Raw genomic sequence first — 57,671 nt, forward strand, 5'->3', positions numbered from 1 at the left:
TGGAAAGTCTGTTCGTTTGATACTGTTCAGTTTGCGCCGTAGTGCCATCTGGTTAGGTTTTGGGTTTGCAGAGTCGGCTTTCCACGCCTCGTACTGCCGCTTCCATTCAGCCAACGCCCAATTGTATGCAAATCGGGCGCAACCTGCCGCACGGGCAAAATATGTTGCTTGCTTGTTATTCGGATTGAGGACTATCCTATGCGCTATCAACATGATGGCCGCCTATTATATGTTCTGTTTTGATTCGCCCGATTTTTTCCCAACGCCGTAGCACTGTGATTGAAACCCCTAATGTTTCAAATGTTTCACCTATGCTTAACAATCTATTCATAGTTACTATATTAACATAGATTTAATTATATTTCTATCGTACTGTTCACACCCCACGTGGATTTTTTGGGATAAACTTTTCGTAATGATACATTATGAGAAAGCGCTGTGGAAGGTAGAAGTTTTGACGAATTTTATTTCTGGAGGTTTTATAGTGAACGTTATAAACGATCATGTGAACGATCATGTGAACGATCAGTTGAAAGCCGCGGCAGTCCTCAGGGACGCGATGGAAAAAATAATGGAAGAAAAAATAATGGAAAAAATAATAGGGGACATGACCTTCGATCCCGCTCTTGATCCCGCTCTTTGGGTCTACAACCCTTTGACCTACGCTTGGCCGGCGTTCGAGGAATACGTGACCCGCTACGGCAAAGGAGAGAAGCGGGTGGTTTTTCTAGGTATGAACCCAGGCCCCTGGGGTATGGCTCAGACCGGGGTTCCCTTCGGAGAGGTCACGGCGGTGCGAGATTGGCTGGGAATTTCCGCGCCCATCGGACGACCCCGCCGTGAACACCCCAAGTATCCCATAGACGGCTACGCCTGCAAGCGCTCGGAGGTCAGCGGCAAGCGGCTGTGGGGGCTTTTCAAAGAGCGTTTTGGCAGCGCGGACTCCTTCTTCGAGGAGCATTTTGTCGTCAACTACTGCCCGCTCCTTTTTATCGAGGCATCACCCTTAAAGAATGGCAAGGAGGGAGCGCGTAATCTGACCCCGGACAAGCTGAATCCAACCTTGCGCGCGCCCCTTTATGAGGCCTGTGACGTTTACCTGAAAGCCTTGATTCAAGCGTTATCGCCCCAATACGTGATCGGAGTCGGCAACTTCGCAGAGGCTCGCGTTGCGGCTTTGGAGAACGCGCTCGCCATGAATTTTAGACCGAAGGTGGGCAAAATTCTGCACCCCAGCCCCGCGTCCCCCCGAAGCAACTCCAACTGGAGCGGTGAGGTCACACGGCAGTTGGAAGAACTGGAGGTTTGGCAGAACGGACGTGTAAGAGTGTTATAAGAGTGTTGTATCAGTAGCGTTCTTTCAGGCCGGCATGGTCCATACAAACCAATGTCAACAACTTAAAAAATTTAACGGAGTCGGGGCGAGTCCCCCGCGGTTTTCTTGGGTTACGGGACATAATCTCACGTTTTTGCTTAAGCTTAAGTTGTTGACATTGGTGTTGTTGATATTGGTTATGAAACTTTTCTCGAATTAATCTTTGAATTAATCTTTTCGCCGCTTTAGGGTCCAAACCGCTCCCAGCGCTAAAGGAAGCAAGGGCAGGAAACCCATCCCCGCGTCGCAACCGCCGCCTCCCCCCCCGCCGCTTTCGTCGCTCTCGTTGCCGTTTTCCGTGTCTTCTGTATCTCTAACGCGTTTCAGTAGCCACAGAGAACCCTTTGCCGTACCGTCCGCGGCGCCATCCGCCACAACCAATCGTCTGTCGATGAGTTGCGGTTTGCCGTCGCTCGCGGCCTTGACGTCACCCAAGAACATTTCCAGGGACAATGTCAATCCCTCATCGCCGTTGTTCTGACTCAAGGACCCGCTGGAAACGACTCTCGCCGCGTTGATGCCGAACTCTCCGTCCGCGTCCACCACAGGCGTCATCGTTCCAACCGCGTCCTCGAAAACCAGCTTGAGACTGTCGAACAACTGCGCGACACTGACATTGGCGCTGGCCTCGGCGAGATTGGTGATCTCCGTCGTCTCACGCCCCAGAATCTCGCTTACGTCTTCCCAGCTCATGCTGTAGATGAACTTCAGCGGCACTAACGAACCGCCCCCGGAGGGCAGAGATCCTACGGATACGGCGATGGACGGCTTGGCCGAGACCCATTTGTCGCCCGTGTAGCTAGGCTTGGAGTTAAAACTGACCGCGCCCACGCTTGGAAGGTCCGACATATGAGAGGCCGTCACGCCGTAAGCGATCTTGAAGGTGGTCGCGAACGCGGCTTTCATCACGTTTGTGGGATCGTCGTTCAAGAAATAAACCTGCTCTGCGTACTGTTGCAGGCCATCGTTGAAGTCGATCAGTCTTGTCCAGACGTCGGGATGGATATTGGTATAGCTCCACTCCTCGGAAACCACAAGTTCCGCCGAGTCCTCGGCGTGGTTGTTGTTGAAGTCATACCCCTCGGTGACGACGCCGATCTGAGTCGTCCCCCTCGACAGGGAAACCAGATTTCCGTACTGATCTATCGTCGCCACGCGCGGGTTGCTGCTGCTCCATCTGACGGGCTCGACGTATGTGGACTCGCCGTTCTGATAGTAAACCAGAGCCGTCAGGCTGCACGTTTGGCCTATCTTGACCATCGTGTTGGGGATGCCGCTCATAATGATGTACGCAATCGTCTTACCGGTCGGCGGAGTAGGAGGAAGGCCCCCGTCCTCGCGCTCGAAAGCCCCCACGTCGCTGTTGCCCCCTCGCGGATTGGGGCGATCCACCCCACGCTCATCGGTGTGAGTTATGCGTTCGGTCCCGAAGGAGTCGTTAAACAAGTTCATAGCGATGAGGCCCGGCATGTAATCCAACGCGGGGTTGGTTGCCTCCGGAGTGGTCGGGGCCGTCTCCAGCGTATTCAAAGTCTGCTGTATTTTCAAATCGGACCCCACCATTATAGGAGTCATGCCGGAGCGGGGGTTGGCGGCGAGCGCGTTGGAGCCGAAAATCAGATTCCTCGTGTAGTCCCGACCGTACCTATCGGAACCGCCTCGGCTATTTTCCCCACTGACGCCCTCAGCCGCCGCCCAGTCCACGTTCGCGGACGGCCCGCTTGTCATCTGCGCTCCATAGTTGCCCAAAATGTTATAGCCTCTGGAGATGATGGTCCCCCTCGCCTTGAAAACATCTTCCCCGAAGGTGCCGGTGTTGCTGACAAAGACCGACGCCGCGAACTTGACGATCGAGGCGGCAGTATAAACGGCGCCGCCCTGTCCCCCGCCGACGAGGTTTTCCGTAAACGTGCAGTAAAACACGACGGAATCCTGCGTCGATCCGCTCATCTCACTGAGAAAAAGAGCGCCGCCTCTGCCGTTTCCTGCTGTGTTGTCCACAAAAGTGCAGTTGCTGAATTTAAACGTTGCCGCGTTGGTGAACACGGCGCCGCCCTGCGCTCCGCCGGCGATGTTGCTCGTGAACGTGCAACTACTGAACAATAACCTGTTGCCATCGACAGAAACAGCGCCCCCGCTACCGTCTATCGAGTAGTTCGATTCGAAAACGGTATTGGTGACCCTTGTCCTGTGGTTGGCGCCTGAGAAGTAAAGGGCGCCTCCGTCATTTTTAGCCTGATTCAAAGCGAACCAACAGTAGTCAAACTGGCTTTCTCCATCGCCCTGGTAATAAACAGCGCCTCCAAAACCACCCTGTGGTTCGCCCGCGGCGTTATTGGCCCGGAAAGTCGTTCTCGTCGCCACGACGACTCCAGCGCAAACGCCTCCCCCAAATTTCCCCGCGATATTACCCTGATTCTCATCTCCGACGACGCAGTTTGTCAAATCGCTTCTAGTGAAGCTGTAAATGGCCCCGCCGTTTCCCTCTTCCGCCCTGTTATTTGTGAAGATGACGTTTGTGGCGGACAAACTTTTTTGCGTGTGCAACGCCCCGCCGTTTTGTCGGACGGTGTTTCCGTCAAACGTTATGGATTCCGCAGGCGTCACACTGATATTATCCATGGCGAACACAGCGCCTCCACCAATTTTTTCGTCGTTGGTGCCCGTCGCGTGATTTCGGCCGAAAAAGCCTCCCGTTATTCGGATTTCTCCTCCACCGTAAACAGCGCCGCCGGAACCTCCCGCAGTGTTCTCCGTAAAGTCTCCTCCGCTGACGCTGACCACCGAGGCATCGAGTCCCGCAGTGATAGCTCCGCCGTTGCCCGCAGCCTTGTTAGCGGTAAAGGTTCCTCCACTTACGTTGACAGCTCCGCCGGCGTAAAACGCACCTCCCGCTTGTTGCGCCTCGTTTGTGGAAAAGGTTCCGCCTCTTATCGTCGAAAGGACGGTTCCCGCCGAGACAGCTCCACCATTGGCCGTGGCCCTATTGGCGATAAAACTTCCACCGTCCACGTCGACGGCTCCGGTGGCATAAAACGCGCCTCCCGATCCTTCCGTCACATTTACGGAAAATTCTCCGCCGCTTATCTGGCCGCTTCCCGCCGCGACGGCGCCGCCGTTGCCCGTGGCCCTGTTGGTGGCAAACCTTCCGCCTTCTACTCTAACGGTTGCTATGTTGCTGTAAATAGCCCCACCGGAAGCTCCCGCGACACTGTTCAAAAAAGAAGCGCCCTCGCGTATCGTCAACCCGTTCTCCGCGAAGATGGCCCCACCGTCATGCGTGGCGGTGTTGCCGCTAAAAAACAAAGTCCCGGAGAACACCGTGGGCACTGTCCTCAAGTATAGCGCCCCGCCGTCGATCGCGCTGTTATCGGTAAACGTGATGCCAGCCGTGCCTCCGGCAAATGAAACGGACACGACCCCAAGATCGGCGTAGACGACCCCTCCGTTGACTACCGCACGGTTGTTCGCAAATGCCCCGCGCGTGAAAGCGACGGTTCCCCCTCCTCCGACGTAGACGACCCCGCCGTTGCCTGAGCCCGTCGTATAATTGCCCTGGAATACTCCGTCCTGGAATGTGACGGTCCCGCTCCCTATGTTGGCGACTCCGCCGTTGCCTGCCGTCCGGTTGCTCTCAAATGTTCCACCCTCGAAAGCGACGACTCCCCCTCCTCCGACGTTGACGATCCCGCCGTTGCCCGCGCCCGTCGTCTGATTGTCCCGGAATGACCCGTTCCTGAACGCGACGGTCCCACCCGCGACGTTGGCGACCCCACCGTTGCCTACCGCGTTGTTGCTCGTAAATGTCCCGTCCTGGAACGCGACGGTCCCACCCCCGACGTTGACGACCCCGCCGTTGCCCGCCGCGCTATTGCTCCCAAATGTCCCGCCCGTGAACGTGACGGTCCCGCCCGCGACGTTCACGACCCCGCCGCTGCCTGAGCCCGTCGTCTGATTGCCCCGGAATGTCCCGTTCCTAAACGTGACGGTCCCACCCTCGACGTTGGCGATTCCTCCGTTGCCTGCTGTTCGATTCGTCTCAAACGTCCCGCCCTCGAAAGTGACTTCCCCGGTCGTGACATTAACGACTCCCCCAGTCGTTTGGTTACCTGTGAACATAGCCTCCTGAAAAGTGACAGTGGTGGAAGTATTTATAGTGATCCTGCCATTGTTCGCGTTGCTGACTGTGAGGTGATCGAAGACGACCGACGCGTTATTGATGATATTGATCGCGAAATTCGTTCCGGTAAACTGATTGCCGCTTCCGTTCAGTCTCACATCCTGGGATATCTCGACTACAGCATTAATAGGGAGGTCTATGTTGCCGCCCAAGTTAATCGGATTATTGCCGTTGCCCAACGCAAAATTCAGCTCGTCCACATTGTTGACCGTCGCCGACTCCGCCCCCCATCCTACTCTCGCTGGCGCCAGCGCCAGCAAGCACACCAAAACTAAAGCAAACTTCTTCACTTCGCACTCCTCCCTTTCAAGATCACGGGCACGCAGAATAAAACCAGCAGAGCCCCCAGGACGATGGTATCGCACCCGCCTCCGCTTCCGCTTCCGCTGAGGGATTCCTGGCGACCCGACTGGGCGCGCGCCGGAGCCACGAAAACCTTCATGTCCCACTTGCCGTTGACGACGCCGTCCGCCGCCACAATGTAGCTGTTGGATGTGGCCGGAGTCGTGTCGTTCACAAGGCGAACGGCCGCCCTCGAGTCCTTCGCGCTGTCCATCATCATGACGATGAAGCTTATCGTGAGGACATTCCGCTGCTCATCAAGAAAGACTTTCACCGTTTTGTCGTAACCGTTTTGCTCTTGCAGCCACTCGGTCAAGTTCAAGTTTTCCCCGTGGCTGTCCTGCAGATAAAGGCAGAAGGCGTTGGCGAAGAGGTTTCGGATATTGCCGGATTTGCGCCATTCTTCCAGCAAGGCGTTCCAACGGAGGCTCAGCAGCTGGTTGGAGCGCGGCACGTTGAAAGTGATGTGAAGGGGCAAAAGCCCCGAACCGGCCATCCGACCTGGAACGGTCGCCTCCACCCCCAGAGACGCGATCACGTCGCTCGCGATATAGGCGTAACTCACGGCCCCGCTCATCACGCCGTCGGCGGGATCGGGCATTTGCGCATTGGACCCTCCCATCGCTTTCCCCACATTGCTCAAAAAATCGGCACCAGCCGAGAGCAATTGAAAGCCTGTCGCGATGTAAGCGCTAGGGGTGGCCGCGTCCTTGAAGGTTCCCAGATCGAGCCCGAAGATCGAACGATGGGTGAGGGTGAGGTTACGGAACCCCGCGGCAGGGTAGTTCGGGTCTATGGGATACATGCGAAACGCGTCTTTCACCCCGCTGACGACGTTGAAACTTTGATTGTAAGTGGTGACTAAACCGGGCGGAATGTGACTCAACTCGTCCAAATCAAACCTGCTGGGGATGTCGGACGCGGTCGGTATATCGAAAGCCCAGCGACTCGGGGCGAGGGTCACCCCATCGTAACGGTGAAGGGCGTAACGAATGGCGGTGCGGTTAGTGATCTCCGTGGACAGTCGGTAGTATACCGCGTTACTGTCGGTGGGCAGCTTCGGTATAGGAACGAACACCCAATCGGCGGTGATCGGAGTTTCGTCGTCGATGACGCTCCACTCGAAACGGTCATAGGCCGCAATATTCCCCCCTCCCGACGCCACGCTATCTCGAATCATAGCCTTGAACAACAACGGCTTGCCCTCCGCGGTTCCGTCATACACGTTAGCGATGATGAATGGAACCTGCAAGGACTGAGAAGGGGCTAGGTTCGGGTTCTGGTGAAAAATGAAGTTCCCTCGCACACTCTCGTAAACCTCAGAGGCGTCCTGGTTTTTGACGAAATCCAACTGGTAGGCTTTTTGGGGTCCAGATGTCTGGCCCACAGGGGTTTTCAGCACGGCGTAGAAGGCGTTGTCTACTTGCACATCCTGAGTGTAAGCGCTTCCCGCCGGGTAAGGGGGAGACGCGTCGAAGCTCACGGTCATCGTTCCCTGTCTTGCGGGCAGCACCAAAAAAAGCGTGTCGATCGTGGCCGACGTCACACCACCGTTCATTAGCAACACGGGGTTACGCGCCTCCACAATATTCGTGACGGCGTTCAGGAAAACGTTCGTGGGAGCTCCTCCCGTGTCGTAGTTGCTCGTCACCACCATCCACTGGGGACCCTGACCAGACGGACGAAGAAGGTCGTCAAATAGATATAGGGCTTCCGCTTCAGTAACCGGTAACACCGTCAGAACCACCGCCCAAACCATCAAAGCGGCCCAAGTTTTGCGCGTCCAAATTTTCCCATTCCGAGCATTCCCATTCCGAGTTTTCCACATCCAAGCTCCCAATTTCAACTCCTCCTTTGTTCCCAATCCATTATCACAATCATATATCACATATCACAATCATAAGGCGACCATCTTTGATTATCTATTTTGATTATCTATTTTGATCATCTATTTTTGATCCTCTATTTCTTCATCGGCTATCGCGCTTTCTTCTTTTATACGCGCTATACGCGCGAGTTCTAATACATGTGTGAACTCCAGAAACGCCGTGATGATGGAAAGGTGCTCAGTGGGTCGCAAAAGGGCCGCCCGCGAGAAACAAGACCCCACTCTTTTGACCCTGTCCGGGTATTTGGGGTTGTCGGGGTCCGCTCCGGTCAAGGCGGCGTAGGCCATCATCGCTAGCGCGTTGGCAGAGGGAACAGCGCTGTCCACGGCCGATTTGCGACGGTAAAAGATATACTCCTCGTCGGCGGCGGAAAGGAAAAATCCTCCTCGTTCCTCGTCCCAGAAGCGCTCCTCCAGTTTCAGAGAGAGGTTTTCTGCGTACTTCAACCAGTCTCTCTTCTGTTTGCTCATCGTCGCGGACTCGTAAAGCTCCATAACTCCCCACATCAGAGCGGCATAATCCCCAGGAAGCGCGGGAATGGCGGCCTCTTTCGCGCAATAGCGGCGTCGCCAGGAGCCTTTGGGGTCCACCAGAACTTTTTGCAAAAAAAGCGCGGCCCTTTCCGCGGAAAGCGTCCATTCTTTTTTCTCGAAAATGCGTCCGGCGTAGGCCAGAGCTCCGATGATCAAGCCATTCCAGTCCATTAAGATTTTGTTGTCCACCAAGGGTTTCGGCCGTTTCTCTCGCGCCTTGAGTAGAAATTTCCGGTCGTTTTCCAGGCGTTTTACCAATTCCGGCGGGCGAATGCCGTAACGCCTCGCCACCTCCATGTAGGGGATGGCCTCGTAAAGCACGTTGTATCCCGTCTGCCTCCCTGTCGTCTCATTGGTGAAATTCCCGCTCGGCATGACGGCGTAGGCCGCACAGAACAGTCCCGAGTCGCCCTGGGGCAGGCTCACGCGAATCTCATCCTCTGTCCAGATGTAATACTTACCCTCCTCTCCCTCGCTGTCCGCGTCCAGGGACGCCCAAAAACACGCCTCCGGGGATAGAAAATCCCGCGTGACGCAACTCACGATATCCTCCGCGAATTTGAGGTAGAAGGCGTCCGGCTTCATCTCCTGAGCCGCCGCCGCCACCCACAGAAGCATCGCCTGATCATAGAGCATCTTTTCAAAATGAGGGACCGTCCAGCGCTCGTCCGTGGTATACCGCGCGTATCCGCCACCTATGTGGTCGTGAATCCCTCCTGCCCACATTTTTCGAAGCGTCAGATCGACCATGGAGAAAATCTCCTCTTCCTCGTAAGCCGCGCTCCTGCGCAAGCTCCGCGCGAACCGCAAAAGAAAAAGCAATTTTGGAGCGCAAGGGAACTTTGGAGCGAAACCAAATCCACCCCAAATTCCGTCGAACGAGTTCCTTAACTCTTTCAACACCATTCTTGCCTGGAGTATGCTGATGGGACCTCCAGGGATGATGGGAAACCGAGAGATCAACGTGTCCGCCAGGTCTTTAGCGCCCTGTAGGACGTCTTCTTTCTGGGTCAGCCACAGCCATTTGACCCGGGGGATGATGTCGGCCAAGCCGGGCATTCTCCCTATCGTCCGCTTCGGCAGAAACGTAGCGGCAAAAAAAGGCTCTCCCGTAGGAGTCAAAAAAAGGTTGAGCGGCCATCCGTCGTTGCCGTTCTGGATCTGGCAGATCTCCATGAACAGCGCGTCCAGGTCGGGGCGTTCCTCTCGGTCCACCTTGATTGAAACACACACGTCGTTCAACAGCTCGGCGACTTCCTCGTCGTTGAAACACTCCTTTTCCATGACGTGGCACCAATGACACGAGGCGTACCCGATAGAAAGGAAAATTGGCTTGTCTTCTTCCTGAGCGAGCTCGAAAGCCTCTTTACCCCAGGGATACCACTCCACGGGATTTCGAGCGTGTAGCAGAAGATGGGGGCTTTTTTCCCCGGCTAGCTTATTTTCGCGCGGCATGTTCATGATATTCACGTTTTCCGCCTTTTTCGCCCGCGGCGTTCGCGGCAAGATTTCTGTCCTTGGCGGCAATGGGCAACAGATCCTCTATGGAGTCAATCACGCGCCAGGCCCCCAGCTCTTCGAGCCGCGTCCGCGTAAAGTTTCCCGTGGTCACGCCGATGGCGCGGACCCCCGCGGCGAGTCCCGTCGCCAGATCTACGTCGGAGTCCCCCACGTAAAGCGTCTCCTGACGAGCGACGCCGAAGCGCTCCATCAGGTTCTCCAACATGGCGGGGTTTGGCTTGTGAGGCAATCCGTCGATGGGGCCGACAATCGCGTCGAAGTACTGGGAGGTTTCACTTTTGTCCATTGCTATCCGGGGATTGTACCGGTTCGAGGCTACGGCGAGAAAAATCCCCATTTCCCGCAAGGCCGTCAAAGCGCGTGGAACGTTGGGGAACGGACGTATTTCATATTCGAGAGGCGCAGCTTTCTCGCGGTAGAGGTCGATCCATTCCCGCCTCCACTCGCCCCAGATTCCCCGAAGAAAATCCTCCAGAGGAAGGGCCGCGTATTCCAACACCGTCTGACGGGTGACAAAGGGCTTACCGAGCGTATGAGCCACTTCATTGATCGCGCTCGCGATCACGTAACTGGAGTCTACGATCGTCATGTCATGGTCAAATACTAACAACTTTACCAAATTCAGCACCTCGTTATTTCTTTATATTCCCATATATTCCCATATGATATTTCTTTTTCTATATAATATTTCTATAATTTATAATAATTTTTTTCTATAATTTTAATAGATGAATTATCCCTAAATTGTGAAAAAGCCCCTTCGAGTGAACCGCACTTTCAAGCGGCACACGTCTCAGCGTCTCGGACGAAAGCGCTTTTGATGATGTTAGCACGCATATTGTGCTCTGTCTTCCTCTTTTTTTGTTGTATCATAGCCCATATCGGCTTCGAAATTTTGACGTCGTCAGATTTTACAGTGGAGGTTATCTCATGCGTACGGGCTTCTCGATGTGTTCTTTTCCGTTCTCCGTGTTTCCATTCAGCGAAGCGATGGTACGTGTGACCCAATGCGTCGATTTCTATCTTCGGAGTGCTTCATGAGCGACGACGATTTTCTGAAGGAGCCTGGCATCAGGGTTTCTACGCAATGGCTTTTTTTGCCTCCTATAACGGCGCTTTGCACCGTGGTGGTAGCGGGGTTATTTTCTTCCGACTCCCGTGTTCCCGTAGACGACGCGATATGGGGACTCTTGGGGTTATTTTTCATCATCTTGACCGTTCTTTATGGGATCTTCATCCGCAGAAATTTTACTAAGGGTTTTTTCCCCGTGCAACTTATTGCCCAGGGAATCCTGCTCTGCCCTCTGTCTCTGAAGTTGGGGGCGAGAATGTTTCAGTGGGTAGGAGTGATTCTGGCGATTTGCGGAGCCGTGGTGCTGGCGGTGCTCTACTACCGTTTCCGCCCCGTGTCCTCAGGGTACACCTATGTACCGGAGTTTTCGCCGTATTTCACTTTTCTGCCGCTGCCTTGCGCCATTACCGACGCGGAGGGGAATGTCATCGCCGTCACTGAGGTTATGCTACAACTGACGCAAAAAAAACGCGAGGCGGTGGAAGGAGAAAAAATCTCCTCGATCCTGCCCCTCGACCAAGAGACAATCGACCTGGCCGGCAGGTCCTGGAAAATCCTCCAAACCCCTATAAAGCGACCTTTCGCCGAAACAGAGGAGACGAACTACTATTTCCAGCTCGAAGAAATGCGGGACGTGGCTATCACCTTGCCCTCATACGTCAGTGAGGAGGCGATTTTCATAGACCCCGCTACCTCCCTTTACACTCGATCCTATGCAGAAAGGAGGGTGAACGAGGAACTCTATCGCGTCCGGCGCTACCAGCGAAAGGGGGCCGCCGTCCTCATCCGCATGATTTTCCAGGGAAACACTCCTCTTCCGAAAGAAAACGAAATCTTCAACGCCTACTGCCGCTACCTTCGCTCAAACACGAGGATGTCTGATATCGCCTGCCTCGTGGGACCGCGGGACCTTTTGCTAGTCATGCCGGAGGTTTCTCTGGAGCAGGCTGAAATGGCGATAGGTCGTTTGGTGGACTTCGTTCCTCACGTCCAGGAAGAACTGAAGGGCTTCGATGGCGCTGCGGAAATCCAAGAAGAGATCCTCTTCTTCGATTCGTCATCGGAAGATCTGAACTTCGATCTAGTCCTGAACAAACTGGACGAGGCTCTGGGCGTTTAAGACATGTCTGACGCCCCTATCTTTATTTATATCTTTATTTAAACGTGTAACGTACTTAATTTAAACGTGTAACGTACCTTAGGAGGTTTTCTTGATTCCCTATACTTTGATTGTTTTTATTCTCGCCAACTTATACCTTTACATGGAATTGCGATCAGCCTTCAGAAAGGGACGTTGGAACGGGGTTTATTTGTTGTGGGCCGTCGTGGGAGCGGTCGCGCCCTTCGTCTTCAAGATGAATCTGTGGTCTGGACGCGTAGTGGAGGTTCTCTCCTCCTTGTCTTTCGCGTGGGTTGCGATCGTGGGGATGACTTGTGTGGGCATGTTCTTCGCGGACGTCCTCGCTCTGATGGCCAGACTCATGGATCGAATATGGGGGACCGAGTGGCGTCCTTTCCTCGCGCCCCATAGGCGAGTGCCCGTCGTGTTGTTTTTGGCGGCGGTGTTGACGCTCTATAGCCTTTACGAGGCCTGGAACATTCGACGCGTGGACCTAACCTTCGAGACGCGAAAGCTACCGGAGGGCGTCGAGCGTCTGCGTCTGGTACACCTCACAGATACTCACATCGGCGGGGTTTGTTCTTTGGAGCGACTTCGAAAGGTTATGGATATCGTGCGATCAGCGGAACCGGACCTTTTGGTGATAACGGGAGACCTACTGGACCGTGACGCGAGTTTTAGCCAGGACGAGGCGGAACCGCTGTTCACTCACGGGGCGCGGTTCGGAGCCTATGCTGTCACGGGCAATCACGAATTTCACGCGGAAATCGAACGAGTGGAGGACTTCATGCGAAACGCTGGGGTGATTTTGCTTCGAGACGCTCAGGTGGACGTCGCGGGCATCACCATCGTCGGTCTGGACGACCCCGCGAAATTCGGGCGGTATGTCTTGGAGCTCCCAGAGTTGCCCGATGGCCTAACGTTTCCAGAGGACCGGTTCGTGCTGCTCTTGAAACATCGTCCAGGGGTTCTTCCGGAAACGGAGGGAAAGTTTGACCTGCAACTGTCTGGTCATACTCACGGTGGGCAAATCTGGCCCTACCACTACGCGGTACAATGGTTCTACGGACACGTTCAAGGCTTGTCCTACAAGGGCACGAGCGCTGTCTACGTCAGTAACGGCGCGGGAGGATTGCCACTACGTTTCTTGGCGCCGCCGGAAGTCACGGTCATTGACTTAGTGAAGCCGGTAAAAAGCGTAATCAGCGGAAACTGAAAAGGGCGCTGTCCGCATAATCTGGAGAGTCGGGAGGATGTGCTTTTGATTCATGGCGTTTTGATTTTTTTAACGGCCACTAACGTGTATCTTTATTGGAAGCTGCGTTCGGGGTTCGGGGGCGGATCTTTGATTGGATGGAACGGAATCTATCTGATCTGGGCACTTGGGGGTGTTGTGTTGCCCTTCGTTTCCCGATCCGGTCTCTTGGGTTCGGGGCGCGCGTCGGAAATTTTATTTGCCCTTTCTTTTACCTGGGTCGCGATCGTGGGCATGGCCTGCATGGTTTTCCTTACCGTAGACGTGGCTTCCTTGGTGGCTCATCTTGTGGATTGGGCGTTGGGAACCTCGTCCCGCCGATTTTTTGCGCCACGCAAGTGCGTGCCCGCGACCCTCATTTTGGTTGCGATGATGGCGCTCTATAGCTTTTATGAAGCCTGGACAGTCCGGCGCGTGGACTTGACCCTGGAAACGACGAAGCTACCGGAAGGTATGGAGCGCCTGCGGCTGGCGCATTTGACGGATATCCACATCGGCGGGGTGTATACGGTAGGACGGCTTCGGAAGGTCATGGACATCGTGCGCTCGGCAAAACCAGACCTTTTGGTGATGACGGGAGATCTGGTGGACGGTGACATGCGTTTCCGCCAGGAGGAGGAGAAATTGCTATCCACCCACGGAGCACGGTTTGGGGCCTTCGCCGTTACGGGCAACCATGATTTTTACTCAGGCATCGAACAGGCGGAGACTTTTACAAGGCGCGCCGGCTTCTCACTGCTGCGGGACGAACAAACGGAGGTTGCCGGTATCGTCATCATCGGCCTGGACGATCCCGCAAGGTTCGGAAGGGGCGTCTTCGATCCGGGGCATTTTCCAGAAAACCTGAAGTTCCCCGATGACAAATTCGTCTTGCTCTTGAAGCACCGCCCGCAAGTCCCTGACGGCATAGAGGGCAAGTTCGACCTTCAACTGTCCGGCCACACTCACGGCGGACAGATCTGGCCTTTCGGCTATGTGGCAAAGTGGATAAACAAACACGTTCAGCACCTGTCCTATAGAGGCGACAGCGCTATTTACATCAGCAATGGAGCCGGGTTCTGGGGTCCGCCCCTGCGCTTCCTGACACCTCCAGAGGTCACGGTCGTTGATTTGCTGCAAAAGCCTAAGTGATTGCGAATCTCTATATCTCTATAATCTATATCTCGATAAAGGGGGAAATGTTCATTGCGACGTAGCTTTTTGTTAGGATGTTTTATGATGTTTCTTTTGACAGGAATCATGGGAATCACAGGCGAAGCCCAGGAAGCCAACGCAACCAGGATGGACAAAGTCCCGCCAGTGATATCGGTGGACTTTTATCCCAGCGGAGCCCGCTTTGTTTTTGAGATTTTCGAGGTTGCCGAGGACCCTGGTTACCGGGAGTTTGAGTTCTACCTGCCGGGGGCCTTCGACTTTCAAAACGTGCGCCCTCTGACCCAGGGTGATGTAACTACCTTCAGTGTCGATTCATTGAATCTCGGCCGCTGGGAGCCACAGGAGCTGGAGCCCCTGAAGCGGATCGTTGCGGACAGAACCCGAGAACTCAATCTGCTGCAGGGGCGTCAAAGGGCTTTGAAGCAGGCTCTATCCTTGTTCGACGCTCCTCTCTCTCTGGATATAAAAGACCCGCAACTGCTGTCCCACGTGGATGACCTGTACAACGCGCGCCTTCGCTTCGAGTCCCGGATGGTGGACGCGCGTATCGCCGTCAAAGAAGCAAAAGAGGAATTGCGGAAGGCCGAGGAGGAACTGAAATTGCTCCAGGCCGAACGTGAAGGCAAGAGGCCTTATAACGACGAGTCTATCCTTCGAGTTTGCGGAACCGCGGTGAAGCCTGCTCCCATTTTAGTCGAGGCCTATACTTCCGCTGCCAGGTGGAACGCGCGTTACGACATGGACTTGAGCAGCGAGACGGGCGATATAGTCGCGAAAATGCGGGCTCAGGTCTGGCAGAAGACGGGGCTAAACATCGAAGGCGAGTTTTCTTTCCACACGCGTCACCCATCCTCCACGGTGCCCCTCTATGAGCTGGGACCTCTGCGGGTGAACCTGAGAAGGCAACCCCCGAAGCCCTTGGTTAAGAATGACCGCGCGTCGATGGCGATGATGGAATCTGGAGAAGCGAACATGTTTAAGGCGCTTGACGCCAAACCCGTGTCTCCTATGGAGGTGCCCGTCATGAACTTGACACCGGCGGACATCACCGTGAAAGGGATAGGGGAGATCAAAGGGGATGGTACCCGGGAGGACATCGCATTAGGGGTTTTTCAAATGAAAAGCGACGTTTTGTTGGTCTCCATTCCTGAGCAAAACAGCGAAACGTGGATTGTCGCCAGCATGGATCACTCCTCTTCATCCCTGTCGTCCACCATACCCCTTTTGCCGGGTCCAGCTGACTTGACCGTGAATGGCGCCGGCAGCGGTAAAACGAACATCCCAGCCTTCGGTTTGCAGGAACAAATCCCCTTCGGCATGGCCTCGCGATTGACCTCTCGTAAAGAACCTTTTGTTTCTAAAACGGGAACCACCTGGATCGGCAAGGGCGTTCTGGAGGACGGTTATACTCTCATCGTCACCAATGGGACGGAGACAGCGTGGGAGGTTCTCGTGAAAGACCGTATTCCCATACCCGTGAACGAGAAAATACAACTCGAGGTGAAAAAAATTGCCCCGACTCCAGCGGAACGGGACCCAGAGAACCGCCTGACGTGGAAAATCGATCTCCAGCCCGGCGAGACGAAACGAATCGTTGTGGAGTTCACGCTTCATTACCCCAGCGACGAGACGTTGGAATACATACGATAGCTATAGCTCAGTCCCCGCGTCCACCATACGGATACGGTAGAGTGAGACTTGACTACTAATCTGAGATACTATATATTCTGCATTTAGAGATGAGATAGGCATCCTGACCAGGTGAGGCGAAGGTAATGTCGCAGGTCATAGCAGTAGAAGACATTAGACCCATTCGGGAATTGGTGTACGAATATCTGAAAAGCGCAATAGGAACAGGGGAGATTCCCAGCGGCAGACGATTGAATGAATCGGAGCTGGCTCTGAAGCTCAACATAAGTCGTACGCCTATCCGTGAAGCCATTCGGAAGCTAGAGTCTGATGGGCTGGTGGAGGCGATTCCCCGCCGAGGCGTTGTCGTTCGGGATGTTGACATGACGGAAATTATCGAAATCTACATGATTCGCCAAGCCTTGGAGGTCATGGCCTTCAAGGCCGCGGCGGAACGGATCACCCCGAAAGAACTGAAAAAAGCCCGAAAATATCTTTGCGACGCTGAAACCCTTCTGTCGAAAAAAGAATTTGAAGAGTACTTTCTCGTCAACGAATTGTTCACGAATGTTGTTATTAAAGCGGGCCACCTGCCAAAAATCACCCAGTTGATTGCCAGCTATCGCGACCAGCTTCGGCGGTATCGCAAGATTACCCTCTCAGAGCCGCATCGCCAACAGAAAGTGATACGGCAACATTCGGACATCTTGGATGCCATCGAAAACCACGACGTGGAGAAGGTAGGGGATCTCGTCTTTCAGCACCTGGAAGATGCTTTAGAGGTTTGCAGGCGCAACAACAATGCCCATGCCTGATAAACCGCGCAACAGGTCATGTGACAGGTCATGTGGATGAGTTCTGAACGGGTTCTCCGCGCTCCCTCAGACTTCAAGCAAAGAGCCGAGCTTCTCGCCTCCAGGGGGCTTTCCGTTCCGGGCGGAGAGGATGTCGTCTTAGGGCTTTTCGACGAAGAGCTACTTGTGGCCACAGGGTCACTGGTGGGGCGCGTCATTGAGGGCGTTGCCGTAAAAAAGGAACGCGAAGGCCAAGGGTTGACATCCGAACTTCTGAGCTTTTTGTTGAGATACGCCTCCGACGCTGGAATATGGAATCTTTTTCTCTTCACCAAACCCACCGAGGCGTTGCGCTTCGTTGACCTGGGGTTCCGTTTCGTGGCCTCCACGGACTCCGCCGCGTTGTTGGAGTGGGGACGGCCGGGGATAGAAGAGTTTCTAAAGAATTTGGCGCTCCAATCGTCGGGGCGATTTTCGGATCGATTTGAAGATCAATTTGAAGATCGATTTAAAGATCAATTTAAAGATCGATTTGAAGATCAATTTGAAGAAAACGGGGAAAAAACTTCGCGCCGAGGAGAGCGGAGTTTTAGTTGCAATTGCGGTTGCGTGGTGGCCAACTGTAACCCCTTCACGCGAGGACACCGATACCTCATCGAAACGGCGTCCCTCGTCAGCGAGCGCCTTTACGTCATTGTGGTCGAGGACCCAGGGGGAGTCGTAAACGCCGCCAACCGGCCGGCCTTTCCCTTCGAGGTTCGGTTCCGGCTCGTGCGCGAGGGCGTGAAGGACCTTCGTAACGTTTTCGTTCTTAGCGGAGGGGAGTATGTGATTTCCGCCGCCACTTTTCCCTCCTACTTCACTGGGGAGAAAGATGTCGCCTTCGTCCACGCGGCCCTCGACCTGGAAATCTTCGCGACCCGCATCGCCCCGGCCCTTTCCATAACCAGACGTTTTGTGGGTACCGAGCCTTTTTCCCCCGTGACGAACATCTACAACGAGACCATGAAGCGCCTTCTGCCCCGGCACGGTATCGCGGTGGAGGAACTGGAGCGGATACAAGTGGGCGGTACGGCCGTCAGCGCGTCCCGCGTCCGTGCCCTCCTGAGGAAAGGAAGCGTCGAGGATGCGCGTGAACTCGTTCCTCCTTGCACGTGGCGCTTTCTCGACTCCTCCGAAGCCGAGCCAGTGCTGCGAAAACTGCGTGGATAAGACAGGATCAAACAGGATGAGACAAAGCCTTTGCTCAAATGTTCCTAACGCTGTTGCCGCTTTGCTGAATGCGCGAGAGGAGCGGTGGCTACGACGTCTAGCCTTGTCGGAGCGTGGCACTCTCCTCACTGTTACCCTCAACCTGCCGGGGCCGGACAAATGCCTGCCTCAGTGGTTGGCGTTTTACGCCGCCGCCCGGAACGACTTAGAAGAAAACTTAGCCATTCGAGGATATGACGTTGTTCTCGCGTCCTTTTACCTGAGCGCCGCAGGGCCAGAGACCCATTTTCTCCTTGTGGATAAGGCGATTAAGGCGGCGGAACTCAAGCGCGCGATGGTCGATTTCGAGGAACGCTACCCAGCGGGACGGCTTTTGGACCTGGACGTCATGGCCAGCGAAGGAGAACCCTTGGGGCGGGAATCGCTTGGCCTACCTCCTCGTTCTTGTCTTTGTTGTTCTCGGCCGGCCAAGGAATGCGCGGCCCAGGCGCGGCATCCTCTCGATCAGGTCCTGCGGGCGGCCGAACGCTTCTTACGCGTTTTTGAATGACGGATCTGGAAATAGCGGGGTTCGCCGTCCGATCCCTTCTGCTCGAAGCCTCTCTCGCCCCTAAACCTGGACTGGTGACACCTTATAACAACGGATCCCACAAGGATATGAATTTTCAGGCATTTGTAAAAAGCGCATTAGCTCTGATCCACTGTTTCGAGACGTGCGCCGCCGTCGGGCGAGATTTCGCGGGACTCCCTCCCGAAGACGCTCTTCCTTCTCTTCGTAAAGCGGGGCTTCAAGGGGAAAAGGCCATGTACCGCGTCACGGAGGGAGTCAACACGCATAAAGGAGCCATATACCTGCTGGGTTTTTTGTGCGCCGCCGTCGGAAGAGCGCTTGGACAATCGGATGCTTTATCAGGAGGAGTTCCGCCTCCGAGAGATTTAGCACGATCAGCTGGGTCTTTTGTCCGGGGGACCGTTCAGCGAGAACTCGTCTCCCTCGCGCGCAAAGCCCCTACCGCTTTCACAGCGGGGGAACGAGCCTATCGAGACTGCGGCTTCACGGGAGCGCGAGGCGAGGTGGAGGGCGGATACCCCTTAACGCTGGAAGCCCTATCGTATCTCGACACCCAATTATCTTTTACTCAATTACAATTGCCTTCCTGCCGGCTTAAGGACGCTCTCGTGGATACGTTTTTTTTTATCGTCGCCCGCAATTCTGACACCAACCTCTACGCGCGGGGCGGTCTGGAGGGCGTCGAAACGGCGAAAACGCTGGCTCAGGAGGTCCTTCGGAGCGGTGGGGTATCGACTCCCCAAGGGCGCGAAAAAATACGGAGCGCAGAAAAGATCTTCGTCCAAAAAAACCTGAGCCCTGGCGGAAGCGCGGATATTTTATCCTCCACGGTTTTTCTGCTTCAGATTATGGAACTTGCCATATACGCCCAAGATGCCGTATCATTAGCTGGCAACGAAGAATAGAAGACTGGGAACCCTGAGATTGAGAGCGAGAGATGGAATAGAGGGGTTGTTTTGGAAGGACAGGTACGCAAAGGAAAGCTCTTTGTGCTGGCTGGGCCCAGCGGGGTGGGGAAAGGAACGTTGAGAGCGCGCGCTTTGGATGACGTGGAGAATTTGGTGTATTCCATATCATGCACTACGCGGCGACCACGTAGCGGCGAACGCGAGGGTGTGGATTATCATTTCGTCACACAAGAGGACTTCGAGGACAAAGTGGTCCGGGGACTGTTTTTGGAGCACGCGGTCGTCCATGGGGACTGTTATGGTACGTTGCGGGAGGATGTGGAGCGCGAAACAAATGCTGGCTGCGACGTCCTCTTGGAGATCGACGTTCAGGGCGCGCGGCAGGTGCGCCGGCTTCTGCCGGAGAGCGTCTTGATCTTCGTAGCGCCACCCTCTCTGGAGGTCTTGGAACAACGTTTGCGTCAGCGAAAGACGGAATCTGAGGAGAAAATTGGACTGAGGCTCGAAAATGCGAGGAAAGAAATGCGAGAGATCGGAGAGTACAACCACGTGGTCCTCAACAACGTTCTGGACCAGGCGGCGGCGGAGCTGCGCAACATCGTCCTCGGCTATCGGGAGAGCTATCGAGAAAATCACCAGAAGAGCGGGCACGCTCTTTAAATGGAGCGAAACATCTAAGCTTGAGTGCTGAAAAAGCTGGTTTTTAGCTACTTTAACTTTAGGCTTTTTATCAAGTTTTGGCTATTTTAACTTTGGGCTTTTTATCGAGTTTTGGCTATTCTAATCTTTAGGCTTTTTATCGAGTTTTAGATATTCTAATCTTTAGGCTTTTTATCGGATTCAGAAAGGCGGTCGCAAAAATGAAATTTTACGACATCGATGCCCTCGAAAGCAAGTGCGGCACCGACAACAAATATAAGATCACGGCATTGGTGGCGGCCAGGGCTCGATGGTTGAGCGAGAGAAAGACATTCATCGACGCGCTGCCAGTGAACGAAAAATACCTTTCGGCCGCGCTCTTGGAGGTTGAAGAAGGAAAGCTCTTGATAAACTGGACGGAAGAACAGGAAAAGATACCTTCTCATTCTCGCAAACACGTGGAGGCGGCTACCTCCCTAAGAGAGTGACATCTATTCAAAATGAACGGAAAAACCCTTGCTTGGAAGCGTTCCCGTAAAATATTTTTGTGTATTACGGGGGGAATCGCCGCTTACAAAATTCCCGATCTAGTCAGTCGCCTAAAAAAGCTGGACTGCGAGGTGGAAATAGCCATGACCGAGGCGGCTGAAACCTTGGTCAGCCCCTTGGCTCTTTCGACTCTTTCCGGCCGCCGCGTTTGGCTGCAAAGGGATTTTCTCTCCTCCTCGCGGGGTTTTGAGATTCCCCACATTCGGTTGGCCGATTGGGCGGAGGTCGTGGTGATCGCTCCTTGTTCCGCCAATACCGCTTTTGGCATCGCGCAGGGGCGGGCCGGCAGCGTTGTGGAGGCCGCACTCCTTGCTACTCGCGCGCCTGTGCTGCTTTTCCCGGCGATGAACGTCCACATGTTCGAGAACCCGGCTACTCAACAGAACCTACGAACTCTGGCGGAACGAGGCGCACGCGTCGTGGACCCCGACTTCGGGCTTCTGGCCTGCGGATACGAGGGCAAAGGACGCCTGCCGGACACTGATCTCATCCTGGAAGAAATCGCCTACGCCCTTTCCCCTCACCGAGATTTGGCGGGGAAACACGTGCTGGTCACGGCGGGACCCACTCGCGAGTACTTGGACCCGGTGCGCTTCATCTCCAACCCGTCCAGTGGAAAAATGGGGCTTGCCGTGGCGAGAACCGCCTGGTACCGGGGGGCGGAGGTGCGTGTCATCTTGGGACCGGTGAACGCCACCGGTTGTGTCCACGGTCTGAAGATCCGTAATGTGATCTCAGCCCTGGAAATGCGTGACGCGGTTATGGATAGCCTGGCCTGGGCGGACTGCGTCGTCAAAGCCGCTGCGGTGGGGGATTACCGCGCCCAAGACAAATCCGAACACAAGATCAAACGCGATCCGGGAGGGGATACGCTTTCGTTGTCTTTAACTCAGAACCCGGATATTGCCGCAGAGGTCGGGTCCCAGAAGAGACCGGGGCAATTTTTGATCGGTTTCGCCGCCGAGACCGAGAATCTGGTGAACAACGCCCGAGCGAAACTGGAGCGTAAAAAGATGGACTTGATGGTGGCCAACGATGTCACCGCGCCGGGCAGCGGTTTTGAAGTGGACACCAACAAAGTGCGCCTCTTTTCCAGAAACGGAGAAGCGGCCATCTCCGGCAGCAAAGAAGAAGTCGCCGACACCTTATGGGAATACATAGCGGATCATGGCCTTTGGACTTGACGAGCAAGATTCCGATGCCCACGGCTTTCTCTTGTAAACTTCGCCTTTTGATCTGGACCCGGAGGTTGAATTGACTCGCAAGGTGGAGGTGATCGTTCCGGGGCCTTGGTGGAATACCTTGACTTACCTCTGCGACGCAGATTTACCCCTGGTGGAGGGCGCGCGGGTACGCGTTCCCGTCGGGGAAGGCGGGCGGGTGGGTTTCGCGGACCCCGCCGCGGTTCCAACGAAGGCGTTCGCGAAACTCAAACCTCTTCGGGAAGTTCTGGACGACAGGTGCGCTCTGGGGGACGAGCTTTGGGGTCTTGCGCGTTGGATGGGGAAAACGTTCCTGTGCGGCATGGGCAGGGCCCTGCAACTTCTTTGCCCCCCGCCCCTCCTTCAGGGAAAGCCGATTCCGCCCCGTCCCGCGCTTTTGCCAAGACTGGAAAAAGAGGTTTTTCAAGAAATCTCCTTCTATCATCCTCTGGACGACGAACGTTTCGCTTACTATCTCGAAAGACTTTCCGCCCCCGTCCGGGCTCTCGTGATCTTTCCAGAGGCGAAGGTGAGCGCTGGCTTTTTCGCCCGTTTGCCTACGTCCATCCAAGAAAGCGCCCTCCTGTGGCCCTCTCAGGGAGGGAAAAAATTATGGGACGCCTGGACTCGGACGGCATCCGGCGAGGTTCGAGTCGTGATCGGGTCTCAGGGGGCGGTGTTCGCGCCTTCGAGTTTCGAGGAGTTTATCGTGGACGACGAGTCTAACCCGGCTTACGTTTTCCAGCACGCGCCGCGGATCTCAGCTCGCAGTTTGATCGGTCGTCGCGCCTTGGCATCGAAGGCGCGATTCCTTTTAGGGGGGCGAATGCCGTCGGCCAAAACCTATCTCCGTACCCACCCCAAGTGCGCACTGCTTCCAGATCGCAAAAAACTGATCTTCGTGGACATGGGCCGCTCTTTCAAAAACGAGGTCCGCGGCGTGGAGGGGACTCTTCCCGTCACGGGCGCTTTGGTCGAGCGTACCCGCGCGACATTAGAGGGAGGACTTCACGCTCTCTGGATCATGGATCGCAAAGGACAGGCGGGAGAGGTTTTTTGCTCTGATTGCGGGGAGTCCTTTACCTGCTCGCGCTGTGGTTCCGTCATGCGAAGCGAAAGCGGCGGAAACGGAGAAATGATTCTGCGCTGTGTTCGATGCGGCGCGCGAGGGACGCTTCCCGACCAATGTCCCGCTTGCCGGGGAACTCTCTTGTTAGGGAAGAGGCCGGGGCTAGAGGCCTTGCTACCGCTGGCGCTCCGGTACGTGAGAGGGCATCGGGTCCTATTGGATGGAGCGGACAAGACGAAAAAGGGCTCCAAGCCCCAGGTGCCGTCTCTCGTCTTGGGAACGCGGAAGGCTTTGTCTCTCTGCGATGCTCTCGACGTGGGCCTCGTGGCTTGGTTGGACCTGGACGCTGAGGCGCGCGGCATCGAATACAACGCCAGGTTTCAGGCGTTCAGCATGGTGTGGGAGTCTTATTGGAGGGGACGGAGAAAAAACGGGACCGAGAACAGGACCGTTCTGGCCCAGACGCGCCGCCCGGGAAGCAGCTGGCAACGTTCTTTCTGGCTCGGATGGGAACATTTTTGGGAGGAAGAATTGCGGGACCGCAAAAGCCTGGATTTGCCACCTCATCAACTTTTGGCGCAGGTTGATTTCCCGGAAAAAGGAGGTGTGGTCCGAAACGCTCTGCTGGAAATTCTTGAGAGGGAAAATATTTTCGCGCTGGACTCCGGTGGCCCTCTCTGGATTACGCTCAAGTCCTTAAACCGTTTGAGGACGGTCCTAGCTCCCTGTTTTGAAATAGAACATTCACGTCAAGGATTTCCCACAATAACTGTTTGGATAGAATAAGCAAGTAGGATACAATAATTATTGATGTATCGTCCAATTTTGTTCTGTTTGTTCGTTCTGTTTGAGGGAGGTTTTGTTTGACCGCGGAGGATAAGAGAGATGCGAGAGTGGCATATGCAGGCATCCGATATGGTGGAGGAACAGATTGTCGGTCGCGATGTAAAGAACGTTCGTATTCTCAAAGCGATGTCCACCGTGCCCCGGCACCTTTTCGTGCCGGAAAAATACGCGGGAAGCGCTTACATCGACCGCCCACTACCCATAGGGGAGCGACAGACAATCTCTCAGCCATATATGGTCGCGAAAATGACGGAGCTTTTGTCCGCAGAGCCCGGGATGAAAGTATTGGAAATCGGGACGGGATCCGGGTATCAGGCGGCGATCCTGTCGGCTTTGGGCTTTCGCGTCTGGTCGGTGGAGCGGATTCAGTCCCTTGTCGATGGGGCGCGGAGGAGGCTGTCCGCTTTGGATTGCGACGTTACGCTGATTCACGACGACGGACGCAATGGTTACCCTGATGCATCTCCTTATGACAGAATCCTCGTCACGGCGGCATCGTCGCGTGTGGAGCCCGCTTGGGACAGCCAACTGGCCATAAACGGTTTGTTGGTAGCGCCATTGGACGTCATGACGGGTGGACAGCGTCTTCTGGTGCGGGAGAACTTGAAAAATGGTTTCAGGAACACGTGGTATGATTATTGTCGTTTTGTCCCCCTCTTGGTAGGTATTGATTAAATAGGTATTGATTAAGTAGAGATTGGTTAAGTAGAGATTGATTAATCAGGTGTTGATGAGATCCCTTGATTTTATCGTGAATAGTCTAGAGACGCGTGATCATGTGTCTCTGTGGGGATCCACGAAGCACGGAGAAAATCTTAAATTTTAAGGAGTTTGACAGAGTCGGATGAACATAAAACCAGATATAAAATTGAAAAGTTTAGCTCTAGGTAGCGTTGTCGCCGCTTTATACGCCGTTTTGACCATCACGCTTGCCCCTATTTCTTATGGTCCGGTGCAGTTTCGCGTCTCCGAGGCGCTGACCCTTCTGCCTTTTTATTTCCCCGAAGCTATCCCTGGGCTTTTCGTGGGATGTTTTATCGCCAATTTTTTCGGTGGCAACGGAATGCTAGACGTTTTTGTGGGAAGCTTCGCCACTTTGGCAGCGGCGTACCTGTCGCGCAAAATGCCTCGATTGTGGCTCGCGACCCTGCCACCCATTCTGGTCAACATGGCGGCCATCGGGACGCTGCTCCACTATCTTCTTGGCGTTCCCCTCTGGAGCACTGTCTTCTACGTGGGCATTGGACAGATGGGGGCCTGTGTACTTCTGGGCTATCCCCTGATGAAGGCTCTGGAAAATCGAGGAATCTTTAAACGCCGATAGAATTATCCTGTACTTTGATATCGAGAGGGGAGAGCGCGTGATGTCCACGAGAGCCCCGCGCTTTTTTTACGCTGGTGAAAGCGCCGTCGTTGTCGAGTTCGGAGACTCCATTGACATGGAGACGAACAAGCGCGTCCAGGTTTTGCGCAAAAAAATCGAAAGCTGCTCCTTTCCTGGCTTTATCGAGACGGTTCCCACATACCGGTCTTTGGCCGTTTATTTTAACCCGCTGCAGGCGGGCCCCCCAGAAAAACTGGAAGCTCTGTTACTCGAACTGTCCCAGAATCTGGAGATGAGCGGTGCGGAGGAAAAAGAGCTATTGATCATCCCCACCTGTTACGGGGGCGAGTTCGGGCCAGACTTAGATAAGGTCGCGTCGCGCACGGGACTCTCCGCCGACGAGGTGATCCGCCGCCACAGCGCCCAGGACTGTTATTGTTATATGCTGGGTTTTGTTCCGGGCTATCCCTACTTGGGCGGCATGGATCCCTCACTGGAGACGCCGCGATTGAAAGAGCCCCGGGAAAAAATTCCCGTCGGCTCCGTCGGCATAGGGGGAAAGCAGACGGGCATCTATACCGTGGAAAGTCCAGGGGGCTGGAATTTGATCGGCCGGACGCCCCTACGTATGTTTGATCCTGACAGACCTCTTCGGCCAGGAGGCACTCCGGCAATCTTTCTGAACGCGGGAATGTGGGTACGCTTCTCCCCCATCGACGCGGCGGATTTCGAGCTCCTCGCCCACCAGTCCGTCCTGCCGGATTGGCAGCCCGACATTCGCAAAAATAAAAAAGCGACAAAAGAGGTAATAGGCGATGTGCCTGACGGAGTTTGAGGTCCTGAAGCCGGGAATGTTCACCACCGTCCAAGATTTGGGCCGTCACGGGTATCAGATGTGGGGTATTCCCGTCGCTGGAGCCATGGACGGAGCCGCTTTGCGCCTAGGGAACATTCTGGTCGGCAACGAGGAAAATACTGCGGGCCTGGAAATCACCATGACCGGGCCCGTCTTGAAGGTTTTGAGGGGTGAAGGGTGTTTCGCCGTAACGGGAGCGAAGATCGGCGTGACAAAAAACGGGTTTCCGCTTCCCTACTGGACGACTCATCGATTTGTAACTGGAGACGTCCTTGCGTTGGGCATGGTCTCCAGCGGATTCCGCGCTTATTTGTGCGTTGGAGGCGGCTTCGACGTGCCTCTGGTGATGGGCAGCCGGTCCACTTACACTCGTGGCGGGTTCGGTGGGTACCAGGGCCGCGCCCTCAGAGCCAGTGACCTGTTACTCACGGGGACGGCGGACGTTCTTTGGGCGGAATGCGAGGGTTTGGAATGCCCGCCCGTCTTGCGTCCGAACCGAGATCCCGGCATTCCGCTGCGCGCGATCACCGCTCAGGAGGACGCTTTCGCGGAGGAGGGGCTCGTCACGTTTTACTCCTCCGAGTACGTCATCTCAAACGTATCGGACCGCATGGGCTACCGGATGGAGGGTCCGACCATCGCCCACAGGGAAACGGCGGACATTATCTCCGACGTCACGTGTCTGGGTAGTGTCCAGGTACCGGGACACGGGCAGCCCATCGTGATGCTGGCGGATCGTCAGACGACGGGGGGTTACGCGAAGATCGCCACGGTCTGCGCGGTGGACGTGGAAAATCTGGCTCAACGTCTGCCTGGGCAGAAAGTGCATTTCGCTCGCGTCTCCGTCTCTGAGGCCGTGGAGCTGTTGAGGAAGGAAGAGACCCTGTTCTCGGCCATGAAAAAACTCCGGGCCGCAAAACGGTCAATCTCTTCCGTATCCAGCTCTTCCGTATCCAGAGGAACATGGAACGTGACGGTGAACGGCGAAAACCACCAGATAGAGTGGGAAAGATTGGGGTGAGCGCGATGGCGATGGTGATGGTGGATCTCAACAGCGACCTGGGGGAGAGCTTCGGAGCCTGGACGATGGGGATAGACTCGGAGGTGATGAGTTATATTAGCTCCGCGAACGTGGCTTGTGCTTGGCACGGGGGCGACGCCGAGGTCATGCTCAGGACGGTTCGGGCGGCCAAGGCCCAAAACGTGGCCGTGGGGGCTCATCCTGGCTATCCCGACCTGCTGGGGTTCGGGCGGCGCAACATGGCCTGCACGGTGGACGAGCTTTATGCTTATACGCTTTATCAAGTGGGGGCGCTCCAAGCGATATGCGCTTCCGAAGGGCTGGAACTTCAGCACGTGAAACCTCATGGAGCCATGTACAATCAGGCGGCAAAGGACCCAAAATCGGCCACCGCCATCGTGAAGGCCGTCAAGAACGCGGGAAGGGGGCTCATTTTCATGGGGCTCGCAGGTTCTGCTTTTGAAGTGGCGGCTCTGGAGCAAGGTGTGCCTTTCGCGTCGGAGGCTTTCGCTGATCGTGGGTACATGCCAGATGGATCTCTAGTACCCCGCTCCCAGCCGGGCGCTTTCATCCACGACCCCGACCAGGCCGCGGTCCGTATGGTAAAGTTGGTCAAGGAGGGCGTTATCGAGACCCCTGACGGTCAGATTTTGAAGCTCGTGGCTCATTCTATCTGCCTGCACGGAGACAACCCCGCGGCAGTGAAGATGGCGATGGCCGTTCGCGCGGCTTTGGAGAAAAATGGGATTGCGGTCAGAAACGTGCGAGAAGTGCTAGGAAAGTGATTCTTTGATGGGATTCACTATAACGGCAACAGAGATAATGGCGTTTCTGGCATCAAAGGGATACCTAATAGCTGGATTTACCCCACAAGATGTTATGAAATGGAGGTCTGAATAATCATGAAACGAAAATATGCTTTGTCGTTAATTTTCTTCCCTCAGGACGAAGGCGGCTATCATGTGGAATGTCCAGAAATATCTGGGTGCTTTACGTGTGGCAAAACTTTGGAAGAAGCTACAGAAGCTATAAATAATTTGATTCAAGACCTCATGCCGGACGAAATAAAGACGGAGATACAAGAAGAGATGTTCCGCCTAGGGCATTGTCTTCCAGGAAAGCAGTTCTACGAAGTAAAGGTCGTAGAGGTCGAAGCCACCGATAGCGGAGAGATTTTTTTTACCTCTGCGGATGTAGCCGAGAGGATTCAAGCTGCGGTTTAAGAGATGGGATTATGTGAAGAAGGGGATAATACCAACCATGACAAAAGCGAAAATGAGCGATTACGCAACGTGCAGTCCTCAGGAAGTGCGCCAGATGATCCGTGAGGGAAAGTGGGATCGCCCGACGTCCGGGATGTGCGCCGGTCACGTGCAGGGGAACTTGGTGGTGCTGCCCAAGGACCTGGCTTATGACTTTTTGGTCTTCGCTCAGCGCAACCCGAAACCCTGCCCCATCCTCGACGTGACCGAGCCCGGCGATCCGGAGCCCAAGCTGGTGGCACCAGGGGCCAGCCTCGCCACAGACATTCCCCGGTACCGTGTCTGGAAAAACGGGGAATGCGTAGACGAGCCCACGGATGCGCGGCGGTACTGGCGTGACGACCTGGTGGGGTTCCTGCTGGGCTGTTCTTTTTCCTTTGAGGGAGCTTTGATGCAGGCGAACATCGCGGTGCGTCACATCGACTGCGACTGCAACGTGCCGATGTACATCACAAACATTCCCTGCAACCCGGCCGGTCGGCTGCGGGGCCCTATGGTGGTTTCTATGCGCCCCGTTCCGGCGTCCCTGGTTCCGAAGGCCGTTCTCTGCACGGGGCGTTTTCCGGCGGTCCACGGCGCTCCGGTGCATATCGGGAAGCCCGCCGTTATCGGGATCGAGAATATCGACAAACCCGACTTCGGCGACTCCGTACCGATCTACCCCGGAGAGATCCCCGTCTTTTGGGCCTGCGGGGTAACCCCCCAAGCGGCGATCATGGCCGTAAAGCCGGAGTTCGCTATCACCCACGCCCCCGGCTGTATGTTCGTCGCCGACCCTCTGGACAGCGAATACGCGGTATTTTGATTTGGATTAATGGGATCAGGGGACAAGTCCCCTGTGTTTTTTTAGTCAAGGTCCCGCGGTTGTTAATCTTGTTGTTAATCTTTTAGAACAATCCCGAAATTTTCCCGTCCTCGTCGACGTCGATGGACAAGGCCGCGGGTTTTTTGGGAAGCCCCGGCATTGTCATGATGGAGCCGGTCACCGCCACCAAGAAGCCGGCCCCGGCGGAAAGGCGTACCTCCCGCACCGTAACGCGAAAGCCCTTGGGGCGGCCCAGCTTGGCCGCGTCGTCGGAGAGGGAGTACTGGGTTTTCGCCATGCAGATCAAAAGGTCGTCTTTGCCCAACCCGTGAATCAGATCCAGGTCTTTTTCGGCCTGTGGAGTGAAGTCTACTCCATCCGCGCCGTAGATCTCTCTGGCGATGGCGTTTATCTTTTCCTTGGGGCTCATGACGGCTTCGTAGATAAACTTCACTTCCAAGGTTTTTTCGCGTTTTTCACAAGCCTCGATGACTTTTTTGGCTAACTCCGCGCCGCCTTTTCCGCCTTTTTCCCAGACCTCGGAGAGGGCGAAACTTGCGCCCAGCTCGGAGCATTTTTTCTCCACTAAGGCCAGTTCCGCTTCGGTGTCCAAGGGAAACCGATTGATGGCGACCACCACCGGAAGCCCGAACTTCTTGATGTTCTCGATATGCTTTTCGAGGTTCGGCATCCCCGCCTCCAATGCTTTTAAATCCTCTCCCGTGAGTTCTGTTTTCTTTCTGCCCCCGTGCATCTTAAGGGCGCGAACCGTAGCTACCAACACCACCGCGTCGGGAGCGAGCCCAGCGGCGCGACATTTGATATCCAGGAACTTCTCGGCGCCCAGGTCCGCGCCGAAACCAGCCTCCGTCACCAAATATTCCGCCAGCTTCAACCCCAGTTTAGTGGCCTGGACGCTGTTGCAGCCGTGGGCAATGTTGGCGAAGGGTCCGCCGTGGATGAAAGCGGGCACGCCCTCCAGGGTCTGAACTAGGTTCGGGTTGATGGCGTCCTTCAGAAGCGCAGCCATAGCCCCAGCCGCTCCGATATCCGCCACAGTGACGGGTTTGCCGTCGTAGCTATAGGCCAGGACGATCTTAGCGAGGCGTGCTTTGAGGTCCATCAAGTCCATCGCCAAACAAAGAATAGCCATCACCTCGGACGCGACGGTAATATCGAAACCGCTCTCCCGAGGGACGCCTTCCGTTTTACCGCCGAGCCCCATGATGATTTTGCGTAAAGCCCTCTCGTTCAAGTCCATCACCCTGCGGAAAACGATGCGGCGCGGGTCGATGTTCAGCTCGTTGCCCTGCTGGATGTGATTATCGAGCATCGCCGCGCAGAGGTTATGGGCTGTGGTAATGGCGTGCAGGTCTCCGGTGAAGTGGAGATTGATGTCCTCCATGGGAACGACCTGGGAATACCCACCTCCAGCCGCCCCTCCTTTGACGCCGAAGCTGGGACCCAGCGAAGGCTCTCGGAGGGCCACGCAGGCTTTTTTGCCGACACAGGCCAAGCCCTGGACGAGCCCCACGCTGGTGGTGGTCTTGCCCTCTCCCGCCGGGGTGGGCGTAATGGCCGTTACCAAGACGAGCTTGCCGTCTGGCTTGTTCGTGAGTCTTTTCAACACCCTGGGACGCACCTTCGCCTTATATTTACCGTAAAGTTCCAGATCGTCTTCTTCTATCCCCAACTTTTCGGCTATTTTAACGATCGGCTCCATTTGCGCGGCTTGCGCTATTTCGATATCGCTCGGTACTCTCATTAAAAACCACTCCATCCATTTTCAAGTTATTCCCGAGGGAAGAAGTCCGAATCCGAACCCCAGACTATTTTATACAAAATATTGCCGGTTATGACCTGTGAGATCCTAACCGGTGCTAAAAGCGAAAATTAAGAGAATTTTTGAAAAGGAAAGGCGCTTACATCCCTCGTGTCCAGACCACAGTGTTCGATCGCTTGTAAAGGTACGTGGAGCTAAAGGTTGGGGGAGGGGTCAAAATATTGTCGGAACCATAAAGAGCCATCGTATAGGTGGATTGGGCTTTATCCTCTATGATCTCATTCACACGAGTCTTACCCTTTAGCCTCACTCCCACCCACCACTTGCCACCCGTAAAGAAAAAAGCGTAGCGGATGGGGTCGTTGATAATGCGTCCATGGTCCATGTACTTACCCAGCAGTTCAGCGTAATTAACGCTCGCGGCTGGGAAAAAATCGCCGCTATTCATAACAAACAACATCGCGCCAGATTTCATAACGCGGAGGTCACTGAGAATAGCCATCGCTTCGGCGCTGGACTCGCCACTCGCCTGGGCCAACAACATAGACCCTGCCAATATCCCGATGATAACGATGACGATCAAGACTTCGACGAGCGTAAAACCTTCACGTTTTTTTCGAGGTTGACACATTCGATACATTTCTTCCTCTCTTATCCTGAAATTTCCACCTTAAATGTTTTTATTGTATAAGACTCTTTAATCTTGCGATATAGGGATTTAGTTGTATATTTTATAATACGTATAAATCTATACAATAATAAATTTACTGCTAGATGACATATAATGATTATATGATATGTGATGATTATATGATATATGATGGTTAATGGTTATATTTTTCGCGCTGTGATTTTTACGATTGCGGGCCTGATCTTCTCAGAATTAAACATTCAATACCCAAGCAATACCCAACGCGGACTATTAGTTATCTCATTAATTGTCTCATTAGTTAACTAATTTATTGTCTACAATCTCTCTGAATACTTGTCCGTTGAGCTTCCATTCGAGTAATCTTCTATCAAGAATGAATTTTAACTCCTTTTTAGCTCATCTAAATCTAAAACGCAATCATTTACACTTTTCCCGACGCGTCCACCCTGGGAATTATCCGCCTAACTTGCAAAAAATATTTTATATGAGGTAAAATGTCAATATTATCGCTGCATTAAATTTCTTAACATAAAATCATCACATGTACCGATGTTTTTCTCGACATACGAACAAGCTCTCCCGAACTTGGAGACAGGGAGGAGATGAGTTTGCGGCACTGACGTTTAGATATAACGCACAAAGGGCAGCAATTCGATCCGCGCGGTTCGAAACGCCATATTATGAAACGAGGAGAAAAAAATGGATGAAGTGACGATCAGTGTCATAGGTATTGTTGTGGCTTTGGGACTTGTGTTGTATATGATCATGAAGGGCGTCAATATCTTCGTTGTCGCGTTCTTGTGTTCGACAATTGTAGCCTTGACGGGAGACATTCACCTCTATGATGCGCTCAAGGGACATTATATGAGAGGGTTCGTCGGGTTCATGCAGGCCAACTACCTGATATTCCTGACGGGTACCTTGCTGGGCAAGATGATGGAGGTCACTAACGGCGCCAAAGCCATAGCGCAGATGTTGGTAAGGCTCTTCGGCAAGGACAAGGCGATCATCTCCGTCCCGCTCGCCTGCGGCATCCTGGGTTACGGCGGGGTGAGCGCTTTTGTCATCAGTTTCTGCGTATTCCCCATAGCGCTTCAAATCTTCAAAGAAGCAGACCTGCCAAGGCGCTTCATCCCAGCGGCCCTCACGTTTGGTTGTTCGACGTTTGCTATGGTCGCGCCAGGCGCGCCTCAAATCCACAACGCAATCCCGGCCAGTACTTTAGGCACGGACTTGATGGCTGGCGCGCTGGTCGGCTTTGTCTCTTGCGCGGTAGTGCTTGTGATTGGCTGTCTTTGGCTGTTCCAAATCGTGCGCAAGGCCCAAGCCCAAGGAGAGCACTTCGTAGCAAAGTCCATGGACGTGTTCGCCAGCGGCGAGGAAAAGCTGCCCAATGGCTTCGTTGCCCTTATTCCGTTGATCGTCACCATTTTTATCATTAACATCAAAATTGGTGGTCAACCCATAGTTAACCTGGAGTCCGGGCTGCTTTTGGGCTCGATCCTCGCCTTTGCGCTAATGAATAACTACCAAGACAATAGCCAGATCCTGGCCAACTTGGGTGACAGTTGCAAAAACTCTATGGGCGCCATCGCCAACACGTGCGCGGTGGTGGGCTTCGGCACGGTGGTCCAGGCCGCCAAGGCGTTTCCCGCGATCGTCAACGCCGTCCTCGATATCCCCGGACCCGACCTTGTGGGAGTGGCCGTAGCCATGAACGTCATCGCCGGTATTTGCGGTTCCGCGTCGGGCGGATTGGGCATCGCTACCCCATTGATCGCTCCGGTTTACCTCGCGAGGGGAGTTCATGCCGCCGTCCTGCACCGAACCCTTACGATCGCGTCGTCAGCTTTGGATTCGCTGCCACATAACGGTTATATTGTCACCGTCACGAATGGTATCTGCAATGAAACCCACAAAGACGCCTACGGAGCGGTGTTCAAGTTGACGGTTATCACGCCGTTGATCGGAACAGCAGTCTGCGTCATTCTGTTTACCCTATTCCCCATAGTGTAAAGATATCTCCTACACCAAACCTATAATTGAATATGGAGGAAATAAAATGAGTAAAGTCATATCCGCCGAATACGCGGTCTCTCTGGTACAAGACAAAATGACCCTCGGAATAGGAGGGTTCGTGGGCTCCGGCATACCGGAGGAGCTGTTGTCCGCGCTTCAAAAAAGATACAATGAGTCACAGAGTCCCAAGGACTTGACGCTTTTCCACTGCGCCGCCGTCGGTAATGGCAAAGATAAAGGGACCAACCATGTGGGTATTGAGGGCTTGGTCACAAAATTGATCTGCGCTCACATCGGACTGGAGCCGGAGTTGAACAAGCTGACCGTCGCCAACAAATTGGCTGCCTACATGATTCCGCAGGGTGTCACGTGCCATTTGTTGCGCGCCATCGCGGGTAAAAAACCCGGTGTTTTGACTCATGTAGGGTTAAAAACTTTTGCCGACCCCCGCCTAGAGGGTTGCAAGGCGAATCAGGCGGCCATCGATTCCGGCGAGGAAGTTGTCTCTCTCATTCAAATCGAAGGGAAAGACTATTTGTTTTACAAATCCTTCCCCATCAACATTTGTTTCATCAAAGGCACTTTTGGCGACGTGAACGGAAACATTTCCCTCGAAAGGGAATCCGTGCGTTCTGATCAGCTCGAAATGGCCTTGGCCGTCCACAATCATGGTGGCATCGTGATCGCCGAGGTCGAAAAGATCGTCGCGGCGGGCAGTTTGGATCCCAGGAACATCGTCGTTCACGGCTTGATGGTGGACTACGTCGTGGAAGCCACTGCCGAAAAAAATTGGCACACGTGGGCATCACAGGCATACCGGCCGGAGCTTTCCGGAGAAATCAAGATCCCCCTCGACGCTATACCCGCCATGAAGCTGGATCATCGCAAAATCTGTGGAAGGCGCGCCGCTTTTGAACTCAAAAAAGGGAAGCTGGTCAATCTGGGTATAGGAATCCCTGACGCCGTGGCTGCCGTCGCCAGCGAGGAGGGATTTTCTAACGAGATCACCCTTTCAATCGAGTCCGGTGTTTTGGGCGGAGTTCCACTGGGCGGTCTTGGCATAGGCGCCACGATAGGACCGGAGGCTATTTACAAACAGCCCGATATTTTCGATGTCTATGACGGCGGCGGTCTTGATCTGACGTTCCTGGGAGCCGCCGAAATCGACGCAAAGGGCAACGTCAACGTGTCCAAGTTCGCTGGGCGGGTGGTCGGTCCAGGAGGCTTTGTCAATATTTCCCAAAACGCGAAAAAAGTTTGTTTCACGGGCACGTTTACGGCGGGTAAGCTGGAAACCAGAATCGAGGGCGGCAAGCTCACGATCGTCAAAGAGGGAACCGGCGTCAAGTTTATGAACAAAATCGAACAAGTCACGTTTTCCGCCGAGTACGCCGCTGAAACAGGGCAAGAAGTGTTATACATCACCGAAAGAGCCGTATTCAAGCTCACTAAAGAAGGCATCATGCTCATCGAAATTGCTCCGGGCGTCGAGTTAGAAAAGGATATTCTGGCTCACATGGAATTTAAGCCTCTCATCGCGGAGAATTTGAAGTTGATGGATGAGCGAATTTTCAAAAACGAAAAAATGGGCCTCACAATATAAGCCCACATAAGCCCACATAAGCCCACGCTATAACCCCGATTTGCAAAATCGACATCGACCAGGTATTCTTTGCATATTTTCCCGGTGACCGCTCCTTTCCTTCTGCCGGGGAAATATGCAAAAAAACATTCTAGAAGGGGAGTCGAAAACCTCATGGACACGCATACCTTATTTTTCGCTTTTGGACTTACACTGTTCGCGGGGCTTTCCACGGGGATAGGTTCGGCGTTGGCCTTCTGGGCGAAACGGACAAACACCCGGTTTCTTTCGATTAGTATGGGTTTTTCCGCGGGAGTCATGATTTATGTCTCTTTTGTGGAGATCCTTACCGAGGCCCGCAAGGCATTGACGGAAGAGTGGGGAGCCTTGGCGGGAGCGTGGGGAACCGTGACGGCGTTTTTCGCGGGCATGGCCTTGATCGCCGTCATTGACAGATGGGTACCCAGCGCTGAAAACCCCCACGAAGCACACACCGTGGAGGAGATGTCCTTGAGCAAAAGCGAACACGCCGACAAACACCACGACATGAGCGCGCTCCACCGTACCGGAATCTTGACGGCCATCGCCATCGCCATACATAACTTCCCCGAAGGGCTCGCGACTTTCGCGTCCGCCCTTGTAAATCCGAACTTGGGTATCGCCATCGCCGTGGCTGTCGCCATTCACAATATCCCCGAAGGTATCGCCGTATCCGTGCCTATCTTTTACTCCACCGGCGACCGCAAAAAAGCCTTTCTTTACTCCTTCCTGTCGGGGCTAGCCGAACCCGTCGGAGCTTTGGTGGGGTACGTGGCGCTGATGCCCTTTTTCTCTCCCACCGTCTTCGGCCTTCTGTTCGCGGTCGTCGCGGGGATCATGGTGTTTATCTCTTTCGACGAGCTTCTACCTGCGGCGGAAGAATATGGGGAGCACCACCTGAGTCTCTACGGCCTCATCTCTGGCATGGCCGTCATGGCCCTCTCCCTGCTTTTGTTCATTCCGAACCCTTAAATTCCGAACCCTTAAGAAAACGGCGATTGCTTATTTAAGTAATGAAAAACATTTTGCCAAGTTAGATGTGCCATTGTACCTGACTATTATACTCGATAGAGAGATTTTAATCAGTCGTGAATTTTTGAGGGGAGACGGTTTCATGACGATAAAGCTATTCAGGAACGCGTGTATCTATACGGCCCGGACGGGAAAAAAACCGGCGGCAGGGGAGGAACAGAGACAGATCGCCCAGTGGGCGGAGGGGTGTTTCTTGACGGAGAACGGGCGCTTTGTGGCCGTCGGCACGCCCCAGGAGATCGAGAACAAAATAAAGGAAAAAAAGGGAAAGCTCATCAAAGAATACAACCTGGAGGGGGCAGCCGTCATTCCCGGCTTCGTGGACCCTCACACTCACGCTTGCTTCGCCGCGAAGCGGGAGGCCGAGTTTTCCATGCGCCTGGCGGGTAAACCTTATCTGGATATTCTGAAAGCGGGGGGAGGCATTCTCTCCTCCGTGAGTAAAGTGCGGGCTACCTCCGAGGAGGAGCTGTTCCAATTCTCTCACCGGATGTTGGGAACGACCCTTCATTATGGCACCACCACAGTGGAGGTCAAAAGCGGCTACGGGCTGGACACGGAGACGGAATTAAAGATGCTGAGGGTTGCGGACCGTTTAGGACGCGAAACGCCCCAAACGATTGTATCCACTTTTATGGGCGCTCACGCCGTGCCGGAGGAGCACAGGCAAACGCCTGAGACCTACGTGACGTTACTCCAGGAGGAAATGTTACCCGCCGTGGCTCGGCAGGGAATCGCCAGGTTCTGTGACATCTTCTGCGAGGAGGGGGTATTTTCGGTGAAGCAAAGCCGCGGAATCCTACAAAAAGCCAGGGAACTGGGCTTACGATTAAAGATTCACGCCGACGAGGTTCATGACCTGGGAGGTGCCGCCTTGGCGGGGGAACTCCACACGACATCAGCGGAGCATCTTCTGGCGGCCTCCGACACGGGCATCAACGCCTTGGCCCAAGGAGGCGTGGTGGCCGTCCTGTTGCCCGCCACGGCCTACAGCCTGAAAAAACCCTTCGCCCGCGCTCGGACGATGATCGAAAAGAACGTCCCGGTGGCGCTGGCGACGGACCTGAACCCCGGCTCCTGCTTCTGCGCGTCCATGCCCTTCGTTGTAAGCCTCGCCATTATGGGCATGAACTTGACGCCTGAGGAAGCGCTCCTGGGCGCGACGCTGAACGCGGCCTGGGCGGTCGGGTTGGAACGGGAGGTCGGTAGTCTGGAGCCCGGCAAACTGGCCGATTTCATCGTATTGGACGGAGAAACTCCCGCTATTCTGGCCTACGCTTCCGGCGCGCGCCCCATTCTCTCCGTCTGGAAAGCCGGGGAAAAGGTGGCGTGAGGAAACATCCTGGCGCTCCTGAAAATAGTTTAGCTTAGAATAGTTTAGGCTGAAATAGTTTAGATTAAAATAGTTTAGATTGGCGGCTTTTGCCGCCATTTTTTTTGAATATACAATAATACGAGAACGCTAAAAATGCTCGCCCTTTTTTTTGAGAATAAAACGGACCTTGGAATTGAAATCTAAACTGAAACGCGACAGCAAACGCAACTTTGTTGCAAAAAATTGATTCGACCAGTAAACTTACTGAGGGGGTGATGTTGTGAGTTGATTTCGTATGAATTGGGCAGTGGTCGGATTGAAGTAGATGGATCTGAAGTAGATGGATCATTAGGAGGTGAATGGATATGGCAGTAAACATCGCTGCGGCGGCAAGTCTCACAAATGGATTGGACGATGTTATAGCGGAGTTCAAGAAGGACATGCAATACCAAGATACCGTGTTCACTGTGATATACGGCAGTTCTGGAGCGCTCGCAAGACAGATTATCGGCACATCGGGGTATACCCCTATATACCCCGATGTATTTATCTCCGCAAGCGAAGGGGCGATGGATGTAGTTAACAATGCCGGAAAGCTGGCGAACAACACTCGATTCGATTGGGTAGGAAATTCCCTGGTTATTGTCAGGAACAACATCAGCGGGCAACCGTACCCCGTCATCAACAATTTCGGAGATGTCGCGCAGAGCACAGCGAATATGGCGACAACCCATATTTGGCTTCCGAATCCTTACGATCCGGATTTTGTTCCAGCGGGAATCTACGCTGAAACGACTTTCAAACAGTACACGCCCGATGCGAAGCATTGGGACTATGTATTCGCAAAAGCCACGTCTGATGAAACAGTAGCGCAAGACGTTCAATATACGCTTAACGGCGTATTGAGCGACGGATCTCCCGCAATCGGGGTTGTCTACAACTCGGATGCCAAAGGCGCGGACTTAACGCCCATTGTGACCGCGCCGACTTCAATAAACCTAACTATTATCTACCCGGCGGCACAGGTGACTCAGAGTTTACAAGATACAGGTACGATTGGTGCTTTTCTTGAGTTCTTGAATACAGATTCCACGCGCGAAATTCTTACCGACTCCACAAAAGGTTACGGTTTCAGATTACTATAATTTTACAAGAGGGGCGTAAAATATGTTGAAGCCAAGTTTTCGTCGTTTCTTTTCACTGCTGTTTGTTTTGGCGTTGGCGACATCGCTGTTCGCAATGTCACTTTCGTCTGACGCGTATACGAATCCATATGCGGACCCCAACGCTTTACCGGAAGACGACCCCGACATATGGATAGGCGCGGATATTTCGTGGTACACGGATGATGTGGATGCGGAATCCTATTTACTGTCGACACCCGCGGAACTCTATGGTTTCGCGTATCTTGTCGACAGATTTGGAAGCGATACTTATGAAGCTGTCAGTTTCATAGACAGAACTATTTTTCTCAGTAACGACATAGACCTTGCGGTAAGTGTCGATGTGTCAATCGGCCTGAAGATCGAGAAAAAATTTGCCGAAAAAGTAGACCCTGGAGAACGTGACGAGGAAAAACTTGACGAAAAAGTAAGAGAAGTACTGAAAACCGCGACCTATGGCGAAATCTGGAGACCTATCGGTTGGGGGGATTTTACAAAAACGGTTCCGCCTACAACGACTTACTGTCCATTCGAGGGTATATTTGACGGTAATGGACATACCATAAGTGGGCTTGCCGAAGAATCGCTCTTTGGCAACGCTATCGGCGCGACGATAAAAAATTTGTCGACGAGCGGCGAACTTCATACGCTATCTCTAACGCGCGCTCATTCCATTGCGGGTATAGTGAACGCAGCGATACACACCGATCTCCTCAACCTGACGAGCGACGTCGCGTTATTCTACGAAGCGTCAAGCCCATTTTGCCTGGTTGGCGGTATTGTGGGGAACGCTATAGGGACTATGAAGATCAGCGATTGCAAATTTGAAGGCAGCTACGATAAAATAGGAACCAATCAGCCAAATGTACCCGGCGGTATTGTGGGTCAAGTCGGTTTTTCCGTTGCCGCTTACGACACCGATTTAACGATCGAAAATTGCGTCAATGAGGTAGACCTCGTGGGATCTACCGGTGTTGGCGGAATCGCGGGCGGAGTGTATTATAGTGCGGGAAGTAGCAATTCGACCGTGGGCGTTAAGCTCACGATCAAGAACTGCGTCAATAATGGCGACATGTCGAGTCTTATTGGCGGCGCCACTTATATCGGCACGGGCGGCATCCTCGGGAACGTTGGCTGGATGGTAAACGTCGATTGGGCGAATAATGTCAGAGTCACTATCGATAACTGCGTGAACACGGGCAATATAAGCGGTTTTCGTTCCAATGTCGGAGGTATTGTCGGCTATCTCCAGTACGGCAACGGCTCGTCTATCAAGAACAGTTACAACTGGGGCAACGTCTCTGTCGGCAGCCCAAACCACATAACTCCGGCATTGGCGGCGGGCGGCATAGCGGGACGCGTGGACAACGCGGCGCAAGATATCTTTGAGAACAATTACAACGCGGGCGTCGTTTCAAGTGATCAGCCAGGTGCGCCATACGTCGGCGGATTCATCGGTTACGCCTCCGGTACCAGTGTTATCGCCGGCGCCAGTGCTCTCAGCGCGAACAACTACTACCTCGATACATCCGCTCCGGGCGCGGTTGCGTCCGAAGATTATACTGGCGTGACCGCCGAGACCGAAGAGTATATGAAGTCCGCGGCGTTCGCGGAGGACCTCGGTAGCGCGTATGCGGCGGTTGAGGATAGTTACCCGTTTCTGAGTTGGCAGATCGAGGAGACGCCTGTTGATGAGCCTATCAATGAGCATGAGCCTGTCGATACGGATGTGCCGCCTGAAGGACCAGACACCACGGTGGTAACCGTGAAGAAAACCGTGCAAGATTCCGACTCGCAGGGCGATGTATGGAGCCTCACGATCAAGAAACAGAACGGTGAAAGCATCGAGAGCGGCGTTAAGTTCTACGTATGGTTCATAGCGTTCAAGTTCGAGAGCGATTCCATTCACAGCGCCGCGGAAACTCGCTACGGGCCGTTTGTGACGACAAGCGCGGCGAACGCGAACGGCGACGTGACGCTCACGGTGGACGTAGACGCCCTTGAAACGCCGGAAGGTACAAAAGCCTCCATCTCTGCTGGAACTTATCAGATCAAGTATGCGGACGAGGATACCCGAGGGATCATCGGCACGACCGGCCTGATCACCACGCGGGGAACGAGCGCGCCGATCAGCGGCGGCGGTGAGACCAACGGCGGCGGGACCAGAGGCAGTAATAGCAGCGGCGGTGGATGCGACGCGAGCGGTTTTGGTTCATTCGCGCTGCTCGCTGCGGCAGGGAGTGTGTTCCTTAGAGGGAAGCGGATTAGGACAACCGAAAGGTCAGATCTGAACAAAGCGGCGTAGATCAAAGGCATAGATCAAGGGCATAGATTAAGGGTATAGATTAAGTTGGAGGCCTCCCATTAATTGAGAGGCCCTCTTTTTTCAATCAATATCATGTTCTTTGTATTCCGTGGAAATGAGTAGACAATGAGTAGACAATGAGTAGACTTTACACTCTAGAAAGAATAACGAAAACACGAAAAAGGCCCACGCTTTCTTTTTGAGAATAGAGCGGGCCTTGAAGCTAAAATATGAAAAGGTAAAACAAAAAGTTTTTCTCTGTCCGGTTTACCCGTTCATCGTCAAAAGCGTCAGCAAAACTCCCGCCGCCACTGCCGTACCAATAACCCCGGCCACGTTGGGACCCATAGCGTGCATCAAAAGGTAGTTCCCAGGGTTCTCTGACTGAGAGACTTTTTGAACCACGCGCGCCGCCATGGGCACTGCGGAAACCCCCGCCGAACCGATCATGGGGTTGATTCGCCTGCCGCTTAAGACCTTCATGAACTGACCGAAAATCACTCCGCCTATCGTGCTGAAAATAAAGGCTATAAGTCCTAGTAAGATAATTTTAAGCGTTTCCGGTTTCAGAAACTGCTCCGCGCCCATCGTGCTTCCCACCGCCAAGCCCAGAAACACCGTGGTGATGTTCAGTATTTCGTTTTGGGCCGCCTGGCTCAAGCGTTCAGTGGCTCCGCACTCTCGCAGCAGGTTGCCGAACATCAGCATACCCACCAGAGGAACGCAAGCGGGCAAAACCAACCCCGACACGATCGTGCAGATGATGGGGAAAAGAACTCTCTCCTTTTTGGAGACGGGACGCAATTGCGCCATGCGAATGGCTCGGTCGGCCTTTGAAGTAAACAGTTTGATGAAAGGCGGCTGGATCAACGGCACCAAGGACATGTAACTATAGGCCGCCACCGCGATAGCCGGCAGGATCTGCGACTGCCCCAACTTCATCGTCAAGTATATGCTGGTGGGGCCATCCGCTCCTCCGATGATGCCGATACTCGCCGCCTCCTTCAGGTTGAAGCCCAGTAAGTTGGCTCCGATGAACGCAACAAAGACCCCCAACTGAGCGGCAGCTCCCAGCAGGAACGTGATTGGGTTAGCCAGCAGCGGGCCGAAATCCGTCAACGCCCCAATACCCAAAAAGATGATGATCGGATAAATCTCATGCTGCGCCCCGTAATACACGTAGCGCAAAAAACCGGAGCTAGTACCCGCAATTACGTTCGCCTCATCAAGAATACCAGATAGGGGCAAGTTGACCAACAACGCGCCAAAAGCGATCGGCACCAGCAGCAAAGGCTCGAATCCTTTTCCAATGGCCAGATAAAGCAATAAGCACGCCACACATACCATTATAAAATACCCTGGTAGCAGAACTCCAAAAAACTCCGTGTTCTGTTTGAATAATTCCGAAAACCCGGAGGCGTTTGCCAGATCGTGAAGCGATTTCAAATACATTTCCATTTCGACGGCACCTTCGCTGAATTTTCTAAAGCTAACCGAGAACGATCAAGACGTCTCCGGTGTTGACAGAGTCGCCGCTTCTGACGCGAACCTCCTTGATTGTCCCCGCCGATGGGGCAAAAATTTCGTTTTCCATCTTCATGGCTTCCAGCATCAGGACCAAGTCTCCATTCTTCACGGAGTCGCCCACAGCAACCTTCACATCCAAAACTTTACCAGGCATGGGGGCCTCAATGGTCGCGGCGCCGGCTGGCACGGGTGCGGCGGAAGGAGCCGCGGGCGCGACGGGTGCCGGGGCGGCGGGTGTTGGGGCAGCCGCAACAACGGGAGCCGCAGGAATCGACACGATAGCGGGAGCCGGCGACGGAATAAAAGCGCCTCCGCCCAACTCCTCGACCTCAACCATATACGCCGTACCGTCAACCGTCACTTTATATTTCAAACCCATAACCTCAATACCCCTTTCCCACAATAGTAATATAATGTAATGCAATTTTATAGTGTCATGATTTATAGCGAATAGCTCAAAACGTTTTTGTTTCAGTCATCATTCAGTTATCTTTCAGTTATCTTTCAGTCATCCTTCAGTCATCCTTCAGTCATCCTTCAACGCTTCCAAGAGGGTTCGAGACCCCGATTGACGGAATCTACCACCGCCGCCGCGCGCCACGTGCTGTTCACTCCGGTAGAAAAAGGCCGGGCGCTCTCTATAGGGGTAATTCTCAAAACCCGACCCATCCCCTGAGTAGCTGCCAAAATCGCCGCCGTAATGGCCGCCACGTGCTGTACTTTCACGTTGATCACGGCACTAGGACTGACGGGGGGAATCTCCACCGCCTTGACCGCCGGCGCGGTCGTAACCGCGGAAGCGGAAGGGAGAGGGGGAGCTTTGGGCGTTTCCTCGCCCGTCAACAGTCGCATGGCGTAAATCACGAACGTCAAGCCACCCAACACGATAAAAACAATCGAAAAAGCGATAAGACTATAGGTGACCGCAGTCTCAAAATTTGTCATATTCATATGACTTTACCCCTTTTTTTCCTACTTTTTTTCTACTTTTTTAATGAGGAATCACGCCGTGCTTTTTGCTCGGACGCCTCACCTTTTTGGTGTTGATGCCGTCAAGAGCGAGCCACAGCTCCCTGCGCGTCTCCTCGGGCAGGATCACACGGTCCACAAAGCCCCGCTCGGCAGCGACATAAGGCGTAGCGAAAGCGGCGCGGTACTCGTCTATCTTTTCCAGGCGCGTCGCCGCGGGATCAGCAGCCGCGTCGATTTCCTTCTTGAACACGATGTTGGCCGCGCCATCGGCCCCCATGACAGCAATCTCGGACTGAGGCCACGCCAAAACCACGTCGGCGCCCAGTGACTTTCCGCACATAGCAAGATTCGCGCCGCCATAGGACTTGCGCAGGATCACGGTAACCAGAGGCACCGTGGCCTCGCTGTAAGCATAGAGCAACTTGGCGCCGTGGCGAATAATGCCGCCCAATTCCTGAGTGACGCCCGGAAGGTAGCCGGGAACGTCCACAAAGGTCACGATCGGTAAGTTGAAGGCGTCACAGTGACGGATGAAGCGGCTCGCTTTGTCGGAGGCGTCAATATCCAAACAACCCGCCATGACCTTCGCCTGGTTGGCGATGATACCGATGGGACGTCCTCCTATGCGGCCGTAACCCGTGAGAATATTCTGAGCCCACGACGGCTGCACCTCGGTAAAAACTCCCTCATCCAACACCAGCTTTAAAACATCGTGGACATCGTAACTCTTGTTAGGATTCGTCGGAACGATATTGCGAAGGGCCAAGTCCATGCGATTCACACTGTCCCCCGTCTCCGTCGTCGGGGCATCGTCCAAATTGTTGGAGGGTAGGTAAGAAAGCACCTTGCGCACCTGAGCGAAACACTCTTCCTCGGTGGCGGCGCTGAAATGAGCGTTACCGCTCTTCATATTATGGGTTTTCGCCCCGCCCAGTTCCTCGCTGGTCACCTCTTCGCCCGTGACGGCTTTGATAACCGCCGGACCCGTGATATGCATGACGCTGGTTCCCTGCACCATAAACACGAAGTCCGTTAGAGCCGGGCTGTAGACCGCTCCGCCCGCCGTTGGGCCCATGATAACCGAGATCTGCGGAATAACGCCGCTGGCCAAGGTATTGCGGAAGAAAATCTTACCGTAGCCGTTCAGGGAATCCACGGCCTCTTGGATGCGGGCCCCACCGGAGTCGTTGATGCCGATCGCGGGACAGCCCATTTCCATAGCCATATCTAAGACCTTGCAGATTTTATCGGCGTGTTTTTCTCCCAAAGACCCGCCCAAAACCGTGAAGTCTTGGCTAAAGACGAAAACCTTGCGGCCATTGATCGTTCCCCATCCGGTGATCACGCCATCCCCTAGAGGTTTTGTCTTTTCCAGGCCGAAGTTCGTGCACCTATGGGTGACAAGTTCGTCAATTTCCACAAAACTTCCTGAATCCAGAAGTTGGGTGATGCGTTCTCTTGCTGTTCCTTTCCCCTTTTCTTTCTGCTTGGCGATCGCTTTTTCACCGCCACCCGCAAAGGCTGAGGCTCGTTTCGCCTTCAGCTCTTCGCATAGTTCCTCAATACCGCGAATTCCCATAACTGAAAAGCTCCCCCTTTAGGGCCGGCTTTCATATGCCGGTCAGATAATTTCGGCAAGTTCCCGATTTCGATTTTTTGACATCGCGCTTTTATCTTAACCGCAAAAACACACATAGTTTAGAGTAGCATATTTTAAGAATAGAAGATAGCGTTATTTTTCAGTATTATTTCTTAATGCCACGCTCTTCGTCGGTGCCGGGGACGAGAGAATCACAGAGCGCGGCGCAGATTCCTGCCACGGCCATGGGGGTTTTCAGAATAGCCCAGGCCATGCTGCCCAAGGTGGAAAGAAATTTTCCGTAAGCTGGGTCCGTAAAGGTTTTTTGCACAGCTTCCTGCCCCACCCAATTGGGTAAACCCATTGCCATCAAAAAAGCGAAGCCCACGATGAGGATGTTTCTCTGGCTGCCCAGGTCCGCGCGGGTCAATACCTGAATCCCTAGGGCCCCGATCGTCCCGAAAAGCGCGATGTACGCCCCACCAATGACGGGAGCGGGCATGGTGGCCACAAGAGCGCCGAACTTTCCCAATAGGCTCATGCCAATGAGCAACACCGCCCCCGTGCGGACGACGTTGCGGGATGCCATACCTGTGAGGCCGATCAGGCCGATGTTCTCGGTGTAGGATGTGGTGCCGACGGACCCCAGCAAACCCGACAGGGCGCAGTTCATTCCCTCGGCCCCGATGCCCCGGCTGATCGTCGCGGGCGCGGGGTCCTCCAGATCTGCGACGTAAGAGCAGGAATGGTAATCCCCGATTGACTCGATCATGACGGCGAAAAAACCCGCCAGCATTGCGCTGATCGCCAGCAAACTGAACTTGGGAACGCCCCAGGGAATGACAATCTCCGTGCGCCAGACAGGAGCGTTCAACACGGTCTGAAAGTCGATGAAAATAGGGTGTCCTGCCTCCACCCAACCAGCTTGGGATGCCCCAACGCAGGTCAGATAGGCCACGAGAATGGCGGACAGCACGGCGAAAATATTGAGGATTTTGCTTTTCGACACCAAGCTGAAGATAAAAATCAACACTACCACCAGAAGAGAAACCGGCCAAAATTTCGACGCGTTGTCCACGGCTGTTGGCGCCAGAGAAAATCCGATAGCCATGATGGTGGGGCCAATGACCACCGGTGTGATGACCTTGCGGATGACTCCCACGAGTCCCGTGTAACCCAAAAGAGCCAGAATGAGCCCGCCCACGATCAAGCCGCCCCCCACGTACTGCATGACGGTTTCTGGACCGGCTGCCCCATAGGCTCCGATGACCGTCATGATCGGCGGAATGAAACTGAAACTGGAACCCTGCACGATGGGTAGCCCCGTGCCTAGCTTAGGGTGCGTCTGAATCAACGTCGCGATTCCCATGCCGAAATATACGCATCCGATGAACTTGGCGAGCTGTTCCGGATTCATGCCCATCGCCGGGCCGAAAATTAAGGGCACCAACGTGGTCGCCCCGAAAAGCGTCAAAACGTGTTGCGCCCCCGCCAATATCATGATCGGGAAAGGCGGCGTGTCGTTTACCCCATACACTACTTGTCTCTTTGCCATAATCGTTCCTCCTGTATTTTTTATTTTCTGCTGCCGGGTTTGATGATAGGCAAACCGCGCCGGCAGAGAGGGCAGGCGTCGGCCTCCCAAGACTCCACGCTCATAGCGGCCAGAGGGTGAAAGGGAACGCCGAAATCCACAGCCCCGGAGCGGTCCATCACGGACCCCACACCCCGATCACCTCCAGCGCGGTTCCTTCAAGTTTCGTTATCCCTCCAGATCCATTAGCAAGACCTCATCGGGTTCGTCGAAAGGGGCGATGCGAACGGCGATCAGTTCACTGCGAGAGGTGGGGACGTTTTTCCCCACAAAATCGGCGCGGATAGGAAGCTCCCGGTGTCCTCGATCCAGCAGAACCGCCAGTTGGATAGAGCGGGGACGTCCACCGTCCATCAGGGCGTCCAGAGCGGCCCTGGCCGTGCGCCCCGTGAAGAGCACATCGTCCACCAGGACCACCGTCAGCCCCGTAACGCTGAAAGGAATGTTTGTGCCGTTCAAGACGGGGTGTTCGTTCATCAGGGAGAGATCGTCCCGGTAAAAGGTGATGTCCAAGACCCCCACCGGCACTTTCACTCCTTCGACTTTCTCGATGTTCTCGGCCAGCAACCGAGCCAGAGGAACGCCTCTGCGCTGGATACCGATCAAGGCCACGTCCGTCACACCCTTGTTTTTCTCGATGACCTCGTGAGCGATGCGCGAAACAGCGCGCTCCATAGCGCGGGCGTCCATAATTTTCGCCTTTTCTTTCACATGCAGCCCTCCTTAATTCAATAAAAAACCTTAATTCAATAAAAAGCCTAAAGTTAGAATAGTGAAAAGCATAAACCTTGACCTAATCATTGATTTCATCATTGATCCCATCATTGCCCACAATAAAAGGCGTGCCCGCCGTCCTTTGCAAGTCGACAGGGCACGCCTTAATTCGCGTTTATGCCACGTGTTTAATCGCCTTACCAGCCTCTCTGGACTGGACTTAAAGGACACGTTTCAAATTTATTCAATATCAAACCGGTTAAACCTCAGTTAAACCAGAGGGAAGTATAACACTCTCTTTCCCCTTTGTCCATAACTTGCCTGTGATCACATAAAAATAATCTTTCCAACGCATTACGGATCATTCTATTTTTGATACAGATAGAACTCGTCTGTATGCAGAACAACGAGAGCTAAATCATAGTCGCCGCTATCAACAGCGTTTTGTGCTTCGCTCTGCGCGTGGGCGAGCAATTCGTCATCGGTCATTTCCACATATGAGGGCAAAGTGTCTTTATTACCCTTGTACTCAAATTCGTCGTTTGTTAAATTTATGCGTGTGCATTTTGCGTCATAACCAAAAATGCAAACCATATCACGGCCAAAGTCAAATATTTGTTGTATCGTACGCAATCTAAATGGATAGGAGGAAACTTTAGATCTGTTACTATTCAAATTGAAAACCTTATAGGTTGAAACCTCTTTACTGTGGTCATATCGCGCTTCAATAGCTTCAATTGCGTTTTTCTGTCTTACTCCTGTTTGAATACCTTGATACATTGATCCTGCACCGGATATTATAGAGCTTATGACAAAACTACTCACGCAGACTCTCAATGCTTTACCCTCGGTTTTATTCAGAAGATAGGCAAAGGCGATATTCGCGAAAAACACTATGCAATTTTGACTCCAAATCGAACCCCCTGGCAAAGCAATTAATGTTGGTGTAAAAACAATTATCGACTGTAGTACAATTAGCAAAAGCACTATTGCGCTCTTGTTTTTGTCTTTAACAAGTTTAACAAATACTGATAACGATAATAAAAGTATTGGGATAGACAATAGAACACAAGCGCTTGTAAATACGACCTCTATTGTCAGTATTTTGCTTCTGATAATCGTTATGATTGACGTCTGGTCTATTTGCGTATATGAGAACCCTAATCTCCGTGCGATTCCTATGACGTAGCTTGTTATCGGATCGTTTCTCATTCCGTAAATCCATAACTGCTCAGACTGGATAATTGGCGATAAATAGTAGGCCAACGCACAGATGAATCCGGGAACATAAAATTTCGCAAGCGTTTTTATTTCCGATTTTGTGTTGAAATCGCCGTCATTCAAGTTCTTAATAAATCCAAATAACGGAATAATAGCGAAATAAACAATCCCTGCTTCTTTGGCGCATAACGCCAGTGTGCACGACACAAAATAAACGATGAATTTCTTGGCGATGCTCTTTGCGTTTGCAAACAGATAAATACCTATCGCTCCGAACATCAAACTTCCAGTCTGATTGAAGCAATCGTAGTTGATGACAGTCACGATTGTGTTTCCGCCAATTAGAAATAGCAGAGCAAACGCGAGAGCAATTTTGGCTCTTATGTCGAGTATTTCTCTCGCGATTTTATATAGGAATACCGCGCCCACAGTATGAGTGAACACAATTAAGACGCGGTTAAGCCACGGAAACGTTTCAGGGTGCGCCTGATTGAATAAACCAATCAGAATATCGAAAAATCTGCGATATTGAGCAATACGATAACCCGATTGAATTGTCGGCGAGGTTAAGTAATGCCAGTCATCGGCAATCGGGACGATCAGCATAGTCAAGAAGAACAGCGCCAATCCGCCCACGGCAATCAGCAAGATGTTCTTGTCATTTTCCTTGTCATTTTCCTTGCGTTTAATCATTTGAAAATTCCCCTTTGTTTAGGTTGTTTTAGGTTGTTATTGTTATGTTTTCCAAACGCAAACCACTTTGTCAGCACGAACGTCAGCGGTACAGACAAACACGCGGCGAGAGCATATACGAAAATGTTATTCCACCCCAACAAGTTAATGCACACGCCAACGAACCCCACCAAAATACATAGGCTCGGTGTATACGATACGCAAAATCGCCCGAACTGCGTGAACGATAGTTGTTTTAACGCAAGTCTATATGTCAGCAGACCGCTCAACACATACGCCGGAATCAACCCTACAGCATAGCCGATAAAATATGCGATGGTTGGATCAATAATTAATGACGAGAAAGCCGAAACAGTAATCGCCGTTATTGATCCAATCACGCCGCAAAACACGAATGAAATAAATTTGCGCGAGAAGTAGGTGCGCTTGACCTTGCTCGCGAAGCTCGGTTTGTACTCGCCCCATGGGATTATCCGCCTTCCCTTTACTAAGAACGCGGATTTTGCGAGTGCGGCCATTGGCTCGTCTGACAACGTGTCGGAGTAAAACCGTGCGACGACAACGTCTGGAAACATCGCGCGGAAACGGTTGACCTTTTCCGCGCCGTGGCAGTTCGTGCCGAGCCATTCCCCGGTTCGCGGACTTGCGCGTGAGGCAATCAGAGTAACGCCCCACTCATCGCAGAGCGGTCGGAGCAGAAACTCCGGAGAAGCGGATATAATTACTTCGCCCGCTTTGCGCTCGTCAAGCGTTTTGTGCTCGTCAAGATAAAATGTTTTGATTTTCTTCCTGTGTGTATACCAAAACTCGCGCACGGTTTGCTCCGTATCGGCGAGCGACTTCACGCATGCGAAGAACTTCGACTTGAATTGTTCTTTGCTGTAAAACCCCAAGCTATACAGCACGGTCGCGAGTATCAACGCGAGAAAATACACCGACTTAACGGGCTTGTTTTTCAGACAGTATCGCCAAAAATCAAGGGAACTGTCACCGTCGTAGATAGTGCCGTCGAAATCGTAAACGTTCACATAAACCTCCCCGCGTAGAGTAAGCCGACAGTCAGTAGAGCGTACAAGCCACTTGCGGCGAGTAGGGTCTTATCCTCGAATATCACCGTGGTCGGGTCTCCGTGGGAATCGTCATCGTGAACGAGCAATAAATACTTGCACACGATAAAAATCACGACAGGCACGGTGTAAATCATATTCAGTCCCCGCGCCATAGCCCACAACGAGTAAAACACAACCATTAACCCGGCGCAAACGAACATCATTCCGTTGAGAAAACGCAAATCGTACTGCTCCAAGGCGTGTCTTGTAAGCGAACCCTCCATTTTCATCATTTCACCGCGCCGCTTACCGAACGCCATAAACAGCGACATCGCAATGACGGTCAAAAACAGCCAGTTCGATACCTTGTCGCCGATCGCAGCGCTTCCCGCGTACACCCGCAACACAAATCCTGCTGCTATGCAAAAGCAATCAATAATCGCTAAGTGTTTTAGGCGTATCGTGTACGCGACATTGATAGCGAGGTAAGCCGCCGCGATCACCGCAGTCGGCAGGTTGACGAACAACGCAAGCGTCAAACCTGAAATAAGCAACAGAGCACAAAATACGGCGGCACCCGATTTCGGTATCGCGCCGGAGGCAATCGGGCGGCGGCATTTGATTGGATGCTCCGCGTCTTGCTCCGCATCCAGTAAGTCGTTAAAAGTATAGACTGTCGACGATGTCAAACAAAACGCCACAAACGCCAAACCGCACATCGCGAGTTTTGGTAAGTTCGTCAGTTCAAGCGAGAATACAAGCGGCATGAACACGAATACATTTTTCAGCCAGCTTTTGGGGCGAAGCTGTTTTATGTATGCAATTACAGGCATAATCGTATCCTTTACTCAACAGGATTTTGGAGTTTACTCCAAAAGCGCGCGCCTTTTGATAGTCGCTTACCCCCTGCTAAAAACAGCACAATGACCCATAATTCGTAATGACTCAGAGCTTGATGAATGACTTGATGAATGACTTGATGAATAAATGGAGACGCGCGTAAAAAAGGCGGCGCGCCCATCAAATAGAGGACAGAATCGCCGTTATCGGCGTATAGAGTTTGATTGCCAATGGTATCGGAAAACGTCGCGCCGCAAACGGGCACGAAAAAACTATAAAAAGAGAAAAAATTCTCCTTTGGAGGAGTCATTAAAGAATAATCTGGCATCTGGCATCTGGCATCTGGCATCTGGCAAAATTATATAGGCCCATTACTAAATTTACAAGAGTAAAACGCACAAAAACAAGGAAATCAATGTGATTAACCTTCATTATCTCATGCCTCTCTTCTCGCTCATGAGGTGAAAGCGTCTTTCCAATGTAATCTTTCTGCCTATCAGCTTTTTTGTTTGTTGCTGTCAGTAAACTATTGACTAACCCTGAGTAGTTGGCGTAATTCTATGTGTGTTAACCAGAAAGTTGACACCCCCATCCGCGAGATGAGGTCGAAAAATCTCCATAAATCCTTTCAGTGTAAGGGATAGAGCGTTTCCTTTTTTTCGCCAAATGGTGAAAGATAAAAAATCGCTGTTCCCTTAAACAACGTAGAATGACGCGGATTTTTAGAAAGTATCTCGCGGATTGAGGTGACATCATTGTTCCATAAGCAATATTACTTCAATATTACTTCAATATTATTTCAATATTATTTCAACAACGTTTCCACTTTGAGAATAAACGTCGCGACCTCGGAATTCGCGTGGAAATTTAGGCTTTCTTTGTAACGGGCCAAGGCTTCCTCGTACTTTTGGGCCTTATAAAGAGCATTGGCTTCCTGCACCAGCGTGTTGGCTTTTTCCATGTTATCCAAAGTGGTCTCCAATTGATTCGCAAAATCCAGCAATTTTGGGCTCTGGCTGAGTTTGTAGCTTTCTTTATATCTTTGTAGCGCCTCTCTGTATTTCTTTTGCTTATAGAGCTCGTTACCCTCTTTGAAAAGGGCGTCCGCCTGCACCAGGTCGCGCGTGTCCCCTTGGTCAGAAGACGTGTTTTCGTCTGGAGAGGGTTCTTCCGGCAAATCCCCGTTTTCCGACAGGGGCGTCTCCGCCACAACCGGAGCCAACATAAGTTCCAGCTTCCGAATGGTCTCCTGCAGAGCCTTGTCGTTTGGGGCGTCTGCTTGGGCAAGCCGATAACGTTGCAGGGCCTCAACAGACTGCTTTTGTTTGACGAGAGCGTCACCCTCCTTGATCAAGGCATCGGCGCGCCTTTTGGCCTCCGCATCCTCGGCCTTTTTCACGTAGGATGCCGCAGTGTCATTGTGGGCGTAGGTCAGGCTTTCTTTGTATTTCGCCAGAGCCTCGACGTTTTTTTTCTGCTTGATGAGGGCCTCGGCATCTTTGCGCAGTTGAGAGGCCCTTGCCTCGGCTATGCGATCTTCTTCCTTCTTGATCAGAGCGGCCAGCTCGTCGTCGTACCAGACGCGCAGACTTGCCTTGTATTTCACCAGGGCCTCAGTGGTTTTTTTGTCTTTCATGAGGGCGTCACCCTCGCCTCGCAGCCTAGATGCCTCCACCCGCGCGACCCTTTCCCTGTCCGCCCACTCTCGCAGTGTATCCATGTAAGCCGTCAGGTAGGGGTCAGCGTGAAGCGTCAAGCTGCGGGTGAAATACTCTAGGGCCTCGCTGTAGTGTTTTCTGTCCACCAAGGTGTAGCCTTTTTCTCGAAGGTCGCGAGCTTTTGCGATCTGCGCTTTCTCCTCCGCGATCTCTTGGGTCAGGCGCAGGATATCTTTGCTGACCGCGTCGTTTTCCGTCAACAGGAAACTGTCTTGAAAGCGAAGTAACGCCTCCACTTTCGAGCCTTGCGCCAAAAGGGCGTCTCCCTCGGCACGCAGGTTTTCCGCCAGAATGACATTCCTGCGCCTGCGGGTCCAGGCCTCCGACAGGTCATATCGAATGTCTTTGTTTTTCTCGTTAGACCAGAGTCTTTCGGCCTCTCCGATTTTCGCCTCGGCCTCCTCGACTTGTCCGCCAGCCAGGAGGAGAGAACTCTCCGACAAAAGGCGAGCGGCCTGCTCCATTTTCCCCACGTCTCCCTTCATTTGGCTCAGGCCGGAAGAGATGTCGGGATCGAGTGGATCCAAAGAAGATGCCTCCGTCGCCTTATCTATGGCCTGAAGACGCCTGCCCTCGCTCCAAAAATCTTTGGCCTCCGTCCATCTCTCCCATGCTTGGAAGCGCTTGAAATCCCGGGCGATTTCGCTTTTATCAACAGCTACCAGAAAGTCGATTTGACCGTTGCCCAAAATGATCCCACGAGAATCTTTGACCATGACGTTGACCCTGCTCATCCCCGGTGAAGGTCTTCGCAGCACCACGCCGCTGTCGAGAGACGCCACCAAAATGGAATCCGGATCTGCGCTCCAGAAGTAAGAAACAGCGCCTTCCGCCAGAGGGATGACCTCTGCTTGAATTTCCATATCCGTGCCTGTCGAGAACTCGTTGGCTTCCTCCAAGCGCTTCAGAGTCGTATTCCAGAGTTTTGCTGTCCGGGCTTTCTCGTTGACGGTTAGCCTCACGTAACGGGGTTCCGCCACAAGGGATAAGGTCCGCGTCGCCAATTCCCGCTCTTTTCCCGCTTGCAACACGGTCAGCGCGACTGTCACGGGCTGACCGTCCGCCGGGTAAAAACCATAAGCGTGCCCCTGGCCGACAGGCGCGTTATCTTTTACGTTACCCGACACCTTCCAACGATAGGTCAACCCCTCGTCCACGGTCCAAGCGCCACCCTCAATCCGAACGGTGGTTCGCTCCCCTAGATAAGGGATAAGAGGGAGAGCTTTCAGCTCCAGAGGTTGGGGCAACAACGTCTCGATCCAGTTTTTTTCGATGATTTTCTTCTGGACCTCGGTCAGTAGTTTTTCAGCTTCGGGCATCCGTTTGAGAGTGATAGACGACTGTAATTTTTCCTTCGCCTCTTCGAACTTCGACTCTCTATCCAAGACCACAGCTTCTTTGTAAAGATCGGCGGCCCGTTCTTCCGCGTCGCGAGTTTCTCGAAGAAGCTCCTGAAGGGTTCGAATCATCTGGGCGACTTCTTCGTTGTGCCAAAGGTTTTCACTTTCGCGAAAAAGGTCTAGTGCCTTTTCTGGGTGAGACTCCTGCCGCGCCTGAGCCGCCAATTCCGCGGCCCGTGCGATTTTGCTGTTGCGGGCTCCTAGCGTGTTTTCCAAACGTTTGACGGTCGAGGCGATATCTCCCGCCTCCAGTTCGTCCAGAGGAAGATCCTTGACCGTCAGCCCATTGGCGGAAAGCAAAGCCTCACCCCTTCGCGCGCTTTCTAATGCCCCGTCCAGGTTTCCCCCTTTTTCGAGTTTAGTGGCTTGAGCGTAGTGGGCCTGAGCTTCCAGAGCTAGCTTCTTTTTCGTTTCGATGCGCTTGGTAAGTTCTCCGATCTTTCTCTCGGCGTCTCCAGTTCTGCGGATATCTTGGGCGCGGCGATATTTATTCAATGCCTCCTCCAGGCGTCCACTCTCCTCCAGAAGCGCACCTTCCTTGAAGGCAAAAGTGGCTTGCGCGACATCGTCGTCGATACGGGCGATATGGGATGTTACGCGCTCAATGGATCGTTCGAAAGAACTATCCCGCCATACGTCCAGGGCTTGGTGATATTTACTCAATGCCTCTCTTAAAATTTTAGGATCTCCCTGGTCTTGCAAGCCCCGAGCCTCTAAAACCGACGCTGCCTCAGACAGCCGCGCGCTCTCGTTTTGCCAGCGAAGCTGGTCCATGATTTTCCCCTGAATCCGCTTCACGTCGGCGGCAATAGTGGGAAGCTCCCATATTTCTCTGGACTCAATCATCTTCGTAAGGGCATCATCCAGATTCTCCTGGGCTTCAAGCATCACGCCCACCTCTCGAACCGCTTCCGCGACCTCCTTTTTACGCTGTATGGCCTTCTGCAGAGCTTCCACATCGGTTTGAGCGGCGCGAACTTGAGGATTGAAACGAAGGCGCAGGCTTTCTTTGTACTTTTCCAGAGCGCCTTCCAGATCCCCAGCCTTCTCTAGGCGCTCCGCTTCTTTGACGAGGGTTGCCGCGCTATCCTCCACGGCCTGCGCTTGTTCCAAAAGCGTCTCGATCTCCGTGATGTTTTTTTCTATGGAGGCATGAGCGTAGAATGCCCGAGCCTGCCGGTATTGCGTCAGGGCTTCCTCTAACTTGCCGTCGCGCCACAGGGACGCCGCCAGGGATGCCAGCTCTAAAGCGTGAAAATAGTTGTCTCGGACCTGTTTAAACCGTTCGAGTTCGCTGCGCAGCACGTCATCTTTCACGCCCCCGTTCAACAATTCCTCGGCAGCCTGTCTGGCTTGGACGAAGGCGCTTTCGATCTCTCCCTTTTCACGCAACGCGAGGGCGTTTCTCCAGCGTTCCCAGCCTCGGACCAATTGGCGGCTTCGCTCCAGCATCGCGTAGGAGATATCCACGTTGAAACCGTATATCGCCTGTCCCAAAGTTACGTTGTTCCTATCCGACACGATGACGGTGACCTCCGCCCGTCCCGGCGTTTCCCGGTAAACGAGACAGTGATTTCCTACTTCCGACGTCAGAATGGTCCCCTCGTTGGAAGTCCACTGGTATCGAAGTTCTTTCTGTGGAACTGGTTCCAAAACGACATCCAGGGCGACTTTCGATTTAACCATTCTGCCCCGTCTTTCCATCATGGATTTTGTCGCCTCGTCCCATAACTGAACCGTCTCCTCTGGAGTCAGATTATTCACGGTAAGCGAATGACGCTGAGGCGTGATGGTGAGGGCGGCAGTTCCCAAGTCACTTCCTCCGAGCCTGTCCCAAAAGCTGGCGGAAAGTGTCGCTGGTTCCACTCCCATCTCGTAGGTCACGGTATTACTACTTTCCACTCGGAAATCGCTCACTCCTCCCTGCCACTCCCAGCGAATGCCATATTGCGTTTCGTCGAATTTTCCCCCAGGAGAAAAATTCGACGAAAAATTCTCGGTGCGTATCCTCACCGTTTCGCCAGGATAGGGCATATCCGGAGACGCCACCAGAGAAAAACGCAACGGTTCGAAGTCGGGGGAGGCGGCGATAACAACTGAAGCGCGCAAAAACAAAAAAAGCGCAAGGCAACATACAATGATTTTTTTCATGACTTTCGGATTCCTTTCAGACACAATACACAACCGGCCGAAATCCCATTGCCGCTCAGGAGAATGTCTTCAACGGATTTCGCTTCACAAGTCGGCGTTTAACATATTGGTTTCTATGAGTTTCGTAAAACTTTCCACCTCGGGGTTGAAATGGATGACGAGGCTTTCTTTGTACTTTTCCAGCGCCTCGAAATAGTTGCCTTCGTTGTAGAGATTGTTGGCCTCCTTAATCAGAACGTTGGCCTGTAGAACGGATTCGTACTCTTTGAGCGAGGTTTCGACGATGCTGATCCAATCTGCTAGTCTCTGGTTTTGGGAAATGGTGTAGCTCTTGTGGTAAACGTCTAAGGACTCCCGATATTTGCCTTTTTTATAGAGGGTATGTCCCTCCTGCAAGAGGCGCGTGGCGTCAGTCTGGGTTCCTATGCCAAAGTCCTCCGCGGACCGCACCGCCTGTAAAGGCACATCCGTGACGGTCTTCTCCAGGAGCGCGATACGATTTTCCAAGTTGGGATCTGGCCACAAAGCTTGACTTTCCCTGTAGCGCAACAACGCTTTAGCGTTGTTGTCCTTTTTTTCCAAGTCAGAGGCTTCTTTACGCAACACCGCTGCGCGATTCCTGCGTTCTTTGATGGTTTCGCCCAGTTCGGCGGTGTGAGCCTCCAGCTCCGAGTTGCTCTCCAGTTTCAGGCTTTCCCTGTATTTTGCCAATGCCTCCAACAGTTGCCCGGACGTCTCCAAATCGCGCCCTTCATTCGCGAAAGCATTGGCCTGAGCGATGGATGCCAGGCGTTTTTCGATGCGTTCGGCCCGTTGCGACACGGCTTCGTTGCTTTGCAGAATCAAAGTGTCCTTATAGTATTTCAGGGCGTCTTCAAAAAAACCTTCTTGGTCATAAGCCGCCGCCGTGTCCTTCAACCACTCCGCTTGCTGATGGACGAGGCGTGCTTTGTCCACCTCCGCCTCCAGATACTTGATGATGGTCTCCGTTTCCGCCAAGGCCCACGCGGCGTAAGCGCGTCGATAGATTTTCAAAGCCTCCACGAGTTTCTGTTCGTTTTGCAGGGCGACGGCATCCGCGGTGAGTTTACGGGATCTCTTCACGCGGGCGTAGTTGCCGCTCATCATTTTGAGTCCTTCCGCGATTTCAAGGGTTTTCGGGTCTTTATCCGCGGCCTCCACGGCGTTTTTCAT

The 57,671-nt window shown here is 53.4% G+C and carries 46 protein-coding genes (1 of these 46 running past the window's edge); 26 read left to right on the forward strand and 20 right to left on the reverse strand.

The window, feature by feature from the left end; translation table 11 throughout:
* Positions 1–213, reverse strand: a 213-nt coding sequence (locus LBJ36_04295; protein MDR1378251.1) for a helix-turn-helix domain-containing protein, incomplete at its 3' end; no start/stop codon positions are given.
* Between the two features lie 271 nt (positions 214–484).
* Here LBJ36_04295 and LBJ36_04300 point away from each other — a divergent pair.
* Positions 485–1,336, forward strand: coding sequence for a hypothetical protein (locus tag LBJ36_04300; protein MDR1378252.1), 852 nt, complete (start codon positions 485–487; stop codon positions 1,334–1,336).
* Between the two features lie 207 nt (positions 1,337–1,543).
* On the opposite strand, the gene LBJ36_04305 is transcribed toward LBJ36_04300, so the two are convergent.
* The 4 genes from LBJ36_04305 to LBJ36_04320 all read right to left on the reverse strand — a co-directional run bounded on the left by LBJ36_04305 (position 1,544) and on the right by LBJ36_04320 (position 10,468).
* Positions 1,544–5,845: an Ig-like domain-containing protein gene (locus LBJ36_04305; GenBank protein MDR1378253.1), complete on the reverse strand. Its 4,302-nt coding sequence runs from the start codon at positions 5,843–5,845 to the stop codon at positions 1,544–1,546.
* A complete protein-coding gene (locus tag LBJ36_04310) occupies positions 5,842–7,737 on the reverse strand; it encodes a hypothetical protein (GenBank protein ID MDR1378254.1) in 1,896 nt (631 codons plus the stop codon). Before LBJ36_04310 ends, LBJ36_04305 begins: the two co-directional genes overlap by 4 nt.
* Before the next feature lie 108 nt (positions 7,738–7,845).
* A complete protein-coding gene (locus LBJ36_04315; GenBank protein MDR1378255.1) occupies positions 7,846–9,825 on the reverse strand; it encodes a thioredoxin domain-containing protein in 1,980 nt (659 codons plus the stop codon).
* The gene (locus LBJ36_04320) at positions 9,758–10,468 is read right to left on the reverse strand and encodes an HAD family hydrolase (protein ID MDR1378256.1); all 711 of its coding nucleotides are present in this window, start codon (positions 10,466–10,468) and stop codon (positions 9,758–9,760) included. The genes LBJ36_04315 and LBJ36_04320 overlap by 68 nt, the downstream gene beginning before the upstream one ends.
* Before the next feature lie 409 nt (positions 10,469–10,877).
* Between LBJ36_04320 and LBJ36_04325 the strand changes: the two genes are divergently transcribed.
* The 19 genes from LBJ36_04325 to LBJ36_04415 all read left to right on the forward strand — a co-directional run bounded on the left by LBJ36_04325 (position 10,878) and on the right by LBJ36_04415 (position 29,129).
* On the forward strand, positions 10,878–12,032 hold the full coding sequence (locus LBJ36_04325) for a hypothetical protein (protein ID MDR1378257.1): 1,155 nt from the start codon (positions 10,878–10,880) through the stop codon (positions 12,030–12,032).
* 91 nt (positions 12,033–12,123) lie between these two features.
* Complete coding sequence (locus tag LBJ36_04330; GenBank protein ID MDR1378258.1) at positions 12,124–13,248, forward strand: metallophosphoesterase; 1,125 nt, start codon at positions 12,124–12,126, stop codon at positions 13,246–13,248.
* 45 nt (positions 13,249–13,293) lie between these two features.
* Positions 13,294–14,418, forward strand: coding sequence for a metallophosphoesterase (locus LBJ36_04335; protein MDR1378259.1), 1,125 nt, complete (start codon positions 13,294–13,296; stop codon positions 14,416–14,418).
* 84 nt (positions 14,419–14,502) lie between these two features.
* Complete coding sequence (locus tag LBJ36_04340; protein ID MDR1378260.1) at positions 14,503–16,092, forward strand: DUF4139 domain-containing protein; 1,590 nt, start codon at positions 14,503–14,505, stop codon at positions 16,090–16,092.
* A 125-nt stretch (positions 16,093–16,217) separates the two neighbouring features.
* Positions 16,218–16,886: a GntR family transcriptional regulator gene (locus LBJ36_04345; protein ID MDR1378261.1), complete on the forward strand. Its 669-nt coding sequence runs from the start codon at positions 16,218–16,220 to the stop codon at positions 16,884–16,886.
* A 36-nt stretch (positions 16,887–16,922) separates the two neighbouring features.
* Complete coding sequence (locus LBJ36_04350; GenBank protein MDR1378262.1) at positions 16,923–18,077, forward strand: GNAT family N-acetyltransferase; 1,155 nt, start codon at positions 16,923–16,925, stop codon at positions 18,075–18,077.
* 16 nt (positions 18,078–18,093) lie between these two features.
* Positions 18,094–18,627, forward strand: coding sequence for a citrate lyase holo-[acyl-carrier protein] synthase (gene citX / locus LBJ36_04355; GenBank protein MDR1378263.1), 534 nt, complete (start codon positions 18,094–18,096; stop codon positions 18,625–18,627).
* Positions 18,624–19,553 carry a triphosphoribosyl-dephospho-CoA synthase gene (locus LBJ36_04360; GenBank protein MDR1378264.1) on the forward strand — a complete coding sequence of 310 codons (930 nt, stop codon included), beginning with the start codon at positions 18,624–18,626 and terminating at the stop codon, positions 19,551–19,553. The genes citX and LBJ36_04360 overlap by 4 nt, the downstream gene beginning before the upstream one ends.
* Positions 19,554–19,604: 51 nt before the next feature.
* Positions 19,605–20,216 (forward strand): guanylate kinase, encoded by a 612-nt coding sequence (gmk, locus tag LBJ36_04365; protein ID MDR1378265.1) that lies wholly within the window; start codon positions 19,605–19,607, stop codon positions 20,214–20,216.
* A 200-nt stretch (positions 20,217–20,416) separates the two neighbouring features.
* Positions 20,417–20,683: a DNA-directed RNA polymerase subunit omega gene (locus LBJ36_04370; protein ID MDR1378266.1), complete on the forward strand. Its 267-nt coding sequence runs from the start codon at positions 20,417–20,419 to the stop codon at positions 20,681–20,683.
* A gap of 12 nt (positions 20,684–20,695) precedes the next feature.
* Positions 20,696–21,928: a bifunctional phosphopantothenoylcysteine decarboxylase/phosphopantothenate--cysteine ligase CoaBC gene (gene coaBC / locus LBJ36_04375; GenBank protein ID MDR1378267.1), complete on the forward strand. Its 1,233-nt coding sequence runs from the start codon at positions 20,696–20,698 to the stop codon at positions 21,926–21,928.
* 70 nt (positions 21,929–21,998) lie between these two features.
* Positions 21,999–23,801, forward strand: a complete 1,803-nt coding sequence (locus tag LBJ36_04380; GenBank protein MDR1378268.1) for a hypothetical protein — start codon at positions 21,999–22,001, stop codon at positions 23,799–23,801.
* Positions 23,802–23,900: 99 nt separating this feature from the next.
* Entirely contained in the window at positions 23,901–24,536 is a 636-nt protein-coding gene (locus LBJ36_04385; GenBank protein MDR1378269.1) for a protein-L-isoaspartate(D-aspartate) O-methyltransferase, read from the forward strand.
* Positions 24,537–24,705: 169 nt separating this feature from the next.
* Complete coding sequence (locus LBJ36_04390) at positions 24,706–25,185, forward strand: QueT transporter family protein (GenBank protein MDR1378270.1); 480 nt, start codon at positions 24,706–24,708, stop codon at positions 25,183–25,185.
* A gap of 40 nt (positions 25,186–25,225) precedes the next feature.
* On the forward strand, positions 25,226–26,020 hold the full coding sequence (pxpB, locus tag LBJ36_04395) for a 5-oxoprolinase subunit PxpB (protein ID MDR1378271.1): 795 nt from the start codon (positions 25,226–25,228) through the stop codon (positions 26,018–26,020).
* Complete coding sequence (locus LBJ36_04400) at positions 26,001–27,062, forward strand: biotin-dependent carboxyltransferase family protein (GenBank protein ID MDR1378272.1); 1,062 nt, start codon at positions 26,001–26,003, stop codon at positions 27,060–27,062. The genes pxpB and LBJ36_04400 overlap by 20 nt, the downstream gene beginning before the upstream one ends.
* 11 nt (positions 27,063–27,073) lie before the next feature.
* Complete coding sequence (locus LBJ36_04405; GenBank protein MDR1378273.1) at positions 27,074–27,847, forward strand: LamB/YcsF family protein; 774 nt, start codon at positions 27,074–27,076, stop codon at positions 27,845–27,847.
* 117 nt (positions 27,848–27,964) lie between these two features.
* Complete coding sequence (locus LBJ36_04410) at positions 27,965–28,285, forward strand: type II toxin-antitoxin system HicB family antitoxin (protein ID MDR1378274.1); 321 nt, start codon at positions 27,965–27,967, stop codon at positions 28,283–28,285.
* A gap of 37 nt (positions 28,286–28,322) precedes the next feature.
* The gene (locus tag LBJ36_04415) at positions 28,323–29,129 is read left to right on the forward strand and encodes a putative hydro-lyase (GenBank protein ID MDR1378275.1); all 807 of its coding nucleotides are present in this window, start codon (positions 28,323–28,325) and stop codon (positions 29,127–29,129) included.
* A gap of 82 nt (positions 29,130–29,211) precedes the next feature.
* On the opposite strand, the gene LBJ36_04420 is transcribed toward LBJ36_04415, so the two are convergent.
* Both LBJ36_04420 and LBJ36_04425 read right to left on the reverse strand, forming a co-directional pair.
* Entirely contained in the window at positions 29,212–30,894 is a 1,683-nt protein-coding gene (locus LBJ36_04420; protein ID MDR1378276.1) for a formate--tetrahydrofolate ligase, read from the reverse strand.
* 157 nt (positions 30,895–31,051) lie between these two features.
* On the reverse strand, positions 31,052–31,543 hold the full coding sequence (locus tag LBJ36_04425; protein ID MDR1378277.1) for a prepilin-type N-terminal cleavage/methylation domain-containing protein: 492 nt from the start codon (positions 31,541–31,543) through the stop codon (positions 31,052–31,054).
* 720 nt (positions 31,544–32,263) lie between these two features.
* Here LBJ36_04425 and LBJ36_04430 point away from each other — a divergent pair.
* The 6 genes from LBJ36_04430 to LBJ36_04455 all read left to right on the forward strand — a co-directional run bounded on the left by LBJ36_04430 (position 32,264) and on the right by LBJ36_04455 (position 41,019).
* Positions 32,264–33,580, forward strand: coding sequence for a hypothetical protein (locus LBJ36_04430; GenBank protein MDR1378278.1), 1,317 nt, complete (start codon positions 32,264–32,266; stop codon positions 33,578–33,580).
* A 46-nt stretch (positions 33,581–33,626) separates the two neighbouring features.
* Positions 33,627–35,186 carry a 3-oxoacid CoA-transferase gene (locus LBJ36_04435; protein MDR1378279.1) on the forward strand — a complete coding sequence of 520 codons (1,560 nt, stop codon included), beginning with the start codon at positions 33,627–33,629 and terminating at the stop codon, positions 35,184–35,186.
* 153 nt (positions 35,187–35,339) lie between these two features.
* A complete protein-coding gene (gene zupT, locus LBJ36_04440) occupies positions 35,340–36,176 on the forward strand; it encodes a zinc transporter ZupT (protein ID MDR1378280.1) in 837 nt (278 codons plus the stop codon).
* A 142-nt stretch (positions 36,177–36,318) separates the two neighbouring features.
* On the forward strand, positions 36,319–37,569 hold the full coding sequence (gene hutI, locus LBJ36_04445; GenBank protein ID MDR1378281.1) for an imidazolonepropionase: 1,251 nt from the start codon (positions 36,319–36,321) through the stop codon (positions 37,567–37,569).
* A 347-nt stretch (positions 37,570–37,916) separates the two neighbouring features.
* Entirely contained in the window at positions 37,917–38,696 is a 780-nt protein-coding gene (modA, locus tag LBJ36_04450; GenBank protein MDR1378282.1) for a molybdate ABC transporter substrate-binding protein, read from the forward strand.
* Between the two features lie 94 nt (positions 38,697–38,790).
* Positions 38,791–41,019 carry a hypothetical protein gene (locus tag LBJ36_04455; GenBank protein MDR1378283.1) on the forward strand — a complete coding sequence of 743 codons (2,229 nt, stop codon included), beginning with the start codon at positions 38,791–38,793 and terminating at the stop codon, positions 41,017–41,019.
* A 267-nt stretch (positions 41,020–41,286) separates the two neighbouring features.
* Here the strand turns inward: LBJ36_04455 and LBJ36_04460 are convergent, their stop codons facing one another.
* The 13 genes from LBJ36_04460 to LBJ36_04520 form a co-directional block, all read right to left on the reverse strand.
* Entirely contained in the window at positions 41,287–42,477 is a 1,191-nt protein-coding gene (locus LBJ36_04460; GenBank protein MDR1378284.1) for a sodium ion-translocating decarboxylase subunit beta, read from the reverse strand.
* A gap of 31 nt (positions 42,478–42,508) precedes the next feature.
* Positions 42,509–42,925 carry a biotin/lipoyl-binding protein gene (locus tag LBJ36_04465; GenBank protein ID MDR1378285.1) on the reverse strand — a complete coding sequence of 139 codons (417 nt, stop codon included), beginning with the start codon at positions 42,923–42,925 and terminating at the stop codon, positions 42,509–42,511.
* 158 nt (positions 42,926–43,083) lie between these two features.
* The gene (locus LBJ36_04470; protein MDR1378286.1) at positions 43,084–43,497 is read right to left on the reverse strand and encodes an OadG family protein; all 414 of its coding nucleotides are present in this window, start codon (positions 43,495–43,497) and stop codon (positions 43,084–43,086) included.
* 40 nt (positions 43,498–43,537) lie between these two features.
* Positions 43,538–45,097 (reverse strand): methylmalonyl-CoA carboxyltransferase, encoded by a 1,560-nt coding sequence (locus LBJ36_04475; protein ID MDR1378287.1) that lies wholly within the window; start codon positions 45,095–45,097, stop codon positions 43,538–43,540.
* Positions 45,098–45,263: 166 nt separating this feature from the next.
* Positions 45,264–46,652 (reverse strand): purine/pyrimidine permease, encoded by a 1,389-nt coding sequence (locus LBJ36_04480; GenBank protein MDR1378288.1) that lies wholly within the window; start codon positions 46,650–46,652, stop codon positions 45,264–45,266.
* A 20-nt stretch (positions 46,653–46,672) separates the two neighbouring features.
* The gene (locus LBJ36_04485; protein ID MDR1378289.1) at positions 46,673–46,822 is read right to left on the reverse strand and encodes a hypothetical protein; all 150 of its coding nucleotides are present in this window, start codon (positions 46,820–46,822) and stop codon (positions 46,673–46,675) included.
* Between the two features lie 37 nt (positions 46,823–46,859).
* Positions 46,860–47,402 carry a bifunctional pyr operon transcriptional regulator/uracil phosphoribosyltransferase PyrR gene (gene pyrR / locus LBJ36_04490; protein MDR1378290.1) on the reverse strand — a complete coding sequence of 181 codons (543 nt, stop codon included), beginning with the start codon at positions 47,400–47,402 and terminating at the stop codon, positions 46,860–46,862.
* A gap of 369 nt (positions 47,403–47,771) precedes the next feature.
* The gene (locus LBJ36_04495) at positions 47,772–49,319 is read right to left on the reverse strand and encodes a hypothetical protein (protein ID MDR1378291.1); all 1,548 of its coding nucleotides are present in this window, start codon (positions 49,317–49,319) and stop codon (positions 47,772–47,774) included.
* Positions 49,316–50,347, reverse strand: a complete 1,032-nt coding sequence (locus LBJ36_04500) for a haloacid dehalogenase-like hydrolase (protein MDR1378292.1) — start codon at positions 50,345–50,347, stop codon at positions 49,316–49,318. The genes LBJ36_04495 and LBJ36_04500 overlap by 4 nt, the downstream gene beginning before the upstream one ends.
* The gene (locus tag LBJ36_04505; protein MDR1378293.1) at positions 50,344–51,201 is read right to left on the reverse strand and encodes a UbiA prenyltransferase family protein; all 858 of its coding nucleotides are present in this window, start codon (positions 51,199–51,201) and stop codon (positions 50,344–50,346) included. The genes LBJ36_04500 and LBJ36_04505 overlap by 4 nt, the downstream gene beginning before the upstream one ends.
* Before the next feature lie 11 nt (positions 51,202–51,212).
* Positions 51,213–51,557 (reverse strand): hypothetical protein, encoded by a 345-nt coding sequence (locus LBJ36_04510; GenBank protein MDR1378294.1) that lies wholly within the window; start codon positions 51,555–51,557, stop codon positions 51,213–51,215.
* 456 nt (positions 51,558–52,013) lie between these two features.
* Complete coding sequence (locus tag LBJ36_04515; GenBank protein MDR1378295.1) at positions 52,014–56,477, reverse strand: hypothetical protein; 4,464 nt, start codon at positions 56,475–56,477, stop codon at positions 52,014–52,016.
* A gap of 84 nt (positions 56,478–56,561) precedes the next feature.
* Positions 56,562–57,671: the 3' portion of a hypothetical protein gene (locus LBJ36_04520; protein ID MDR1378296.1), read on the reverse strand. The gene runs 774 nt beyond the window's last position; only the last 1,110 of its 1,884 coding nucleotides appear in the window; its start codon lies beyond the right edge, outside the window — the gene reads right to left on this strand; it ends in the stop codon at positions 56,562–56,564.

The organism is Synergistaceae bacterium, from assembly GCA_031267575.1.
Taxonomy (GTDB): domain Bacteria; phylum Synergistota; class Synergistia; order Synergistales; family Aminobacteriaceae; genus JAIRYN01.

What these genes read in the sequence shown, in the direction of transcription:
- LBJ36_04370 (MDR1378266.1), top strand. Translation starts at nt 20,417, where the DNA reads ATGAAATTTTACGACATCGATGCCCTCGAAAGCAAGTGCGGCACCGAC.
- citX (MDR1378263.1), top strand. Translation starts at nt 18,094, where the DNA reads ATGAGACAAAGCCTTTGCTCAAATGTTCCTAACGCTGTTGCCGCTTTG.
- LBJ36_04350 (MDR1378262.1), top strand. Translation starts at nt 16,923, where the DNA reads ATGAGTTCTGAACGGGTTCTCCGCGCTCCCTCAGACTTCAAGCAAAGA.
- LBJ36_04470 (MDR1378286.1), bottom strand. Translation starts at nt 43,497, where the DNA reads ATGAATATGACAAATTTTGAGACTGCGGTCACCTATAGTCTTATCGCT.
- LBJ36_04510 (MDR1378294.1), bottom strand. Translation starts at nt 51,557, where the DNA reads ATGCCAGATGCCAGATGCCAGATGCCAGATTATTCTTTAATGACTCCT.
- LBJ36_04340 (MDR1378260.1), top strand. Translation starts at nt 14,503, where the DNA reads ATGATGTTTCTTTTGACAGGAATCATGGGAATCACAGGCGAAGCCCAG.
- LBJ36_04460 (MDR1378284.1), bottom strand. Translation starts at nt 42,477, where the DNA reads ATGGAAATGTATTTGAAATCGCTTCACGATCTGGCAAACGCCTCCGGG.
- LBJ36_04385 (MDR1378269.1), top strand. Translation starts at nt 23,901, where the DNA reads ATGCGAGAGTGGCATATGCAGGCATCCGATATGGTGGAGGAACAGATT.
- LBJ36_04515 (MDR1378295.1), bottom strand. Translation starts at nt 56,477, where the DNA reads ATGAAAAAAATCATTGTATGTTGCCTTGCGCTTTTTTTGTTTTTGCGC.
- LBJ36_04475 (MDR1378287.1), bottom strand. Translation starts at nt 45,097, where the DNA reads ATGGGAATTCGCGGTATTGAGGAACTATGCGAAGAGCTGAAGGCGAAA.
- LBJ36_04325 (MDR1378257.1), top strand. Translation starts at nt 10,878, where the DNA reads ATGAGCGACGACGATTTTCTGAAGGAGCCTGGCATCAGGGTTTCTACG.
- LBJ36_04430 (MDR1378278.1), top strand. Translation starts at nt 32,264, where the DNA reads ATGGATGAAGTGACGATCAGTGTCATAGGTATTGTTGTGGCTTTGGGA.
- LBJ36_04400 (MDR1378272.1), top strand. Translation starts at nt 26,001, where the DNA reads ATGTGCCTGACGGAGTTTGAGGTCCTGAAGCCGGGAATGTTCACCACC.
- LBJ36_04415 (MDR1378275.1), top strand. Translation starts at nt 28,323, where the DNA reads ATGACAAAAGCGAAAATGAGCGATTACGCAACGTGCAGTCCTCAGGAA.
- LBJ36_04345 (MDR1378261.1), top strand. Translation starts at nt 16,218, where the DNA reads ATGTCGCAGGTCATAGCAGTAGAAGACATTAGACCCATTCGGGAATTG.
- LBJ36_04425 (MDR1378277.1), bottom strand. Translation starts at nt 31,543, where the DNA reads ATGTGTCAACCTCGAAAAAAACGTGAAGGTTTTACGCTCGTCGAAGTC.
- LBJ36_04455 (MDR1378283.1), top strand. Translation starts at nt 38,791, where the DNA reads ATGTCACTTTCGTCTGACGCGTATACGAATCCATATGCGGACCCCAAC.
- LBJ36_04420 (MDR1378276.1), bottom strand. Translation starts at nt 30,894, where the DNA reads ATGAGAGTACCGAGCGATATCGAAATAGCGCAAGCCGCGCAAATGGAG.
- hutI (MDR1378281.1), top strand. Translation starts at nt 36,319, where the DNA reads ATGACGATAAAGCTATTCAGGAACGCGTGTATCTATACGGCCCGGACG.
- LBJ36_04360 (MDR1378264.1), top strand. Translation starts at nt 18,624, where the DNA reads ATGACGGATCTGGAAATAGCGGGGTTCGCCGTCCGATCCCTTCTGCTC.
- LBJ36_04435 (MDR1378279.1), top strand. Translation starts at nt 33,627, where the DNA reads ATGAGTAAAGTCATATCCGCCGAATACGCGGTCTCTCTGGTACAAGAC.
- coaBC (MDR1378267.1), top strand. Translation starts at nt 20,696, where the DNA reads ATGAACGGAAAAACCCTTGCTTGGAAGCGTTCCCGTAAAATATTTTTG.
- LBJ36_04465 (MDR1378285.1), bottom strand. Translation starts at nt 42,925, where the DNA reads ATGGGTTTGAAATATAAAGTGACGGTTGACGGTACGGCGTATATGGTT.
- LBJ36_04495 (MDR1378291.1), bottom strand. Translation starts at nt 49,319, where the DNA reads ATGATTAAACGCAAGGAAAATGACAAGGAAAATGACAAGAACATCTTG.
- pxpB (MDR1378271.1), top strand. Translation starts at nt 25,226, where the DNA reads ATGTCCACGAGAGCCCCGCGCTTTTTTTACGCTGGTGAAAGCGCCGTC.
- LBJ36_04390 (MDR1378270.1), top strand. Translation starts at nt 24,706, where the DNA reads ATGAACATAAAACCAGATATAAAATTGAAAAGTTTAGCTCTAGGTAGC.
- modA (MDR1378282.1), top strand. Translation starts at nt 37,917, where the DNA reads ATGGCAGTAAACATCGCTGCGGCGGCAAGTCTCACAAATGGATTGGAC.
- LBJ36_04505 (MDR1378293.1), bottom strand. Translation starts at nt 51,201, where the DNA reads ATGCCTGTAATTGCATACATAAAACAGCTTCGCCCCAAAAGCTGGCTG.
- zupT (MDR1378280.1), top strand. Translation starts at nt 35,340, where the DNA reads ATGGACACGCATACCTTATTTTTCGCTTTTGGACTTACACTGTTCGCG.
- LBJ36_04410 (MDR1378274.1), top strand. Translation starts at nt 27,965, where the DNA reads ATGAAACGAAAATATGCTTTGTCGTTAATTTTCTTCCCTCAGGACGAA.
- LBJ36_04480 (MDR1378288.1), bottom strand. Translation starts at nt 46,652, where the DNA reads ATGGCAAAGAGACAAGTAGTGTATGGGGTAAACGACACGCCGCCTTTC.
- LBJ36_04405 (MDR1378273.1), top strand. Translation starts at nt 27,074, where the DNA reads ATGGTGATGGTGGATCTCAACAGCGACCTGGGGGAGAGCTTCGGAGCC.